This is a genomic window from Allobosea sp. 10L422, from assembly GCF_056395345.1.
The window spans coordinates 1-52,709 of record NZ_JBFTJI010000019.1 but is presented as its reverse complement, the minus strand read 5'-3'; the positions used below and the strand labels follow the sequence as shown (position 1 = coordinate 52,709).

The window sequence follows — 52,709 nt, the reverse complement described above, 5'->3', positions numbered from 1 at the left end:
TCGGTGATCGCGCCGAGAGGCGCCATTTCGCCACCGCCCGCATTGGCGAAGACCACGTCGATCTGCGCGTGCTTCTGCTGGATGGCATCGTAAAGCCGATCGATGTCGGCGAGCTTCGACATGTCACCGCGGACGCCGGTGACCTTGCCGCCGATCTGCTTCACCGCGGCGTCGAGCGCGTCCTGCCGGCGGCCGGTGATGAACACYGATGCGCCCTCGGTGGCGAAAGCCTTCGCCGTTGCGAGRCCGATGCCGCTCGTCCCGCCCGTCACCACCACGACCTTGTCGTCGAAYTTGCTCGTCATTGTYCGTCTCCTTGAAACCGAGCGRCGAMGCGCCGCCGCCCTTTTCAAATGYGACAAGAACGATGATGCGTGTAGTCGCCGAATATGGCACTCATCGTTCCACAAACGGAACGATGATGAAGATCGACTTGAACGACTACGCCTATTTCGCCGAGGTCGTGGCTCACGGTGGCTTCGCCCCGGCAGGCCGGGCGCTGCGCGAACCCAAATCGAAGCTCAGCCGGCGCATTGCAGCGCTGGAAGAGCGGCTCGGGCTGCGGCTGATCGAACGATCGAGCCGGCGCTTCCGCGTGACCGATACGGGCCTTGCCTTTTACGATCGCTGCCGGGCGATCATGGCGGAGGCGGAGCAGGCCGAGGCGCTGGTCATGCAGGCTCAGTCGGAACCGCATGGCCGCATCCGCTTCAGCTGTCCCACCGGCATGTTGGAGCCGATCTCGGGCCTGATATCGTCCTTCCTGGCCAAATATCCCAAGGTGCGTCTGCAACTCGTTGCGACTGACCGGCCCGTCGATCTGATCGCCCGTGAGGCGCTTTCCGACGGGCGCCTCGTCCGCGTACTGCCAGCGTGGCACGGGCTCAAAGGCATCGTGCATTTAGTCTTCACGACCCGGCGCGGTCTGCCACCGGCGGTCCGGGCGTTGATCGATCATCTCGCCGCCGGATTTCAGAGAGAGTTGGCCACGAAGGCGACAATGTAAGGCTCGCGTTACGCGGCGCCACGCAAACACTCCGCCATGCGCAAGACCCAAGCTCTGTTGGGTCGGCTTTCGGGCAGTACGCTAGAGTCCGCTTGTGGCGCCTGGAAGGCGCCCAAGCGGTTTACGAGCACGTGGGCGCGAACCTGAAATCGGAACGCTGCTCCAACTAGTTTCTCACACGGGGACAGGAGCTGGAACAGCTCTGGATCAAATAAGCCCCCGGCCTTTACCCGTCGCAACTTATCAAGGGCGCTGCCGTCCTAACGCTCACCCTGAAATCTACATGTTCGAGCGGAATTCCCGGGGCGTTTGCCCAGTCGCTTTTTGGAAGGCGCGCGCGAAATTGGCAGGGGAGGAATACCCCATCTCCGCCGAAACACGGGTGATCGAGCCGTCCGTGTGCCGGAGCAATTCGGTCGCTCTTTGAAGCCTTGCTGCGTTCGTCATGCTGCGAAAATCGGTACCAACCCGATCCAGCTCACGCTGCAGCGTGCGGACACTGGTGCCCAATGGTCGAGCAACACGATCAATAGACACGCTGCCGGTGAGAACCTGGGCCCGAATCTGCTCCATGACGACGTCGAGCAGTCCCCGTGGAGCGCCGCCAGGCCGGTCTCGCGCAACATCCTCGATGGTGACGATCGGCCATGAGGCGCAGCGCGACGGAGCGGACAAATGATGGCGTTCCACCACTATGGTCACCGCTGGCGCGTTGAAAATGACCGGGCATTGGAAGAGATCTTCGAACAGGCCAGTCTGGCGTGGCCTGTTGATATCGAGTTCGACGCGTAGTGGTCGCCAGTCGACAGGTAGGTAGGCCCGGAAGAGGCTCAGCAGAACGCCGGCAGCCGCGCCGGCAACCATGTCGTAGCCAGTATGGCCAGCCAGGGCAAAGACATAGCGATATCGTGCCTCGTCGCCGACGATCGCGACCGACATCCTGTCGTCCGTGCTGTGATAGCAAAGGGCTGTCATGCTCCGCTGGATGGATTGGCCGAGGGTATCGGCTCCCAGTACGTAGCGGCCGTAACTGCCATAATTGGCGGCATTCATCATTGGGGCGATCAGGAGCCCGAGATTGGGTGCGCCTGTTTCTCTTGCGGCGGCATTGATGAATCCGACCACCGCAGCGTGCGGGATAAAGCAATTTCGGCCCTCGGTCAGTTCGAGGTCGAAGCCGGCGGCGCGCTTCGCCCTAAGAAGCGCCCTTTCCCCGATTTCGTGACGTACGAAGGCCGGCAGGCCATGCAGGATGTGGCTGGAGATGACTGGGATCTCAGCCATGCGCTGGACGCTCCAAAGGCTGCCGGGTTGGCGCAAAATGAGTGGTTTTGAATTCCGATTGGTGATTTGTTGCACAGTATATGTGACGCGCAAACGGAAAAATCCCCTAAGGGCAGCTGTCATAACTTCGATCAATTTGAGGAATCTGTAGCTGTGAACCTGTGCAGTTCAGCCAAGCCGACGCTTTTTGCGATCTTGTCGTTTCCAGGAGTCGCGCTGGCAAGACCCTCAGCAGGCAACACCAACGCTCTGGCCGAGATGTGAAAATCTTGTCTCGCTCCTGCCCAATTAACGTTTTTATCTCAACGATAATAAATAATAATTGCCGTACCTGTTAGCATAACTCAGCAGTCATTTTCCAGTTCTAAAGCAGGGGCTTATTCAGATGCTGACGAAACGAGATTTTATTGGAACCGCTGCTATTGCAACGGCACTTGCCACGACTGTGAGGTCAATTCCGGTTCTCGCGCAGAGCAAAGCCGAATGGCCCAGCATGATTGAAGCCAAGGACATCGCCGAAGCAGGCTTCATCTACGGCCTGCCTATCGTAATGAACTATGCCATCATGTATGAATATGCGATCGATCGCAATTCCGGGCAGTTCAAGGCACCGTTCAACCAGATCAAGAACGAACCCAACGTCTTCACCTATAAAGATACGGCAATCGTCACGCCAAACAGCGACACGCCCTATTCCTTTGCGTGGCTGGATTTGCGGGCAGAGCCGGTGGTGCTCTCGGTGCCGGCAATCGACCCGAAGCGCTACTACTCGGTCATGCTCTGCGATGGCAATACCTACAATTTCGGCTATATCGGCACCCGTGCCACGGGGAGCGAGGCCGGCGACTACATGGTGGTCGGGCCCGACTGGAAGGGCGACACCCCAGCGGGCATCAAGCAGGTGTTTCGTTCGAGCACACAATTTGCCCTTGCGGGCTATCGCACCCAGCTTTTCGGCCCGGATGATCTGGGCAATGTCGAGAAGGTGCAGGCTGGCTACAAGGTACAGATGCTCTCGGCGCATCTGAAGCGGACGCCGCCGGCGGCTGCGCCGGCCATCGACTTCCCGAAGATCGACAAGGAGCTCGTGAAGACCAATTTCTTTGAGTATCTCGACTTCGCGCTGCAGTTCGCTCCGGCGCAAGACAATGAGAAGGAGATGCGCGCGAAGCTGGCACGCATCGGCATTGGACCTGGCAAGACCTTCAACTTCAAGGATCTCTCTCTGGAGAAGAAAGTGGAGTTCGGCCTCGGCATGAAGGAGGGCCAGCGGAAGGTCGACGAGGCCGTCGCCAATGTCGGCAAGACGATCAATGGCTGGCGGGTCAGCGGTCTTCCCGGCGATAGCGCTCACTACAATGGCGACTGGATGAAGCGGGCCGTCGCCGCCCAGGCCGGCATTTATGGGAACGACCCGGAAGAAGCGACCTATCCGTTCACGCGTGTCGACAGCGAGGGCCAGACGCTCGACGGCAGCAAGCACAGCTACACCCTGACGTTCCCGCCCGGTCAGCAGCCGCCCGTCAACGCCTTCTGGTCGCTGACCATGTATGACGGCAAGAGCCAGCTCCTGATCGAAAACCCGATCAACCGCTATCTGATCAACTCACCCATGCTGCCCGCCATGAAGACCAACGCGGATGGGTCGCTGACGCTCTATATCCAGAACAAGTCTCCGGGCGCCGACAAGGAAGCCAACTGGCTGCCTGCCCCGAACGGGCCGATCTACTTGGTGATGCGGCTCTATTGGCCGAAGACGCAAGCTCCCTCGATCCTGCCGGCGGGCGCAGGCACATGGCAGCCGCCCGGTGTGAAACGGGCCTCATAGATGACGAAAGCTTCGCCCGCTTCTCCGTCGCAAGGTCGTTGAGATGAGGCCGGTTCTCGCGCTGTCGGCAGTGCAACTGCCGACAGCGAATGCAGCGCGATGCCGCCAGGGTGGCTCAGGCGCCAGCAGCCGGCATGATCAAGTTGCGATTTCAGTGGAGCGGCTTCTATGTTGGCGCCCAGGCCGGCTGGGCGCAGACCAGAACCGAGCTGACGCCAAGTGCCGCAATCGCCGGCCGGGTTGCCGTTGCCTCACTGCCCAGCTTGGACAAGAACGGCATCGCGGCCGGTCTGCTGGTGGGCTACAACCATCAGATCGGCCAGCTTGTCCTTGGTGGCGAGATTGACGGCTCTGCCCTCATCACCGGGAAGCAGCGGCACACAGCGCTGACCGGCGACTTCATCACCGCCCATACCAATTGGGCCGGCTCGGCCAGGCTGCGCGTCGGTTATGCCTTCGACCGGTTCATGGTCTACGCGACCGGCGGCCTTGCATTGGCCGCGCCCAAGTCGACGGTGACGGGCACTGGCTATTCCTATGGCGCAGGCGACAGCACGCGCTTCGGCTGGACCCTCGGCGCCGGTGCCGAATATGCGATCACGAACAACTGGATCGCTGGCCTGGAATATCGGTACGCGCAATTCCAGGAGGATACCTACACCTACCCGGTCGGCGTCGGCGGCCTCGGGATCGTCGGATTTAAGCAGCAACTGAGCACCAATCAGGTTGTCGGGCGGCTGCTCTACAAGTTCTGATCCTCTCGGGCGGCCTGCGTGCAGGTCGTCGGAGACCGTCTCATCTTTCGGTTCCGACACAGGGGCAACGCCATGAAACATGCGATCTTCGGCTGGGGTAACTTGGCTTTGGCAGCGGCCCTCGCGCCGACGGAGGCGAGCGCCGTCGTTTGCGCACGCGGGGTCGTGCGAGCTGGTTGTGCGGGGCGAATGGCGCCGTGGTGGCGCGTCGGCCCGTCGCTCCGCGTGCCGTGATTATCGCGCCCGTGCGACGCGGGTGCGCGATCGTCAACGGCAGGCGCGTGTGCCGCTGACCGCGGGCAAGAAGCCTCCAGATTCTCGTGAGGGCCACCGGGCCAGGTCGGGAGTCAAAACCTGGCGTCACTCGGCAATGTCCGCTTCCGGGCGAAGTCCCAACGTCCGCAAATGGCGCAAAGCACTTCTGATCTACGTTGGCCCAAGAGATTGTCGCTTCAGTTCATATCAACTCACAGAAACAGTTGTACAGCCGACGTTTTGGCAAGCGCGGCGCCATGGATTGCATCGGCGCCGCGCTTGCCCATGCCGGCCTGACTATCGAGCGGTCGCCTCCGGGAACAACATCTCCTTCTTCCAATCCGCCGGCGCGTTCTTCAAGCGGCCGACCTTGCCCATGAAGTCGGTGAAGGAGCCGAGATTCAGCACATCCGTGGTGATGTGCGTGGTCTTGTCGTCGAGGATTGCGACGAGTTCCTCCTTCGTCGAGCGGTCCTTGGTCAGGCGCAGATATACTTCCGCCGCAGCACCCTTGTCCTTCGCCACGGTCTCCGTCGCTTCTTTCAACGCCGCCAGGAAAGCGCCGTAGAGTTTGGGATTGTCGGTGCGGAACTTGGCCGTCGTTGCGAGAACGTTGAACGAGATCGGCCCGCCCAGGATTTCGTCGGAATTCAGGATGGCGCGGATTTTCTCGTCCTTGAGCTGAACATTCGAGAAGGGCGGCGAGGAGAAATTCGCGACGATCTCCGATTTGCCGCCTAGCATCATCGCCGTCGCGTCGGGATGGGAAAGAGAGACCGTCAGCGGATCGAGCTTCTCGAACTCCTTGTCGCCCCACTCTTTGGCGGCCGCGATCTGCAGGGCTGTCGCCTGACCGGATACCTTCACCGCCGGTACGGCGATGCGGTGCTGCGGGGTGAAGTCCTTCAACGACTGGATGGCCGGATCTCGCACGGTCAGCGTCCAGGCCATGGCGTTGAGGCCGCTGGCTGCACGAACGTCGACATTGCTGCGGGTGCGCGACCAGATCGTGATGATTCCGGTCGGCCCGAGAGCAGCGAAATCGAGACTGCCCGAGATCAGCGCATCGTTCATGACGTCGCTGGAGCGGAAGGTCGACCAGTCGACGGTGACGTCGCCGAGCCCCGCCGTCTTGGCATGCTTCTCGACCAGCTTCTGATCTTCCATCAGCATCAACTGGATGTAGCCGAGCCCGTACTGCTTGGCGACGCGCAGCGTCGTGGCCTCTGCCAGGGCCGCGGCCGTGGAGCCGAGCAGCGTCAGCGCCGCGGTTGCGGCCATGAGAATGCGCTTCATCGTGGTTCTCCCGTCTTCGCCGCTACGGCTCAAGGCCGGCGCTGCGTTTCATCCCATGCGATACGAGGCGGTGTTCCGCCCTCTTGTTGAAACGAGACTTCGGCCAGGCTCAGGGCTCTACCAGGAGGTCGAGCACGGTGACCTCCTTTTCCGCGACCATGTCCTTCGTCGCGGCGTCGAAACGCTTGAAATGCGGACTGGCGCAATGCGCGTCGAAGGCAGCCCGGTCGGTGTAGATCTCGTAGAGCAGGATCGTGTCCCGGTCGTCGTGCCGCTCCAGCACGTCGAAGCGCTCGCAGCCCGGCTCGTCGCGGCGCGAGGCCTGCGCGTTCTCCAGCATCAGTGGGAGAAATGCCGGCATCCGTCCGGAAGCGATGCGGAAGCGGACGAGAATGGTGAACTTGGCCATGGATGTCCTGTCTCGTTCGGCGCGACGCTCAGACGTCGGAGGCCTTCCAGTAATAGTCGCCGACTTCGGCGAGATGAGCGCGCATCGCGTCCGCCGCGGCCTGCGGATCGCCTGCGGCGACGGCCTGGTAGATGCGCTCATGGGCTGCGCAGGCGGCGTGCGCGGCGCCACGTGCCTTGAGCGAGGTCGTGCGCTGCTCGGTCAGCCATTCGCTGAGGCCCGTATGCAGCGCGGTGAAGATCGGGTTGCGGGGGATCTCGGCCAGGACGAAGTGAAAGGCCACGTCGGTGCGCTCGAAGCCGCGGCCGTGCTCCAGCGCCGACTTGTTGGCGGCGAGAGCCTCGCCCAGGCGCACGACATCCTCCGGCGTGGCGGTCTCGGCGGCGAGCCGCGCCACGCCAACCTCGAACATGGTGCGCGCCTGCTGGAAGTGATGGACGCCGTCGGGACGCGCCAGCAGATAGCGCGCGACGCCGGAGAGCTCCCCAATCATCGTGCCCGCGCTGGGCTGCGAGACCCGGGCGCGCTCGCCGCTGCTGATCACGATCAGGCCCATGCGCTGCAGCGCGAACAACGCCTCGCGAATGGCTGTGCGGCCGACGCCGTAGGCTTCCATCAGCTCGCGCTCGGCGGGCAACTGGTCTCCGGGGGCGTAGTGACCATCGTTGATCGCTGCCTCGAGGCGCTCGACGACCTCCTCGTAGAGCTTGCGCCGCCGGATCGGTTGCTGGCCGTGGATGGGTGCGCCGGAGACCATGTTGCTTTCCTTGAGGGGATGTAGCCGGCCCAACTCGCCCGGTTTCAGCTTCCGGGCAAGGCGTGGACGTTGTCGAAGAACAAGTCTTTCCAATCCTTCGGGGATTTCTTCAAGCGGCCGGTCTCGGCCATGAAGCTCGCCATCTTCAGGGTCTGGTGCGGTGTGAAGGTCATCTCGACCTCGGGCGCGGCGATCATTGCGTAGATATCGTCGACGCTTTCCTTGGTACCGGTCATGCGCTGATAGGTGGCGGCGGCCGCGCGCTTGTCCTTGTTGATCTGCTCGATCGCCTCCTGAAGGCCGGCGACGAAGGCCTGGTAGGCCTTGGGATTGGCCTCGCGGAAGCGTTTCGTCGCGTAGATCGCGGTGTTCGTCGCCGGCCCGCCCAGCACGTCGTAGCTGCTCAGCACCTTGTGGACGCGCTGATCGCGCTTCTGCTGGTGCTGGAAAGGCAGTGCCGAGAAATGCGCCGAGATCACGCCCGAGCCCGAGAGCAGCGTCGAGGTCGCTTCCGGATGCGGCAGCGAGACCGTCAGCGGGTCGAGCCGGGCATAGTTCTCCTTACCGAACTCCTTGGCAGCCGCCATCTGCAGCAGCAGCGCCTGGTTCGAGACCTTCACCGTCGTCACCGCGATGCGATCCTGATCGGTGAAGTCCTTGATCGACTTGACCTTGGGATTGGTGGTCAGGAGCTCCATCGGCATGTTGACGATGGCGCCGGCGCCCCGGACCTCCGTCGCGGTGCCCTGGGTGCGCGACCAGAGCGTCAACAGCGAGGGCACGCCGCCGCTGCCGAAATCGAGGCTGCCGGAGACGAGGCCCTCGGTGATCGCGCCGGGATTGCCGAGCTTGACCCAGGTCACGGTGAGGTCGGTGAGGCCGAGCGCCCTAGCGTGCTTCTGGGCCAGCTTGCCGTCCTCCATGATCATCAGCGGCAGGCTGCTGAGCCCGTATTGCTGGGCGGCCTTGATCTCCTTCACCTCGGCCCGGGCCGGGCCGGCAGCGAGCCATGCGAGTCCGGCAGCTGCGGCCAGTGCGATGACGCGTTTCACGACGATCCCTCCCGGATGATGGCGGGCCCGTTGACCGGGCTTCCGCCCGGTTCTCAGTGCTGCATGCCCCAGCGCTGCACGGTGCGCTTCTCGATCGAGCGGAAGATCACCGACTCGACGAACAGGCCGATCAGGATCACCGCCAGCAAGCCGGAGAAGACGCGGGCCGTGTCGAGCTCGGAGCGGGCCTCGAAGATGTACCAGCCCAGCCCGCCGGAGCGCGACGAGACGCCGAAGACGAGCTCGGCCGCGATCAGCGTGCGCCAGGCGAAGGCCCAGCCGATCTTCAGGCCGGCCAGGATCGCCGGGAAACCGGCTGGTATCAGGATGTAGAGCACATAGCGCAGGCCCTTGAGGCCGTAGTTGCGCCCGCTCATGCGCAGCACCTCCGGCACCGCCCGGAAGCCGGTCAGCGTGTTGAGCGACACCGCCCAGAGCACCGAATGCACGATCACGAAGATCAGCGAGCCGATGCCGAGGCCGAACCAGATCAGGGCGAGCGGAAGCAGCGCGATCGCCGGCAGCGGGTTGAACATCGCGGTCAGCGTGTTGAGCACGTCGGTGCCGAAGCGGGTCGAGACCGCGACGGTGGTCAGCACGGCGGCGAGGATGAGGCCCGTCCCGTAGCCGTAGATCAGCGAGCGCAGCGAGGTCGAGACACGGTCGATTAGCGTGCCGCTGGCGAGATCGCCGACGAAGGTGGTGACCGTCTCGGCGAAGGACGGGAACAGCAGCGGATTGCCGAGCCAGCGTGCGTAGAACTCCCAGACCAGCGCGAGTACGATCAGGATCGCGACCTTGCGGACGCCGTCATTGTTGACGATGCGCTCCATGGCCGAGAGCGGCCGCGCCACTTCGCCGATGCCGCTGACGCCGGCCGGCTCGATCTCGAATTCGGGGCGGCGCGCGAGCGGCGCGGCCTCGTTGCGTCCCAGCGCGGCCATGCTCATGCCTGGGCCTCCTCATCCTGTTTCGCCGGCCGCCCGAGCTCATGCTCGAAGAGCAGGCCGTGGATCTTTTCCGAAAGCGCGCCGAAGGCAGGCGTTCCCATCGCGTCGAAGCCGAGCTGCGAGGCGTCGAGCTCGGCCCGGACGCGACCGGGATGTGGCGACAGCACGAGGATGCGCGAGCCGAGGATGATCGCCTCCTCGATCGAATGCGTCACGAACATTAGAGTGAAGCGCACCTGCTCCCAGAGCTGCAGCAGCTCTTCCTGCATCTTGCGGCGCGTCAGCGCGTCGAGCGCGGCGAAGGGCTCGTCCATCAGCAGGATGTCGGGCTCCATCGCCATGGCGCGGGCGATCGCGACGCGCATCTTCATGCCGCCAGAGAGCATGTGCGGGTAGACGTCGCGGAATTTGGTGAGCTTGACCTTGTCGATGACCGACCACGCCCGTTCCATCGCGTCCTTGCCCTTGAAGCGGCCCGAGACGCGCATCGGGAAGATCACGTTCTCCAGCACCGTCTTCCACGGCATCAGCTGCTCGAATTCCTGGAAGACCATCATCCGGTCGGGGCCGGGGCCGACGACCTCGCGGCCGCGCAGCCGGATGCGCCCCTCCTCCGGCGTCATGAAGCCGCCGACGGCCTTGAGCATGGTCGATTTACCGCAGCCGGACGGGCCGAGAATGACGTAGCGGTCCTGCTCATGGACGGCGCAATCGACGCGATAGGTCGCGGTCACGAGGTGCTGCGGCGTCTTGTACTGCAGCGTCAGCCCCTCGACCTCGAGCAGCCTCCGCAGGACGGCGCCGGCCGGGGCAAGCGCCGCTCCACCCGCCGCTGGGGGCACATGGGCGTGAACGGGTCGTGGCTGTGCGATGGCTGACAATGTCACGCCCTTCTCCCTGAATCGTTCCTCGCGCGCCGGTGCTCGCCAATGGCGGCAGGGCTCATTATTTGGTCTACGTGTAGACCTATCATACCAGACATGTCAAACCGCGCTGCAAGGCATCCGCTCGGAGATGCCGGCTACGGGACAGGGACACCATGGACAGCGAGAAGACCGTGACCGTCAGCGAGGCGGCGTTGCAGGGCTTTTGCCGGGCGATGTTCACACAGGTCGGCGTGCCCGAACACGAGGCCGCCCTGATCGTCGACAACCTCGTGGAGGCTGATCTGCGCAACGTCGCCTCGCACGGCGTTGTGCGCTTGCCGATCTATGTCCAGCGCATCGAAGATGGCGGCTCGAACCCGAAGCCGCAGCCCAGGATCATCCGCCAGAGCCGGACCACCGCGGTGCTCGACGGCGACAACGGCATGGGCCAGATCGTCGGCATCCGCGCCATGGAGATCGCGATCGAGAAGGCCAGCGACGGCGACTGCGCCTTCGTCTCGGTGTGCAACAGCAACCATTACGGCGCTGCCTCGCATTATGCCGAAATGGCGGCGAAAGCCGACATGATCGGGCTCAGCTTCACCATCGGCGGTATCAACCACATGACGCCCTGGGGCGGTGCCGAGGCGATTCTCGGCAACAACCCGTTCGCCTTCGCCTTCCCGACGCGCGAGGGCTTCCCAGTCGTCCTCGACATGGCCTGCAGCGTTGCAGCGCGGGGGAAGATCATCGTCGCGGCGAAGGACGGCACGCCGATCCCGGCCGGTTGGGCGAGCGGTCCGGACGGAGCGCCGACCACCGACCCGGTCGAGGCGCTGAAAGGCTTCGTGCTGCCCGTGGGCGGCCCCAAGGGCTACGCGCTGACGCTGGGCATCGGCCTGCTCAGCACCATGCTGTCCGGCGCCTATTTCGGCTCCGAGGTCACGCATATGTACGAGCAGACCACGACGCCGCAGAATGTCGGACACCTCTTCGGAGTGCTGCCGATCTCGGCCTTCGAGGACCTCGACCACTACTATGCGCGCATGTCGAAGGCGGTCGCCGACATCCAGGGCACCAGGAAGGCGCCCGGCGTCGAGCGCATCTATCTGCCCGGCGAGCGCGAGCACCTCGCGCTCGTCGAACGCCGCCGCAACGGCATCCCGCTCAATGCTGCAGTGTTCGACGAGCTCAACGAAGTCGGCGCGAAATACGGCCTGTCGCTGGCCAAGGCGGGCTGACGGCAGTTCACGGAACGTCGAGAGATGGGGCTTGCCAAGCACCGCGGGTGTCCGTATTCCTAACGTATCGCTTAACGCATACATTGTTGGATGCGCATGGACCTGGGCCAATCTCATGTAGCCGCTTCCGGTCGGGCGCCGCGCTCGACGGACGCGGTCTATGCCCGGCTGAAGGAGCAGATCCTCGACAACCGTTATCCGCCCGGCGCGCAGATCCTCGAAAGCGAGATCGCTACCGAGCTCGCCGCCTCGCGCACCCCGGTCCGCGAGGCTTTCGTGCGGCTTCAGCAGGAAGGGTTGCTCGAGATCGTGCCGCGCCACGGCGTGCGCATCTCGGCGCTCTCGCCCGACGACATGCGCGAGATCTATGAGGTGCTGATGTCGCTGGAGCCGACCGCGGTCGAACTCCTGGCGGCGCGCCGGCCGGACCGGTCCGAGCTCGAAGGCCTGATCGCCTCCTGCGATGCCATGGAGGCGGCGCTCGCGGGCGAGCCCGACCTGCAGGCCTGGGCGGGAGCCGACGAGGCATTTCATCTCAACCTCGCCCGGCTCTGCGGCAACAGGCGGCTGGCGGCGATGATCATGCAGGTCTGGGATCAGGCCCACCGCGCCAGGATGTTCACGCTCTCGCTGCGCCCGTTGCCGTTGCAGTCCACGGCCGAGCACCGCGCGGTGCTCGAGGCCATCCTCGCCGGCGATGTCGAGCGCGCCCGCGAGATCTACCACGCCCACCGCAAGCGCGGAGGGCGCGAGCTCACCTCCATCATCGAACGGCATGGAATCCAGAGATTATGACGTCAAACTCCTTCCATCTCGCGGTGATGCCCGGCGAAGGCATCGGCATTGAAGTCATGGAGGCCGCCGTCGCGGTTCTCAGCGCGGTCGAGAAGCGCTTCGACCTGTCCTTCCGCCAGGAGCAGATCCCGGGCGGCGCCCACCACTTCAAGGAGACGGGCGCCATCCTGCCGAAAGAGGGCATGGAGCGCGTCGGCAAGGCGGACGCGATCCTGTTCGGCGCCATGGGCTGGCCGGACATCCGCTATCCGGACGGCACCGAGATCGCGCCCCAGCTCGATATCCGAATGCATTTCGGTCTCTATGCCGGCGTGCGGCCGATCCGCGCCATTCCCGGCACACCCCCGGTGCTCGCCCATGAGCGCTGGAAGGACATCGACCTCGTGATCGTCCGCGAGTCGACCGAGGGCATGTTCGCCTCGCGCGGCAAGGGCGAGATCATCGACGACAAGGAAGCGCGCGATACGCAGGTCATCACCCGCAAGATCACCGAGCAGCTGACCGAGTTCTGCTGCGGCCTGGCCCGCCGCCGCCGCGAGACACGCGGTACGCCGGGACGCGTGACCCTCGTCGACAAGGCGAACGTGTTCCGCTCCTTCGCCTTCATGCGCAAGGTCTTCTACGAGACCGCGGCAAAGCACCCCGACATCGAGGCGCGCCACCACTATATCGACGCGATGGCGCTCGACCTCGTCCGCCGGCCCTGGGACTTCGACGTGCTACCGACCGAGAATCTGTTCGGCGACATCCTGTCCGACCTCGGCGCCGGGCTGATCGGCGGCATGGGTTTCGCGCCCTCGGCCGATATCGGCGAGGCCAACGGCATGTTCCAGCCGAGCCACGGCACGGCCCCCGACATCGCCGGCAAGGGCATCGCCAATCCGACGGCGATGATCCTCTCCGCCGCGATGATGCTGGACTGGCTCGGCGAGCGCCATGGCAGCACCGCCGCTCGCCACGCGGCCCGCGCCATCGAACTCGGCGTCGATCACGCCTTCGGCAAACTCAACCTGCGTAGCTACGATATCGGCGGGCGCCACGGCACGCGCGACATCGGCAGCACCATCGCCGATCTGATCCAGAGCGGAAAAGTCGATCCGCAATGACACTCGCGGTCGCAATAGCGGGCTGCGGCTATTTCAGCCGGTTCCACCAGGATGCCTGGAGCCGGATGGAAGGTGTGCGGGTCGTCGGCGTGGCCGATCGCGACGCAGGCAAGCGCGAGGCCGCGGCCACGCTGTTTCCGGGCGCTTCGGCTTTCGAGGATGCCGAGGCGATGCTCGATGCGACCCGCCCGGAACTGATCGACATCGTGACGCCGCCCGCGACGCATCGGGCGCTGGTCGTAGCCGCCGCCGGCCGTGGCGTGAAGATGATCTGCCAGAAGCCGCTGGCGCCGAGTTTCGAGGAGGCGGAAGCGGTCGTCGCCATCGCCGAGGAAGCCGGCACCATGCTGGCGGTGCATGAGAATTTCCGCTTCATGCCCTGGTTCAGGGAAGCAAAGCGACTGGTCGCGGAGGGGGGCGTCGGCACGCCGCTCAACATCAATTTCCGTCTGCGGCCGGGCGACGGACAGGGGCCGGAGGCCTATCTCTCGCGCCAGCCCTATTTCCAGAGCATGCCGCGTTTCCTCATCCACGAGACGGGTATCCACCTGATCGACGTGTTCCGCGACGTGATGGGCGAGATCACCGGCGTCTTCGCGCGGCTGCGGCGGATCAATCCCGTGATCAAGGGCGAGGACGCCGGCTATGTGATCTTCGACTTCGCGAGCGGTGCAGCCGGGATGTTCGACGGCAACCGCCATGTCGATCACCCCGCCACGGATACGCGGATGACCAATGGCGTGCTGTTGATCGAAGGGACGGAAGGCGTGATCCGGCTGGACGGCTTCGGCCGCCTGTTCGTCCGTCCGCGCGGCGGCGAGGAGCGCGAGCACGTCTATGGCTGGGAGGACCGCGGCTATGGCGGCGACTGCGTCTACGGGCAGACGCGCCATGTCGCCGAGCACGTCCTGAACGGGACGCCGTTGGTCAATTCTGGCCGCGAGTACCTGCGCAACCTGACGATCGAGGAAGCCGTCTACCGGTCGGCGGAGGAGGGACGCTTCATCGCCGTCTGAACCGAATGCCCCCGGCCGCGGGAAGACGGGCGACGCAAGCCCGCATGCGACCGGACAACAACAACAAGCACAACGATATCCAGGGAGGATAGCATGCAGAGCAGGCGCCATATTCTGAAGGCCTCGGCGGTTCTCGCCGGCGGCGCGATCACCGGTTTCCCCGCCATCGTCGGCGCGCAGAGCGCACGCACCCTTCGCTTCAGCCACACCGACACCTCGGTCGGCGCTGCGCAGGAGGCGTCGCTGCGCTTCGCGGCTGCGGTCGAGCAGTTCACCTCGGGCCGCTACAAAGTTCAAGTCTTCCATTCCGGCCAGCTCGCCAACGACGCCAAGTCGCTCGACCAGTTGCAAGTCGGCGGCCTGGATTTCGCCCTCACCGGCGTCGTGACCTTCACCCCCCATGTGAAGGATCTCTCGCTGATCGCGCTGCCTTATCTGGCCGAGAACTACGAGCAGGGCTGGAAGCTCTACGACACGTCGAAGTTCATCAAGCAGCAGGCCGACCTACTGCCGGCCAAGGGCATGCGGATCGTCGGCAACTGGGAGGCCGGCTTCCGCAGCTTCACCACCAATTTCCCGCTTAACAGCCCGGCCGACGCGAAGGGCAAGAAGCTTCGCATCGCGCCCGTCGAGATGATCCGCTGGATCATGGAATCGATCGGCTTCTCGCCTGTCGTCATGCCCGTGACCGAGGTCTATCTCGGCATCCAGCAGAACACGGTCTCCGGCCAGGAGAACCCGATCGACACGATCTTTTCGCAGCGCTTCTACGAAGTGGCGAAGCACGTCACCCTGTCCCAGCACGTCTATTCGCCGCGCTGGCTCGCCATGGCGGAGAGGACCTTCAAGGGCATGACCCCGGCCGATCAGGAGGCGATCCGGAAGGCCGGCAAGGAGGCCGGCGACTGGAACCGCCAGGAGGTCCGCGCCAATGACGAGAAGCTTCTGGCCGAGATGACGGCGAAGGGCGCGACCATTGCCAAGCCGGATCTCTCGATCTGGCGGAAGGCCAGCGAAGGCGCCTATGAGCGCGCCCGCAAGGAGTTCGGCCCCGCCGTCGACCAGATGCTCGGCGAGGCGGCCGAGATTCGCAAGAGCATGAGCTGACGTTCGGCGACTGGGACAGCGGAGGCCGGCATGCAATTTCTCTATCGTCCCGACCCGGCCGAGCCGGCGCCCTTGCGCTGGCTCGGTGATCTGGTCGACCTGACACTGACGCTGCTGGCCGCGATGCTGCTCGTCGTGATGTTCGCCAATGTCGCGGCGCGCCTGGCGCTCAACAGCGACCTCGCCTGGAACACCGAATTCGGCGAGTTCGTCCTGCTCTGGGCAACGTTCCTCGGCGGGGCCTCGGCTGCCCGCCGGGGGGCGCATATGCGCATCACCGAGTTCACCGACAAGATGCCGCCGGCCCTGCAGATCGCCGTCGAGATTGCGACGCGCCTCGGCGTCGTCGGGCTGCTGATCCTGCTGATCTCCTATGGCTGGAGCATCACCGAGAGCACGATGGGGCAGGAGCTCACCGTGCTGCATGTGCCGATGGGGTTCCAGTATCTCGCCATGCCGGTCGGCTCGGCGCTCGCCCTCGTCTTCGTCGCCTACGAGATCGCGCTGCTCGTCCGCGGCAGGCCGATCCCGCAGGAAGCCTTCCAGGACTGATCCTCATGGTTCTCGCCATTATCTGCGCGGTCTTCTTCGCGCTCGCTCTGCTCGGCATGCCGCTGGTCTGGGCCCTGCTCCTGACGACGGTCGCGACGATCGCGATCTTCGGCATGAGCTATCCGCTGGAAGCCATCTTCCTCTCCTACATCTCGAGCGTCGAGCCGCTCCATCTCGCCGCGATCCCGCTCTTCATCTTCACCGGTGAACTGATCACCCATGGCGGTGTCGGCCGCCGACTGATTGACTTCGCGCGTTCGCTGCTCGCCTTCATGCCCGGCGGACTCGGCGTCGTCACGGTCTCGGCCTGCACGATGTTCGGCTCGGTCTCGGGCTCGGCGGTGGCGGATTCGGCCGCGATCGGCTCGATCATGGTGCCGCGCATGGCCGAGCGCGGTTATCCGCGCGCTTTCGCAGCGGCGCTGATCGCGGTCGCGGGTACGATCGGCGTTCTGATGCCGCTCTCGATCCCGCTCCTGGTCTACGGTTTCGTCGGCAACGTCTCGATCCGCGAGCTCCTGGTCTCGGGTGTGTTCCCGGCCTTCACGCTCGCCTTCGTACTGATCCTGCTCTGCGTCTGGAAAGGGCGTTCGCTCGGCTGCGATCTCGGCGGCGCGATGCCGAGTCGGCGCGAGATCTGGAAAAGCTTCGTCGCGATCCTGCCTGCCTCGGGCATGCCCGTCGTCATTCTCGGAGGCATCCTCACCGGTATCTTCACGCCGACGGAGGCCGCCTCGGTCGCCGTGTTCTACGGCATGATCCTGGCGCTCTTCGTCTATCGCGAGATCAAGCCGGCGCAGATTCCTGGCATGCTACTGCAGAGCTTCCGGACCAGCGCCGTGGTGATGCTGGTCGTCGGCGCCACCGGCGCGCTCTCCTGGCTGATCACCGTCGAGCAGATCCCGGCCAATCTGGCGCAGGCGATCCTCACCATCGCCGAGAACAAATACGTCTTCCTGTTCCTGCTGAACCTGGCGTTGATCCTCGTCGGGATCTTCCTGGAGCCGCTGCCTTCGCTGATGCTGACGGCGCCGCTCTTCATCCCGGCCGCCAAGGCCTTCGGGATCGACCCCGTGCATCTCGGCCTGATCATGGTCTTCAACCTGGTGATCGGGCTCTACACGCCACCCGTCGGCGGCACGCTCTTCGTAGCGGCCAAGATCGCCCGGGTCGGCATGGTCGCGATCTCGCGCGAACTGATCCCGATGTTCATCCTCGCGCTCTGCGTTCTGTTCCTCGTTACCTATGTCGAGGCGATCCCGATGGCTCTGGTCTGGCTGATGCGCGGATGACGCTCTCTCTCGACGACGTCTCGCTGCTGGGCTCCGGCCTCAGCCGACCTGAATGTGTCCTCGCCACCGCGAAGGGCGATCTCTATTCGGCGGACTGGCGCGGCGGCGTCGCTCATATCAGGCCGGATGGCCGCCAGGCGCTCTACACGGCTGCGACCGCCGATCTCCCGGAAGGCCTGCGCCCGAACGGCATCGCGCTCGAGCCGGACGGCTCCTTCCTGCTTGCCAATCTCGGCAGCGAAGCCGGCGGGGTCTGGCGGCTGACGAGGGATGGGCAGGTCGAGCCCTATTGGACGGAGATCGAGGGCCAGGCGATCCCACCCTCGAACTTCGTCCTACGCGACCATCGCGGCCGGCTTTGGCTGACGGTCTCGACCACGAAGGTGCCGCGCTCGCTCGACTATCGCCGCGATTCCCGCAGCGGCTTCATCGCCGTGATGACCGACAGGGGCGCGCGCATCGTTGCAGACGGGCTCGGCTTCACCAATGAATGCCAGCTCTCGCCAGACAGGCGCTGGCTCTATGTCAACGAGACCTATGGCAGGCGGCTGAGCCGCTTCGCTCTACGCGACGATGCGAGCCTCGGGCCGAAAGAGGTGATCCACGAATTCGGCGAGGGCCAGTTCCCGGACGGCCTCGCCTTCGACGAAGCGGGCGATATCTGGATCGCCAGCGTGATCTCGAACCAGTTGCTGCGGCTGGCACCCGATTGCGGACGCTGCGAGATCATGCTCAACGAGACTGATCCGGCCCATGTCGCCTGGGTCGAGCAGGCCTATGCGGCGAACGCTCTCGGCCGTCCGCATATGGACCGGAATCCATCGACGCGGCTGCGCAACCTCTCGAGCATCGCTTTCGGCGGCCCCGACCTGCGCACCGGGTATCTTGGCTGCCTTCTCGGTGACACGATCGCCCAAATTAAGCTGCCGGTCGCAGGCGTGCGGCCCGTGCACTGGGGCTACTGAAAGGACCAGAACGCTCGAACACTCGCCCATAGGTCCGCTTTCGGGCGTGGCGCTAAGGTCGGCTCCTGGCGCCAAGCGCGACTGAGGCGCGAGGCCTCGATTTAAATCCGGTCGGTGAACGTGCTGCATACGCTGCAGGGCTTCGATCACCGGGAGGGCTTCAGCGCTTCATCTCGATCTTCAGAGAACGCGGATGACCGTCTTTCCCGTGCGTCGCTCAGCCGAACTGAAGGTAGCAACCGCATCGTCTAGGCTCGCGACCTTGCCGATGTTCGTCCGCAGTCTTCCATCCCGGACTCGCTGAACAATCTCGGATAGCTGGGTATGATCAGCCTCGACGACGAAGTCGATGGTCAGGCCGTCTGCGGGTCGAACATCCGTCGGCCCGACGACTGTCACCAGCGTTCCACCGGCGCGGATCAGCGTTGCGGACCGCTTCTGAACATCGCCCCCGATGACGTCGAACACCAGATCGACGCTGCCGACGTCTTCCAAAGTATCGTTCCCGAGATCAATGAATTCATTTGTACCGAAGTCGAGCGCCTTCTGGCGATCGGCGGCGCGTCCGGTGCCGATGACATAGGCTCCCGCTTCCCGCGCAAGCTGCGTCACGACCGAACCGACGGCACCGGCCGCGCCATGCGCGAGGATACTCTGTCCCGCCTGAAGGCGGCCATGGTGGAATAGGCCTTGCCATGCGGTCAGGCCCGAGATCGGCAAACTGGCGCCCACCGTGAAATCGACATCGCCGGGCAGCGGCGCGAGGTTGCGTGCCTCCATGGCGACGTACTCCGCGAGTGTGCCGTCGCGATGCCAGTCCGACAGGCCGAACACACGTTGGCCGATTGAAAGCCCCGTGGTGCCGTAGCCCAGCGCGGTGACCACTCCGGCCAGTTCGTGGCCGAGGATCGCTGGTGTCCGGTCACGAAAGGCTCGATCTGCCCAGGTCGAAGGCCATTCCAGTTCGGTGTTGACGAATCCCGCCGCATGCACCTGAACGACGACATCGTTGATCGCCGCCCGCGGCTCAGGCCGCTCCACCAGCTTCATTCCGGCCGTACCCGCGTTCTGGTCCGTTACAACGATTGCTTTCATGGGAATTGTCTCCTCGGTGATCGTTGGTTCGGGGGCAAATTGCAGGCGTGAAAGGTCTCTTCGATCTCTAGCGCAACTGGTGATCGGCTCGCCGCCTTCCGCAACGACTTGATGTCGAATTACTATGTAATGTCGCCGAGACCGCTGCTCGGGCTCCGAGGAGCCATCGCGCGGCGAGCATGGCATTTTTGTCGGCTTCAGCCGTGCGACGGCGGCTGGCGCTTCATGGTCAGAAGCTCCGTCACATCATGCAGATCATCTGCCGATGAGATGGCAACCGTTAGCCATTTTCCGCGCTTCGGCATGAGTTTTCGCGCCTAGTCAGTCCGACACTGCGAGTGGAGCGGACAGACAGTGCGACACCGATGATGGTTCCCAGATTTGACGGTCACTGACACGGCGGAGAGCAAGCCAAGGTTGCCGCACATGCTCCCGCGATAAGGCACAAGCAGGAGCCGGCGGGCGCCAAAATCTATAACCCCGGAGAATAAGCCGCCCCTGATTTCGACTTGGACAGCCTAGAACCTTACCGGCCATCATCTGGCCAACCAAAAGCGAGGGGTTCACGGAATGAGAAATTTTGGTCTCGGGCTTGCCGGCACGATGCTGGTTGCCCTCCTGCCAGCCGGGGGCTTCGCGCAGGAGGCCGTCCTGCGTGTCAGCACCGGGGGGACGAACGTCTCGACCCTCGATGCTCACCGCGCGAGCGCCACTGACGATGTCGCCGTGGTGAGCTGGTGAATTGTATCGCAGGCGGTGCATTGGTCAGCACAGGGGCCATCATCGCTGTGCGGTGACTTTCTGCCATCGGTCGGGGCCGGTCGCGAGGCAGCCGCGCTGCGGACGTCCGCTTGCGGGCGTTGTCCCGGCGTCTGGTATTGGCGCTGGCCGGCCAAGGCCGTGACTAGGGACGCGGGATAGCCGGTGGTTGGCTTCGCTGACACCGGGCGCAAGCAAACTCACGATAGAGCCGCCTATGCCGTTTGTTTATAGGTGAGCTGAAATATGTCAATTGACCTCATCTCGTCGGGCCGGCCTTGATAAGCCCATCAGGGAGAGCGCAGATGAAGACAACCACATGGGCATTCTTAGCAAGCCTCGCGGCCGCGACAGCTTCGCTGTCGCCGCTCAGGGCCGAGACGCTGCAGGTCGCCGTTGGAACCTCCGATATCACCAACATTGATCCTCACCGCGCCAACGGTTTCGACTCGATGCTGATTGCGAACGTGTTCGATGGGCTGGTGCGGTTCCCGCCGGGCAGCGCCGATCCCACCAAGATCGAGCCCGATCTCGCGACGCGATGGGAAACCTCTTCCGACGGAACGTCGTGGACCTTCCACCTGCGCAAAGGCGTCAAGTTTCACGCCGATTTCGGTGAGCTCACTGCCGATGACGTCGTCTTTTCGCTGAAGCGTGCAGCTGACCCGAGCACCTCGTCATTCGCCGCGAATTTCGCGGGCATCGCGGACGTGGTGAAGCTCGACGACCTGACCGTCAGGATCGACCTCAAATATCCCGACGCCGGCTTGCTCGGCCTGCTCTCCAACTTTCACGGCGGCATGATCGTGAGCAAGAAGGCGGTCGAGCAGTTGGGGCGCGATTTCGCTGCCAAGCCCATCGGGACAGGCCACTACGAGATCGCCGAGCATGTGTTGCAGCAGCACGTTAAACTCGTTGCTAACAAAAGCTATTTCCGCGGTGTGCCTAAGATCGATGAGATCCTGTGGCGGTTCGTTCTTTCCGACAGCAGCCGCGACCTGGCTTTTCAATCGGGGCAGCTCGACCTGATCTATGGCCGGCGGGATCAGCGCTGGGTAACGCAGGTCAAAGCGCGGCCCGAGGTGATCGTGGACATCTTCGGTCAGGGCGAGTTCCGCACGCTACACATCAACAAAAGCATCAAGCCTCTGGATGATCTGCGCGTGCGTCAGGCGATTGCGTTCGCAATCGACCTGGATCAGATCGTTCGCTTCGTGGGCCCGGATGTCGCGAAAAAGGGCTGCTCGGTGGTGCCGCCTGGCTATCGCGGCCAGGACTGCTCTTGGACCGTCAAGCCCGACATAGCCAAGGCGAAGGCGCTGCTAGCTGAAGCCGGGCATCCAACTGGCATCACGCTCAGCGTCGTCGTCTCGAACATCTCCTCGCAACTGCCGATCATGGAAGTGATCCAGAACCAGCTCGGCAAGGCCGGTATCAAGCTGGACATGAAGGTCGTTGATCACCCGACCTATCAGCAGCAGATCCGGCAGAATGCGAGCGCCCTGGTGTTCTACGGCGCGGCGCGGTTCCCTGTAGCCGATGCCTATCTCACTGAGTTCTACCATTCTGCCGCCACGGTGGGGAAACCGACCGCGATCACCAACTTCTCGCATTGCGACGTGGCGGACGCCGAGATCGAGCAGGCCAGAAAGGAAGCCGATCCGGCCAAGCAGATGACGGATTGGAAGATCGCGCAGGACAAGATCCACAAGGACTTCTGCGCGGTGCCACTCTTCGAGCTTCAGCAGGTATGGGCGCGTAGCAAGAAGGTCGACTACGGCTACGAGCTGCAGGGTGCAATCAACATCGCTCCGCAGATCACAGAGAAGACGAGCGTTACCCGATGAGCGCCTCGCGCATCAGTTGATCGCCGCATTCCCGGGCGTGTTGAATGAAAAGATCGACAAGGCCCGCATTGCGGGCCTTGGTTGCTTTAGCAAGCAGGAAATGGTTGTCGATCGCCGGTTCAAAGCGCCGGATTGCGACACGCCCTTTGACCGGGCCTGCCATCAGCGGGTGGACGAGCGAAAGCCCCAGGCCATGCGCGACGAACTCGCAGAGCGTCGGAGCTGTGGTCGCCTTCAGAACGAGCCGCGGCTCGCAGCCGTGGCTCGCCATCACCTCATCCACCCTTCGCCGGATTTCGACCCCTTCGTCGAAGCCAACGAAAGGTTGATTATGAAGGTCTTCGGGACGGACCACCGCCTTGCGAGACAGCGGATGCCCGACCGGCATGATGCAGACTAGAGGATGAATCAGGAACGGCTCGGTCTCGAGATCAGGATGCTCGACACGCGCATTCAGGATCCCGACGTCGACTTGCCGTGTCACCAGCCAGTCCGCCAGTCCCGGTGAACCACGCACGATCAGCGACACGAAGACATGTGCCTCGCTCTCCAGAAAGCGCATCGTGACGTGCTGGATGAAGTGGCCCGATAGCGCGGGCAGGACGCCGACGAGGAGACGGCCTTTCTGCTCCCGACGAACCGTCTCAATCGCGCGCTCGATCTGGTGTAGTCCGGAAAACACCCGGTCGACCTCTTCATAGAGATGTGCGCCCTGAGCGGTTGGCGTCAATTTGCCCTTGAGCCGATCAAAGAGCCGCAGTCCCGTATCCAGTTCGAGATTGGAGACCAGCTTGCTGACAGCTGGCTGCGTAACGTTCAAAGCCGCTGCCGCCGCACTCACTGTGCCGTTTTCCATAACAGCGCGGAAGGCTTCGACTTGTCGGAGATTGATCGAGCGAGGCATGAGGGTTTGGAATACCCTTGGCTGAATTTATCAATCGACGTTTTAGCATGGCCTGTGAATAGTTGCCATCGACAGGCCGCTGCCGCGCCCGGAAATCCTCATGAAATACGCACTAAAACGCATATCGCTCGGCTTGCCGACGCTTCTAGCGATGTTCACGGCAATCTTCGTGATCATCCGCATCGTCCCCGGCGATGCCGCGGCGGTGATCCTCGGTGATCAAGCCAGCGCCGGTGCTTTGGAAGCGCTCCGGCAGCAGCTCGGCCTCAATGAGCCACTCTCACAGCAGTATACTGGCTTCCTGACCGGCCTGCTGCGGGGCGACCTAGGAACTTCGCTGGTCACCAAGCGGCCGGTCCTCGATGAGGCGCTGCGGGTTCTTCCGAATACGATCGAACTTGCGGTCGCTTCGATCCTCGTTGGGCTCGCCCTAGGGTTGCCGCTCGGCATCTACGCCGCGATCAACCGCAACGCCTGGCCCGACTATGTCGGGCGGTTGTTCTCGCTTGTGGGATTGTCGTTGCCCGCCTTTGTTTCGGGCATCCTGCTGCTCCTAGCCTTCGCGATTCAGCTGCGCTGGTTTCCCGTCATCGGCACCACCCAAAATGCCGGCCCCTGGGACCGTCTGCTGGCGGTAGCCCTGCCGGCGCTCAATCTCGGCGTCATCATGAGTGCCTATGTGGCGCGAGTCACGCGAGCGTCCATGCTCTCTACATTGGGTGAGGATTACGTACGCACGGCTCAGGCCAAAGGCGTTGCGCCGATTAATTTGGCCTTGCGGCACGTCCTGTCGAATTCGCTGCTACCGATCATCACGGTCGTAGGGCTGTATTTCGGCACGCTAATCGGAAATGCGGTTCTGACCGAGATCGTCTTCAACCGGCCCGGTCTCGGCCGCCTGATTCTCGGTGCTCTCAACACCCGCGATTATACGATGTTGCAGGGGCTGATGATCATCTTCGCCTCCTTCGTAGTGCTCGCAAACATTCTGACCGATCTCGCCTATGCCGCGGTCGATCCGCGAATCCGGACAGCCTGACGATGAGCGCGATCATTCTCCGTTTCTCCGAAACCGGCCGCTTCGTGTCACGTGGCGGTGCCTTCGCCTGGGTTGGGCTAACCCTCCTGGCCGTGATCGTGCTCGTCGCGATCCTCGCGCCAGTGATTGCCCCGCACGACCCGCTCACGCAGGACATCGTCAACCAGTTCCTGCCGCCTTCGTCGGAATTCTGGTTGGGCACGGACTCCTATGGGCGCGATGTGCTTTCCCGGATCATCTACGGGGCCAGGATTTCGCTAATCGTCGGCCTGCTCTCGATCCTGATTGCGATGAGCGTCGGCACCGTTCTCGGAGTGCTGTCTGGTTATATCGGCGGGCGCTTCGACGCGTTCGTCATGGCGGTCGTCGATCTCATGCTGTCCTTTCCGAGCCTGCTGCTCGGCATGCTCGTCGCCGCGGTCCTGGGCGCCAGCCTCGAGAACCTCATCATCGCGATCGCAGTGACCGAGATCGCTCCCTTTGTGAGACTGGCACGGGCCCCGACACTGGTGCTCAAGGAGCAGGACTTCGTCCAAGCGGCCCGCTCTCTGGGCTGCGGTCATGGACGGATCATGCGCGTCCACATCCTTCCAAACCTGATCTCCGACATTTTGGTGATGGGTTCGCTCTGGATGGCGACGGCGATCCGCACGGAAGCCTCGCTGAGCTTCATCGGCCTGGGCGTCAAGCCGCCTACGGCGACCTGGGGCGGCATGATTAGGGAAGGGTTCGAGAACATCCTCGACGCCTGGTGGCTGGCCGTCTTTCCGAGCGTCTTCGTCTTCCTGACCGTGCTCGCGCTGAACCTCCTCGGAGACGGCCTGCGCGATGCGACCGACCCAAAGCTGCGGCAACGCAACTGACAGCCGACAACAGATGACCCACGGAGCCTTCTCATGAGCGAAGCGAATTTCATCTATCTTAGCCAAGAGGACGCGGTCCGCTGCGGCGCCGCCGACGTTCCCGCGACGGTTGCCGATACCGAGCGCACCACATTGCTGGCCTATCAGGGCAAGGCGATCGAGGCGCCGACCGCGACCCTGTTCTGGGGCGTCCCAGCCGAGAAGCTCAAGAACTTCGTGGGCTATCCCAGCAAGAAGCGCGCGAACATCCATGCCGGCTATCTCGACGACAACGGCGTAATGAAGGTTGCGCTAAAGAACATCCCGAGCAACCCAGACAACCCGATTAACGGGAAGGGGCCGCGCGCCTCGGGCCTTGTGACGATCCTCGACCCCGAGACGGGCTATCCGATCGCCCTGATGGACGCGATGGTGGTCAGCTGCATGCGCACAGGCGCGCTTGGTGCCATCGGCGTCAAGCATCTGCGCCGGCCGGGCTCGCGCAGTATCGGCCTGATCGGCGTGGGCCCGATCAATCAGGCTGCGATCGCCTGCACTGCCGAGGTGATGCCAGAGCTCGAAGTTGCCTATGTCTTTGATCTGAATACCGAGCGCGCCAAGGCCTTCGCCGCTGAGTTCTCGCGGAAGCTGAACATCGATGTCCGCGCCGTCGATTCCGCTCGTGCGGCAATCGCCGATGCAGATGTGGTCATTCCCGCGACCAACGTCCAGACGATCGACGATGCCTATATCGCACCAGACTGGATGAAGAAGGGGAGCTTGCTTGTCGATCTATCGATCTGGGACGCAACCTTCGAGACGCTCGCTCACGCCGACGGCTATGTCATGAACTCCGCGATCAGCATGGAACGCAAGACGATGACGCCGAGCGTCATGATCGACCGAGGCCTGGCTAAGGAGGAGGAAATCATCGACCTTGGCAAGGTCATCGCCGGCGAAATCAGCGGACGCCGCGACAACGACGATGTGATCGTCTACTTTGCCCGCGGCATGGCGATCTATGATGTGATGTGCGGCTATCGCGTTTACGAGAACGCTCTTCAGAGCGGCGTCGGCGAGAAGCTGAGCCTGTGGCAAAGTGCATTCTGGAGCTGAGAGCGAGATCAAGTGCCGCCACTCTGGCGATAGATCGAGCTTCTGACTGCTGGCACGTGGCTTAGAACTACGAGCGGTTGATAAGAGTTTACTGGATCGGCGAAGCGACGGAGGGCGCAATGTCCGCTTCCTGGCATTGGTTTAATATCAGGAAGTGGCGCATTGGATCCTCAATGGGCCACTGTTTCCCTTTTTGCTTATAAAACCCCAGAGGCTCGCTGCGCTGATCTGAGCAATCCCTCCGTCCGCGCCGGCCTCTTTTTCTCCGATTTTTGCAAGGAAACTTATGCGCTGCCAGCGAGCGGGTAACTCCGCGCTGCTTCATCTCTGACCGAAAATCGCCAGCTCAATAACCGAGTTCCCGATCCACGGCATTTCGCAAAGACTGCCCCGCCTTCGCCCGGCTGAGGTTTTCGGCGAGTATCGCAAGGCAGCGATCGACGTACCCGTCCGGGGCATCGGCGGATACGTGTGGAAAGACGATCAAATTCGGGACGTCCCACAACGGCGAGTCCGACGGCAGCGGCTCTTCCTCGAAGACGTCGAGGATGGCGCCGGACAGATGCCCGCTTTCCAGAGACGACATGAGCGCTGCGTGGTCGATGACGCCGCCTCGAGCGATGTTGAGGATGCCGGCGCCCGGCGGCAGCGCCGCAAATTCGCAGGGGCCCATGAGTCCGCGCGTATCCGGCGTGAGCGGACAGGCTAGGATCAGAATATCCGCCTGCGGCAATTCCTGGTGGAACCGGTCGGGCGTCACCATGCGCTCGACAGCGGCGGCCGATGCTCCGCTTCGGCGAACGCCTGTGATGCGGAATCCCGCGTGATGGAGGCGCTCGGCAACGGCGCCCCCAAGGCCGCCGACCCCGTAGATCAGGACGCGCCGTCCGGCGGCCACGCCCCGCAATTGCCTGTTCCAGGCATGGCGCCGTTGCCTGGTCACGATCGCTGGCACTCTGTCATGCAGCATCAGGGTCGCCATGAGGCCAAACTCGCCGACCTTGTCGGCATGGACGCCGCTCGCATTGGTCAGGATCGTCGAGGCTCCCAGCCAGCCGAAGGGTGCGTATTTTTCGACGCCGGCGCTGGTGCATTGAATGAGTTTCAGCGCATGGGCGTCTGACGCGATCAGCTCGGGGACGAGTTTGCCGGCGACGAGAATGTCGGCGCGCCCGAGAGCCTCACTGTCGCGATCATCGTCATGGCGGCAGGTCAGCTCCGTCGGGCGGCAGACAGGCAGAAGATGTCGAAGAACGTCCTCGGCCGTTACTTCGTAAGCGGGATCGCCATCGCGAACGTTTTCAACATAGATGCGCGGCGCGACTATCCACGCTTCGGTTTTCCGATCAGCCATGACGTGCTGGCTCTCTTCGCAGCGTATGACGGTTCGCGTCCATCGCTCGGTACCGGGCCGGGACTTATGACGTCGCTTCGCGGTAGTCGAAGAAGCGATAGGGTGCGATAGCGGCGGTATCGACCTCGGCACCAAGTCCCGGCGCGGTGGAAACGGCAAGCCGGCCGCGGACGACCGTCTTCTCCGGCGGATTTTTCAGGACCTGAACGTAGTCGTTCGCTTCTGAATAATAGGGATAGGTTTCGAGCGGCATCGCCATGGCGGTAGCGGCGATCGCCTGGATCGATGCCGCTGTGCAGAGAGTGCTCGCGCAATTATGGGCCGAAACCCGGACATTATAGGCTTCCGCCATGGCGGCGATCTGGACGAACTCGAAGATGCCGCCGCAATTTCCGACATCCGGCATCGCGACATCCACGCCGCCGCTCTGCAGCAGATTGCGAAAGCCGTGGCGGGTATAAATGCGCTCGCCGGCGGCGATCGGGATCGGCCATCGCCCGGCCAGATCACGCAGGGCGCCGAAATTGAAGGCGTCGAGCGGCTCCTCGACCCAGATCAGGTCGAGCTCGGCACAGACGTCCATAAAACGGATCAGTTGGTCGTTGTTGAGCCCGCCGGAGAGATCGAGCATCAGCCCGATATCCGGCCCCACGACCTTGCGCAGGGTCCTGACGCGGTCGACCGCCCGCTTGAAGGCCTCATCGTCGAGCTGGCGGCGCTGGACATGCCGTAGCGTGCGGCCCTTCTCGTAATTGGCGAGCGGATAGCACTTCAGCTTCCGATATCCCTCCGAGATGGGGCGCTCGGCCGATTTGGCCCATCCGACGACGTCATCATGCCTGGTGCTCCAGCCATTGGCGTAGACCTCGATCTCGGCCGCGAACTTCGCACCGAACAGCTCGTAGACGGGAACGCCCAGCGCCTTGGCCTTGATATCCCAGAGGGCCTGGTCGATGGCGCTGAGGGCCGCGAACATGATGGCGCCACCGCCCTTGGCCCAGAACGAATTGTCGTAGATCTCGTGCCAGACATGACGCGGATAGGTCGCATCCGCACCGATCACCGCGGGGGCGAGTTCCTTCAGCATCCCCGCGGCGGCGTCAGCGCCCAGCCCATAGGCGACTGCAGCCTCGCCATGACCGACAATGCCTTCCCTTGTTGTGAGTTCGACGATGACGGGGCGCTGGGGCCCACTGCGGACGTTGAAAACGCGAAGGTTCTCGATCGCAAGCATCGATGTGGCTTTCTGCGCTGGAAGAGATGGGTGACTGGCATCGGCGAGCCCCCGCGGGCGGCGTCGCGGCAGGGCAAATGCTCACTCTGGGGCAATTGGTGTCGAGTGTGCCAGACGCTGGTAGCCGGGCGGGCGGGCGAACGACCCACCGCGCCGCTTTTCGAGGGCATGGCCGATCTGGAACGCCAACGGATCGGCATAGCGCCGAACCATGATCTGGATGGCCGTCGGAAGTCGCTCCGCGTCGCCCATTGGCACGCTTAGCGACGCGAGATCCATCAGCCCGGCGAGACGCGTGAAAATGCCGAAAGGCGCAAAGCGGTCATGCGCGCCTTCGATGGGCTCCGCCGTTATCGGGGAAGTCGGCAAGAGGAGCGCGTCCGCGCCTGAGAGGTAGTGGTAGAACTCCGTCTGCATGAGCCGGCGCTGCTCGTCGTAACCAAGATAGTCGGCAACGGTCATCGCTCTGCCGCGCGACATCCGCGTCGCGATCTCCAGATCGACGAGGCTGCCGTCGGCTTCGATCAAGGACTGGTACCGTTTCCAGGCCTCCACGGTGGTGATGTTGGCGGCCAGGCTTGCATAGACTTCGAGCGGCCGCGGCAGAGGCTTCTCCTCGACGAGCGCGCCCATGCCAGCCAGATCGGCGAGCGTCTCACTGAACCGGTCGAGGATATCGGGTTCGGCCACCTTCAGGTCCTGCATCGACGGGTAGCGCAGCCGCAGCCCCACGATGCCTTTCCCCAGATCCGCCAGAGGATGCGCACGGGGGATGCTGAACGTCGCGGGGTCGTTAGGGTCCTCCCCCTGTAATGCGGCCTGGATCAGGGCGGCATCCTCAACCGAACGCGCCATCGGCCCGACGGTATCGAAGACCAAGGCGAGAGGCTGCACGCCGCCGCGACCGATCAGCCCGGAGGATGGCTTCATCCCGACGATGCCGCACAGCGCCGCCGGGGTGCGCACCGAGCCACCGGTGTCGGTGCCCAGCGCGACGGGCACCAGCCCAGCCGCCACCGCCACTCCCGACCCGCTGGAGGAGCCGCCGGCGACGCGCGGAACGCGGATGTCACGCGGATTGACCGGGGTTCCGAAGCTCGGGTTCGTTCCCCAGCTGCCATAAGCGAATTCGACCGTATGCGTCTTTCCGATGAGGATCATGCCCTCGGCCAGCAGTCGCAAGACCGCATTGGCCGACCGCGTCGCAGGCGTGGCTTCGAAGGCCTTCGACCCCGCCAATGTCGGGCGGCCCTCGACGTCGAAGAGGTCCTTGGCTGCGAACGGGATGCCATCGAGCGCGCCTCTGGCCTCTTTGCGGGACCGCCGCTCGTCCGATTGGCGCGCCGCCTCCAGAGAATCGTCGCCGTAGACTTCGACGAAAGCCTTGAGGACCGGATCATGGGCTCGGATGCGAGCAAGCAGCGCGGTTACGAGCGCTTCCGACGTCAGCTCGCCGCAAGCCAATGCCCGGCCGAGCTCGACGACCGACAGGAAACCGACCTCCATGCCCGCTCCATTCGCGATGAGATGTCCCAATCGGGCCTCCTGACCGTGGTCGCACCGGTCTTCCGACCGAACGGCCCTTGGCGGCAAACCGCTCGAACAGGCCGCTGCGAACTAATATCCAATCGATTGGCAAATATTTCCAATCGATTGGATTGTCAATGTCGAGTCGTGGGAGTAGCGTTCGACCATCGGTGCTCGAATCCCTGCGGCCTCGACGGGCACAAAGGAATTTGAAAATCCGGCAGCTTGCGCGTAGCAGCAGCGCGACGCGTCGGGCGACAGCGGCAAGCCGGCCGCGCGAGGCATCGAAACAAGGGACCGCGCTCATCTCGCAGATCGACGAAGACATGGAAGGGCCGGCTGATCGACGGCGGCCCAAAATGGCCGAGATAGCGCGCATAGCGGGCGTCGACATCTCAACGGTCAGTCGCGCTCTGGCGGGAAGCTCGCGCGTCGCCAAGGAGACGCGCGAGCTCATCGCTCGGATCGTGCGCGACACCGGTTATGTGGTCAACGAGCGAGGCCGCGCGTTGCGCGACGGCCGCGCGAACCAGGTGCTCGTCATCGTTTCGGACATCGGCGCTCCGTTCTATTCCGACGTCGTCCAGGGCATTGTCGAGACCCTGGCGGAGCGCGACATCAACGTGCTGCTCGGCGTTACGCTGCGCCAGCCGAAGCGCGAGGAGAAGCTCGGCAACCAGCTGATAACCGGCGTGGTCGACGGCATCATCACGGTCACCGGGACGCTGCCGAAGACGATTCTCGGCATGCAGGGCCTCAGCGACAAGGTGGTGGCGATATCGCGTCCGGTGCCGCAGGACGGCGTGACCTGTATCACGATCGACAACTACGTCGCCGCCAAGGAGGTGATGGTCAAGCTCCATTCCATGGGGCACAGGCGGATCGTCCATATCGGAGGACCGACCAGTTCCGAGACCTATCGCGAGCGGAGCGCGGCCTATGTCGATTTCATGCGCGAGAACGGGCTCGGCGAGTTTGTGAACCTGCGCTCGACCGATTCCTTCAAGGACGACGCCGAATCGGGCTTCGCGATCATGAAATCCATGCTCGACGACGGCTTGCGCGCTACCGCCGTCTTCTGCGCCACCGACGAACTCGCGATCGCCGCCATGGCCGCCGCGCGACAAGCCGGTCGGAGCATTCCCGGCGACATGTCATTCTTCGGAATCGACGATCTGAAACTGGCCGGACTGATGTCTCCCCCACTCTCGACTGTGGCGGTCCCACGCTTCGAGATGGGCCGGAAGGGTGCCGAAGCGCTCTTTCGCCAAGTTTACAGGGGCGCACCGCCCTCCAACAAGATCGTGCTCGATCATCGATTGGTGCTGCGCGATAGCGTCGCGCAGGCCCGCTGACCCGGTCGGCCTGCAGGTCGCGGCCTCGCGACCGTAACGTCACCCACTTTATGATTCTGAGCCGGCGAATGCCGGACGACATCGCCGAGTCACCCCGCAACTGCGCCGATCCAATCGATTGGCAATTGACAATCCAAACGATTGGATTAGATATCCAAACGATTGGATAACGCCGGGAAAAAATCATGATCGCGAACTCGACTGCAGCCCGCCCCCCTATTCCGTCCGATACGGACTATCGCAATCGTCTCGGGCGCACCCAGGCCGAAATGAAGCGGCACGGGTTCGACGTTCTCGCGCTGGCAGGGGTCGACATCCTAAGATTTCTCACCGGTCTGCATGGCCTGCCGGTAACCCGGCCGATCTGGCTGATCGTTCCGCAAAGCGGGAACCCTGGCTTCGTCTCCCCCGGCAGCGAGGTGAAGGAGATCCGGGCGCGCTGCGGCACGCCGGTGGTCGCCAGATGGGTCGAATGGGAGGAGCCCGTCCCGGCTCCGATGACGCATCAGGACGCGCTCGCACGCTACCTCGCAGAGAGCGCTCCGGATGCCCGTGTGATCGGCATCGACTTCAACGGCACGAATGGTTCGAACATCGAACTCGTCCGGCTGGCGCTCGGCCAGGAGCGTGTCAGGGATGCGGCCCCGCTGCTGCGTGAACTGCTGGCGATCAAGGACGCTGCGGCGCTCGACGTAATTCGACTGAGCTGCGACGTCATCGGCCACCAGTTCAAGGCGAGCGTCGATGCCGTCGCGCCCGGCATTGCCGAATGGGAGGTCTCCCTCGCGTCTTTCGTGGCCGGCACCCGGCGGGCTGCCGAGCTTTGGAATGGAAACGAGGAACAGTCGCCGCTGGCGCTGGGCCTGCACATGACGGGCAGCGGGGCCGAGCGCACGGCGCGCTGCCACGCCGCCGGCGCCGGTCGCCGGATGCGCGAAGGCGATGTCGTGCAGATCTGCCGCTGTAGCACAGGGTTCTTCGGACATCTGATCGGCTATGACCGCCCGGTACAGGTCGGCTCGACGAGACCGTCCGCGCAGATGCGCAAGATCCTCGATCTGGCGCGTGAATCGCAGGAGGCGGCGCTGGCCGCCACGCGCCCCGGCGCGACGGCCGATGCGGTCCACGCCGCGGCCATGGCCGTGATCGACCGTGGCGGCTGGGAAAACCCCGTCCTACATCGCACCGGTCGCTCGATCGGTTATTCCAGCTGGGACGGCCACGAGATCAAGGCCGGCTCCCGAACCGTGCTCGAGCCCGGCATGGTCATAACCGTCGAGCCGGGCATCTATGTGGACGGCGTCGGCGGTGCGCGCTTCGGCGACACGGTCCTCGTGACCGAAGCCGGCCATGAAGTGCTCACGCCCTACGAGCTCGGCAGGGGCATCTGATGACGGACGCGTCGCACGCCGCCGTTTCCTTTCAGGGCGTCACGAAACGTTACGGGCCCGTCGCTGCGGTCAGCGAGGTTAGCCTCAACATCGCTTCGGGTGAGTTCTTCGCGTTGCTCGGGTCGAGCGGCTCCGGCAAGACGACGCTGCTGATGCTCCTCGCGGGCTTCGACAAGCCCACCGAAGGCCGCGTCCTGATGTCAGGCACGTCCGTTTCCGAGGTGCCGCCGCATCGGCGTCAGATCGGCGTGGTCTTTCAGAACTACGCGCTCTTCCCGCATATGACGGCTGCCGACAACGTCGCCTATCCGCTGAAGATGCGCGGAGTCGGCCGTGCCGAACGCGAGGCGCGGGTGAATGCCGCGCTGGGCCTCGTCAACCTGACCGATCGGGGCGCCTCATACCCGTCCCAACTGTCGGGCGGTCAGCAGCAGCGTGTCGCGCTCGCCCGCGCGCTGGTCTTCGGTCCCAGCCTACTGCTGATGGACGAGCCACTCGGCGCACTCGATCGACGGCTGCGCGACCAGATGCAGCTGGAGCTGAAGCGCATCCAGGGCGAGCTCGGCATCACCGTCATCTACGTGACGCACGACCAGTCGGAAGCCATGGCGATGGCCGACAGGATCGGGATCATGGCGGGCGGGCGCCTCCTCCAGGTGGCCGACCCGGAAACCATATATGCAGCGCCCTCCAACCACTTCGTCGCGCGCTTCTTGGGTGAGTGCTCGATCCTGAAGGTCACGGCCATCGACAATGGCCGTGGCTACGAGATCGCCGGCGCCCGTCAGGCCCTACCGTCGGTGACGGCGACGCCGTTCGACATCGTCGTGCGACCGGAAAACGTCGCCGTTCATTCCGTGACGGGCGCCGCCGCTGAAGGCGCCTTCGGAATTCCGGCCAAGATCCGGGACGTCACCTATCTCGGCGCCGGCTGGCGTGTGACGCTCTCTCTGCCCGACGGGCAGTCCCTCCTCGCCATCGTCGTGCGCGGCGACGAGGCCGCCGGCCAGCTCGAACCCGGCAAAGACGTCATTGCGCGATGGGCGCCTAGCGCCGTCGCTGTTCTTCCGGCTGAAGGCAACACCTGAAACGGATTCACGGAGAGGGGAAAAACATGAAAAATCTCAAGCGATATATGGGCCTGTCGATCGCGGCGATCGGCGCGATCTTCATTGGCGCGGCCGCCGCCGATACCGGTAAGGTCGTGATCTCGTCCTATGGCGGCTCTTTTCAGGATGCCCAGAAGAAAGCTTTCTTCGAACCCTACGCCAAGGCGACGAGCGCCAAGGTCACCGACACGACCGGGACCGGCCATGCCAAGGTCAAGGCGATGGTCGCGAGCCGCAACGTCACCTGGGACGTGATCTCCGCCGACGCGGCCGCCTATGAGAACGAGGTCAAGGACGACCTGCTCGAGCCGATCGACTACTCGGTCGTCAAAGCCAACGGCATTCCAGCCGAGCTGCGCAAGACACACGGCGTTGGCTACATGAAGTTCGCGCAGAACATGGCCTGGAACAAGGCCAAGTTCCCGAACGGTCTGACGGCGGCCCAGTTCTTCGATCCGAAGGTGAAAGCGCGCCGCGTTATGCTCGCGCTGCCCTACTACAACCTCGAATTCGCTTTGTTGGCGGACGGCGTGAAGCCCGCGGATCTCTATCCGCTGGATGTCGATCGGGGCCTGAAGGTCATTGACCGGATCAAGGACCAGATCGTCGGCTTCAAGCCGCCGTCTGATCTCCAGGCACTGATCCAGCAGGGTGAGGTCGATCTCGCCTTCGGTCCCGGTGGCCGCATCGACAACGCCATCAAGGCCGGCGCCGGCTGGGCCTACGGCTACGATGCGTCGGTTACCATCGTCGAGTACTGGGCCGTGGTGAAGGGCGCGCCCAACAAGGCCGAGGCGATGAAGTTCATCAACTTCGCCGCCCAGCCGCAGGCCCAGGCCGAACTCCCTCGCCACATCTTCTACGGCCCAACCAATGTCGAGGCGCTCAAGCTCGTCGATCCGGCCGTGGCCAAGGGCCTGCCGGGTAATCCCGAAAACGAGAAGCTCGGCGGCGTTCTCAACTCGAAATGGTGGAACGAGAACCTCGAGTCCGTAGCGGCTCGGTGGAACACGTACATCATGCACTGACGCGCAGAACGAAGAATGGAGAACGCGACGATGGCGCGTAGCAGTGGGTTCGCAATGTGGGACGTAAACTGGGGCCGGCTACTGTTGCTAGCGCCCGTGACGATCCTGCTTCTGCTCGCCTTCGCCTTGCCGTTGCTGGCGATCGTCCCGGAAGCGTTCGGCGGCGATGCCGCCGGGCGGTTCGTCCGGATCTTCGGCAGTCCTGTGTACCCGACGGTGATCTGGACGACAGTGCGCATCGGGCTGGAGGCCACAGCGATCACTCTCGTCGTGGCCTTCCCGCTGGCCTGGATCCTCAGCCGCGCCACCGGCGTGAAGCTTCTGCTCCTCGGCCTGCTGGTGCTGGTGCCGTTCCTGACCAGCGTGCTCGTGAGAACGTTCGCCTGGCTGGCCATTCTCGGGCAGCGCGGCCTCGTCAACGCGATGCTGTTGAACCTCGGCTTGATCGACGAGCCTCTTCCGCTGCTGTTCCGCGAGCCGGCGGTCGTCCTCGCCCTCGTGCACTCGTCTATTCCGATGATGGTTTTCGCGCTCGTCACGGTCCTGCGGCGCATCGACGGACGCGTCCTCCTGGCAGCTCACACGCTTGGATCGACGCCGCTGCGCGCTTGGTTGGGAATCGTGGTCCCACTTGCGATCCGTGGGATCCAGTCCGGCGTCATCATCGTGTTTCTGTTCACGATGGCGAGCTTCATCGCGCCAGCCTTGCTGGGCAACCAACGGCAACAAATGCTGGCACAGGTGATCCAGGCCGAGATCGAGACCGGAGCCGACTGGCCTCTCGCAGCAGCGCTCGGCATCACCCTCGCGGTAACGGCGACGATTATCGTCTTCGGACTATCGATGGTCGCGCGATTGTTCTCGCGCTGGCAGAACCCGGGTCAGTTGCCGGCAATGTCGGCCGCGCAACACGCAAAGCAGGCCGACACCTCCCTGCTTCGCCGCCCGGTGATTTTGCCGAAGTCGCGCCTTCGCCTCCCGGCCGCATTCCATGTCGGCTCATCGTTCGCCGAACCGATCTATCTCGGTGTCATATCGATCTTCATTCTCCTTCCCCTGATCGTCCTCTTCCCGGTCTCATTTAGCTCAGCGGATGTTCTGATCTTTCCGCCTCCCGGCTATTCGCTGCGTTGGTTCGAGAAGATTCTCGGCAGCCCCGAATGGGTCGCGGCCGGGTGGACCAGCCTTCGCATCGGCGCAACCACCTGTGTCCTGAGCGTCATGCTGGCAACCCTCACGGTTCTTGGCCTCGGTCGCAATTTCAGGTCCCAAGCTGCCGCAGAGGCCTTGGTGCAGTCGCCGCTCACTGTGCCGTCGGTCGTCTTCGCGCTTGGCGCCTATCTGACATTCGCGCGCGTTGGGCTCGTCGATACCGAGGCAGGGATCATCATCGCCCATACGGTTCTGATTTTTCCGGTCGTCTATCTCGTCGCCGCAGCGACGTTCAGTTCGATCGACCCGTGGCTGTCGTTCGCCGCCGCGACCCTCGGGGCCAATCCATGGCGGATTTTCAGAACCGTCGTCTTCCCATTGCTGCTGCCCGGACTGGCCGTCGGCGCGCTTCTAGCGATGCTGCTGTCCTTCGATGAGTCGGTGGCATCCATTTTCCTCAGTAACCTGTCCGTGAAGACGTTGCCGAGAAAGCTGTGGGAGGGCATCCGATTCAACACGAGCCCTGAAGCAGCCGCAGTGTCCGCAATGCTTTTGTGCGTGACATGCCTCGTTATCCTTGCCGGTATCGCGGCAGTCTTCGGCCGTCAGCGGGGCGCTCGCGTGATGAGATCAACCAAGGCATCGATCTAACTATGTTGAGAAAGTTAGGTGCGGCAATCTGACCAGAATTACGGCTTTGGCGCTCGAAATTCGATGGGCGTTAGGCGAAGCAACACTCGCGTTGGCAATGTCCGCTTGTTGGCGATGTGCTAACGTCAGCAATTGGCGCAACTTTCACGTAGGCAGGGACAGCCCTCCAGGCCCTGCTTGATCTGCATCGAGCTGCTCTCCAGTTCCCCTGGATGAATCGGCTCGGATCGGCCGCCGAGATGATGTGCGAGGAAAGCCTCGGCCACGGCGTAGAAGGCGGTCTTGTTCTCGGGCCGCAGGAAGCCATGGCCTTCATCAGGGTAGAGAAGATAGCCGACGGGGATGCCCTTCGCCTTGGCGCCGCGACCATTTGATCGGATTCAGCCTGCTTCACCCGTGGGTCGTTGGCGCGGTGCCCGATGAGCAGCGGCTTGGAGATCCTGTCGGCCTGGAAGAGCGGCGAGCGCTCATGAGCGAGCCGTAGTCCCCTCCTCCGTGTCGAGGTCACCGATCGCCTGATGGTATCGGACGCGAATGGCTTCCCAATAGGGCGGCACGGTGCGCAGTAGCGTTTCGAGGTTGGAGGGACCGACGATATCGATTCCGCAGGCATAGGTGTCGGGATTGCGGGTCAGGCCGACGAGCGTCGCATAACCTTCTCGCAGCGAGCGGAAATTCAAGCTGTGCTGGAGGACGGCCAGAAGATCGCTCCGTTGGCCAAGCGCTTCGATGTCAACCGGCAGACGATCATGAGGATCCGTGACGTGACGACCACCTAGGCCATCGGCGTTCTGACTTGTTAAGGGGGTTCCCTGGCTATATATTCCCTTCCAAGGGAGTAATTATCATGCCCAACGAGTTTTCTGCTCGCGAAGTGGCCGAACTGGCCAATGTTCCGATCCGCGCCGTGGACAAGGCCATTGAGGAAAAAGTGCTTGCCGGTATCCGTGCTGGTGCCCGCGGCCGGCGTCGAATGCTGCCGCTTCATGCCGTACCATATGCAGCGATCGTCGCGCGGTTGCCATTGACGCTCTCACTCGAGACCAAGCGCTATCTCGCGCGCGCACTGGGTAATCGTTCGTCGGCGCGAATGACAACGGAGCCGCTGGAGATCGCCCCTGCCGTCACCGTCGATGTGTCTGCATTGGTCGGCTCTGACCTAGCCGAGCGAGCCGAGCGCTACGGTAAGGCGCGGGAGGATTTCGTCGAAATCAACCCCGACATCATGGGCGGAACGCCCGTTCTGCGTGGGACACGGGTCACCGTTTACTCGGTGCTCGGACGTCTTGAGGGCGGAGACAGTGTTGACGACGTACTCGAAGATAACCCGGATCTGACGCGGGAAGCGGTAGAAACCGCCGCGCTCTATGCCCGCACGCATCCTATCATCGGCAGACCAGGTGGCCGTCCGTGGGCGAGAGCCGCGTGAGGCTATTCATCGACGAGTGCTTGTCGCCGCAGCTAGCTCGCCGGCTCAATGAAGACGGTGCACATAATGCAATCCATCCGCGCGACATGGGCCGACTGGGCGAGCCGGACCATGTCGTGCTCGCGCGTTGCCTGGACGAAGATAGAGCGATTGTAACGGAGAATGCGGTCGACTTTCGCAAGCTGGTCGCGCGCCAGGATCTACATCCCGGATTGGTTATCCTACCAAGCGTCAACCGCGATCAGTCGTTCCGCTTCTTGGTTGAAGGAATTGCCCATCTAGCTTCGCTAGGCGAGCCATCGGACGTGATCGTCAATCACGTTCTGGAAATCGGAAAGGATGGAAGCTTAACGCTTTCTCCGCTGCCCTGACGAGCTTCCCGCGCGCGATAATCTGCGACCTCGGGTTTGAGGCCCGGGGCAGGGTTGCACTTGTCACGGCAAAGGAAGGGAACGTGACTTTCGGCATTTGGGGCGCCCAGGGAGTTGCATGATGCCAGACACCCAGATTGAAGGCGGCCAGCAGCTGCCACCGAAACCCGGCCTGGGACAGATGTCCGTGAACTGCTCAACGTGGTCCATTTTCGACGAGGGCGACGCTTTCGGTCGCCAGTGGATAATTCGCCAACTCGCCCCTACCTGGCCTGCATAATCGCCTTGGTTTCGGGGCTGGAGCTTGAGCATCCGGCTCAGAAAGCGTGCTCCCGCTCATACTCTTCCATGGCGTTGATGAGCTCCACCAATTCCTTCTCTTCCGGGCTGTCTTCGATCGCGCCCGTGAGATCCTGGACCTTATCCCAAGCTAGCTCGAAGTCTTGAGCATCGGCAATTTCCATGACGACCCCGTTAGGTCTCACGACGATCGAAGAATCCCAATCTTACCTGAAATCCCGCGTCTTGACCCTAATCTCATCGATATGCCCGTAAGGATCGACGAGATTCCTCCCCTTTGGCATTGCACGCCGATCTGCCGTCGGCGATCCATGATGGAATTCGTCGCCACGTCCGTGGGGAAGCGGGAAGCTGGCATCGCGTGATCCAACGCTGGCCAACTCGGCCGAGAGACCATGCAGCTGATGGGCGACGATATGGATAGGCACGCACACGTCTCGCCTCGCTATTGCACCACATTCAACTGGCGATGCCCGCAGGCTGTGAACGGGACGCACGGGAATTCTACGGCAGATCCATACAGAGCCAAATTCGAGGCCGCGGGATTGAAGCGGACCCATTGCACGTTCTGAACGTCCGGGCTTGCTTTGCAGGGCAAACGGCGTCTCCTCGCCGAGATCAGGCTGGATGCTTCCGCTCTCAAACCACATTCCGCCACGTGAGCGCTGTTCTTCGGGCTTGTCGACCTCTCTGAGGCCCAGAACGTTTCCGGGGGCATCAAACGACCCTATGTCGACGATCCGTTCGGGAATCGGATCGAAGTCCTCGAACTGGTGAAGCTCAACGACCTCTCGCGCCGAAAAGGCAGCCGGGAATCCCTCATTTTCCTCAATCTGAGCGCATATCGCCTCGGAAGACGGCCTCGATGTTGTTCCCATCGGGGTCATGGACGAAAGCGGCATAGTACCCTGGAGGATATCCGCCCGAGCGGATGCCTGGTACTCCGTTGTCGGTGCCTCCGGCGGCCACGGCCGCGCGATGGAAGGCGTCCACCTGCTCGCAGCTGCTCGCCCGGAATGCCGTATGCTGTCGCACCCCGCTCGGATGGAACGTATCGATCCAGAACACCGGGTAGTCGATGCCGAACGCGACACCAGCGAGATCCACGTCGTTTCGATCCGCGGGCTTCATGGTGCGCGAGATGCAGGAGACGACATGCGCTCCGAGAGGCTTCAGGGCCATCTCGTAGAAGTGCGCGGAGCGGGCGATGTCCGATACGCCGATGCCCGTGTGATCGACCAGCCAGTTGGACGCCTTGGTCATGGTTGGATTCCTTCTATGCCGTGCTCGCGCAACTCCCGCGTCCGGCGCGTCGCCGTCAGTTCAGGAAAGGCCACAACTCGCTTACGCACATAATCGAGTAGCGCGTGATCTTATTCGGCCGGCCAACCTGGCGCGGCCCATAGGCCGGCAGCTCCAGGCCCCGCTCGATATTTTTGCGGATCGCCTTGCGATAACGCCCCGTGCGACGCGTGATCGCCGTCGCGGACGGCCTTTGTCGGTGAAGATCCGGGATCATCATCCGTTCTCCAACCTAAGCCGGACCACCGCCGCCGCCCCCTTGGCGGGCATCATCGGCGACGGGTGGAACGCCTGAAGCAGCGGGTGGACCCGGCTGCTTCAGGCAAGGACGCTAGGCAGGGAATCTTCGGCGCCAACCGTCAGGGAGAACTTAACGCCTACTGACAAACACGCCCGGCTCACGGTCAAAAACGCAGTCCGACCCGGCGCGCTGAGGAACTCAGATAACCGCTGCTTGCAGCACCCAGTCCAACCCGGATCGACCTCACTTACCATAATTCTCATCAGAAAACGGCGATGAGGTGGGGGTCTGGATTTTGATGAAGCCGACCCCGCCGTGCGAATGGCAGCTATTGCAGGCCATTGTCAGCGCGGAATAAGCGCGCACGAATTTGCCTCTATCCTTGGCAGCGGCGGCCTGGCGCAGGGCGGTCACATGCTCAGCTGCAGCGTTGACCTCGTCGACCGGAATATTGACGTACAGAACTGCGGCTCGTCTCAGACTCTCGCTAATGCGATCAAGTTGATAGTTAACTAGATCCCAGTTCTTGGAGTTGCCCGCATACCAGAGCTTGATATGACGCAACTGAGTTACGCTCATGATGTCGCCCAGACTGACCAGATTCGAGATTTCTTGCTCTCCTTTCGGTGGCAGTGCAGCGAAAGGAACATCGTCACTCAATGCCATCGCCGTTGAGACGAGAATGAGTGCTGCACTCAAGGCAGTTGCCCTCATGGGTCCCTCCGTCGGCAAGCTGATCGGACCCGCGTGTAAGCGAACCGTCAGGGCTCCCATTCGAAGTCACGATCAAATCACGAGAACCAGCCAAGGTGTTTGATCCAGCGCAAAATAACATTCGCGGTTCGGCGAGCCGCAACCCTGCCCCATGCTCAAAAGGGTCAGAACCTTCGCCTTCAGCGCCTGGGTCTACCGCCAACGGAACGCCGTCTGCGCCTACGGCCTATGCGGCCTGGGCTGTGACAAGTGAGCGGAAGACGCAGCTGCCGATCGTGCCGCGACAATGCCGCAATATCGGAAAGCAGGTGCATCACGATCTAAAATCGCTAAACTGCGCAAACTGCGTCGCAGGCTAATGGCGACGGACTATGCCTACCGTGAGAGCCTATGATCTCCTGCCGACGCCGCGCCCTGCGCGAGACGACATCCTTCACCGCCCAATCCGTGCCCGCAACCGGCGTCATCGCCGCGGGGCTGTTGCATAAATGATGCCTTCGAGGAGCCGTGCCGTCGCCGCCAATACGCTATCGCGTTTGCGGGGTGCGCTGGTGGACAAAACGCTGGTGAGCGGTCTGGCCCTCGCCGTCGCTGCCACGGCTGTGATGGCCCCCGGCAAGGCGCATGCGGCGGACTGGCTGGGCGCCACCGGGGATTTCAACCTCGGTTCGAACTGGGCTGGCGGAGCGGTGCCGACAACGGCGACCTTCACGAACAGCCCCACGGCGGAGCGAAATGTCACCGCGTCCGGCGGTTCGCTCACGCTGCTCGAATACAACAACAACGCGCTCGCCTACACGTTGTCGACTGCCCCCAGCTCGGCTCTGGCTATCACCAACATCACCAATAATTCGACCTTCGAGCAGACACTGTTTGCTGGAGCGGCGGGCGGGTTCATTATCTCTGGCACGGTTACCGGCCCGATGGCGCTTATTGCGGGACCAGCCTCCGGCGTGATGCAATTCGGTGCCGGGAGTTCGGCGGCGGGCTCGCGATTTATCGGCCAGGGCGGATTACTGAATTTAATTATGGGCGCCGGTGATACGCTGTCGATCGGTTCGATCGAAGGCACCGGCATCATAAGAGCCCTTGGGGCGGGACAAACTCTGTCGGTTGGCGGACTGAATTCAAGCACCACCTATGCTGGTACAATTCAGGATATGGTCGCCCTCACCAAGGTCGGTACCGGCGGCCTGACCCTGTCCGGAGCGAACATCTATTCGGGTTTGACGACGGTTTCGGCCGGCACCCTCACGGTCTCCAACGCCAGTGGCCTCGGTGCGGTTTCCAGCGGCACGACGGTCGCCTCGGGTGCGACGCTCGCCTTGACGGGCGGTATCAACGTCGGCGCCGAAGCTCTGACGCTTTCGGGGACTGGCGTGTCAGGGGGCGGCGCTCTCACCAGTTTGAATTCCGGCGTGAACACCTTCCAGGGCGCGATCACTCTGGCGGCAGCCAGTAGTATCAATGTTAATAACACGAGCTCGCTGTATCTTTCGGGCGGCATCACTGGATCCAACACGGATCTGACGCTTGGCGGCTCCAGCAACAACGGCGGCACCATCAGTGGGGTGATTGCCACGGGCTCCGGCTCAATCACGAAGTCCGGCAGCCAATGGACCCTGGCAGGCGCCAATACCTATTCCGGCCTCACCATCGTAAATTCGGGCCCCCTGTTTGTGACAAACAGTCTCGGTCTCGGCTCGACAGCGAACGGAACGGTGGTGGCATCGGGCGCGTCCCTTATACTCGGCGGCAGCGTCAACATTGTCGGGGAGGCGCTCACGCTCTCGGGCAGCGGCACAGGTGGTTTCGGCGCCCTGCAAGCGGGCGGCGGCACGAGCACCTATGGCGGAGACATCACTCTCGCCGCGGACAGCCAGATCAACGCCGGCCTTTTGACCTTTCCAAGTACCTTGACCGTCACCGGCGGCATTACCGGCTCTGGCCAAAATCTGACCCTAGCCGGCCCCGGGACAGGGACTGTATCCGGGGTGATCGCCACGGGGACAGGCGGGCTGACGAAGATAAACACAGGCACCTGGACGCTCACGGGCGCCAACACCTATACTGGCGCAACCACCATCAACGGCGGCACGCTGATCGTGAACGGCTCGCTGGCTTCGTCCAGCGTGAGCGTCGGCAGCGGCACGACACTTGCCGGCTCGGGTTCGATCGCGGGAGCGGTGACGGTCGCCTCCGGCGGAACGCTGTCGGCCGGTAACAGCCCGGGCACGCTCACGGTAGGATCGCTGGCGATCAATGCCGGCTCGAACACCGTGTTCGAACTCGGCACCCCTGGAGTCGCGGGCGGCGCGACCAACGACCACATCATCATCAACGGCAGCGGGGCGACCGGAAACCTGACGCTCGGCGGCACGCTCACGGCCAATGTCGCTTCGGCCGGCTATTATCGCCTGTTCGACGTCACCGGCGGCGGCACGATCAGCGGCAGCTTCTCGTCGCTTGCACTGTCCGCGCCCAGCGTCGCAGGCGCGACCGGGACGGTCTACAGCATGCCTGCCGGCCTGCCGCCGCAGGTCAATCTTGCCGTGCTCGGGGCCGGCCAGATCCTGCAGTTCTGGGACGGCGCTGACCAGACCGGGAACGGTGCCGTCGATGGCGGCCCGGGCACCTGGAATGGCGGCAACACCAACTGGGCGGTGGCGCCGGGCGAGGCGGGCTTCAATGCCCCGTGGCTGAGCTCTGTCGGCGTGTTCCAGGGCATAGCCGGCGCGGTGACGGTGTCCGGCACGCAAAACTTCGACACGCTGCAGTTCACCAGCGACGGCTTTCTGCTGACCGGAGGCGCTCTCGGCCTCGGCGTCGCCGGGGGCGGCATTATCAACACGGCAGCCGGCGTCGCCGCTTCAATCGGCTCGGCCATCATCGATGGCGTCGGGACCAGCCTGACCAAGGTCGGCGCCGGCACGCTGGCGCTGTCCGGCGCCAATAGCTATTCCGGCGGCACGCTGCTCAACGCAGGCACCCTCGCCGTCGGATCGGCGAGCGCGCTCGGCACAGGCACGCTGCAGATGGCGAGTGGGACGACGCTTCGTGCCAACGCCCCTTCTCTCACGCTGGCCAACGCTGTGGCGTTGTCGAGCGGCACCGCCTTCGTCGATACCGGTTCGTTGGATTTTGGCCTGGCCGGCGTCATCAGCGGCGGGGGCACGCTCTCCAAGACGGGCGCCGGGGTCCTGACGCTGTCGGGGATCAACACCTACTCAGGCGCCACCTGGATCCAGCAAGGCACGCTACGGATGGGCGGGTTGGGCGTCCTGCCGAACCAGACGGCGGTTCAGATTTCGGCCGGGGCGGTCTTCGATCTCAACGGCATCGCCCAGACGGTCGGCTCGCTGTCCGGCTCGGGCGACGTGCTCCTGGGCGGCACGACGCTGAATGCCGGAGTTAACAACAGCAGCACGACCTTCTCCGGCACGATCTCGGGCGCGGGCTCGCTGCTCAAGACCGGTACCGGCACGCTGACGCTGAACGGAACGAACACCTACACGAGCGTGACCCAGGTGTTTGGTGGCAGGCTCGTCGTCGACGGCTCGGTCGCGACGCCGGTGATCGTACATGCGGGTGCGACGCTGGCTGGCTCCGGCTCGGTCGGCGCGACCACGATCGGCGGCACGCTTTCGCCGGGCAATTCACCGGGGACGCTGACCGTCAACGGCAGCCTCGTGATGGGCGTCGCATCGACCTATATCGCCGAGGTGCAAGGCACTGTCGCGGACCGGGTCAACGTCACCGGCACGGCCTCGCTGGCGGGTACGCTGCGGATCGTGCCGCTCGGCGGCGCCTACAGCTTCTCCGCCCCCTACACGCTGCTGTCGGCAGCGGGCGGGCTCGGCGGCACGCGCTTCGGCCCGGTCGACACGACCGGCTCCTTCGGCGACGGTGTCACCACTGCGGTGAGCTACACCGTCAACGACGTGCTGCTGACGTTGACACCGAAGCCGCTGGCGCCAATCGTGACACCGACGCTCGGCGTCACAGCGCCGCGCAACGCCGCCTCGGTCGCTTCGGCCATCGACAGTGCGGTGGCCAATCGCGTCGACCCGTCCGCCCTATTTGGGATCTACAACCTGCCGGCGGCGGCGATCCCAGCGGCTGTGAACTCGCTCTCGGGCGAGGTCCATACGGCGGCGCCCGCGATGGCGCATGTCGCTTCAGACCAATTCCTGCGCACGATGCTGGACGGCTCGGGTAGCGGCCGGCTCTCAGGAGCGCCCGGCGGCCCTGCCGGCGTGGCCGGCTTCACAGCCGACCTGCCATCGAGGCAGGATGGGTCGGGACGCCCGACCTTCGATCCGGCGCGCTTCGCACTCTGGGGCGCGACTTTCGGCTCGACCGGACGAACCGACGGCGACCGCGTCGTGGGTTCGGCCAACCGAAACCTCTCCGATGCGCATGTCGCGTTCGGCGCCGACATCCGGTTGGGCTCCAGCACCGTCATCGGCGCCGCAGTCGCGGGTGGCCAGGCGCGAGACTCGCTCTCGGGCGGGCTCGGCAAGGCGGAGGCCGATGTCTTCCAGGCTGGTCTCTATGGCCGCACCACGCTTGGCTCGGTCAACCTCGCCGGCGCGCTCGGCTATGCCCGGCTCGACACCGACACCAGCCGCGCCATCCCGGCGCTGGGCCGCACCGGCGTGGCCGCCTCCTATGCGACGCAGGCCTGGTCCGGTCGAATCGAGGCGAGCCTACCAGTGGCAGGCTGGGGTGGCCTGACGCTCTCCCCGCTCGCCGCCTTCCAGGCGGTGCGGGCGAACAGCCCGGCTGCGGTCGAGCGCGACGCGATGGGCGCGACCGTCGGCATGCTGACGCTGCCGCGGCGCACCGGCATCACCAGCCGCAGCGAGCTCGGCCTGCAGCTCGACGCCAACCTGATCGCGGGCGCATCGCCCGTCACCGGCTTCGTCCGCGCCGCATGGGCGCATTACTACCAGCGCGACGTCGACCTCACCGCCGCGCTCAACGGCCTGCCCGGCGCGAGCTTCGCTGTGAGCGGTGCCAGGCCCGACCGCAATGCGGCGCTGCTCGCGGCAGGAGCCGATATCAAGCTTAGCCAAACCGTCAGCCTCGGCATGCGCGTCGACTCGGAGCTGTCCGGGAACACGCAACGTGTCGGCGGCACTGCGCAGCTCAGGGTGAATTTCTAAGAAACCCGCGACGGCGCCAGCGCCGATCGAGCGGCCGAGACGCGGCCGCGCGATGTTTTCCAGATGATCGCTTCGCCGCGCACGCCTTCCAGCACGATGCGGATTTTCTCTTCGGCTGAAAACTGCCGCCGCGTCGCTCGGCGGATGTCCTTCACGACCTGTTCTGCCGGTGCTTTCGACCAGTCCCAACCAGCGGCTCATCGCCAGTCTTGACGTCGCGCGCCGGCAGATGGAGCGTAAGCGTCGTCCTCAGGCCACGTCCCTGAGAACGGCCTGAGCCGGATAGGCCCATGGCAGCAGTTCATCGATGCGGCTGTTGGGATGGCCGCTGACGATCCTGGCGATGACGTCGGCGAGATAGGCGTGCGGCTCGACGCGGTTGAGCTTTGCGGTTTCGACGAGCGAGGCGATGACGGCCCAATGCTCCGCACCGCCGTCGGAGCCGGCGAAGAGGGCATTCTTTCTGGTCAGGGCCAACGGCCGGATCGAGCGCTCGACGGTGTTGGAGTCGATTTCGACGCGACCGTCATCGAGGAAGAGGCTCAAGCCCTGCCAACGCGAGAGCGCATAGCGGATCGCCTCGGCGAGCTTCGTCTTCTGGCTGATCAGGCTGAGCTTCTCGCGCAGCCATGGCTCCATGGCCTCGAGGATCGGCCTGCTCTTTTCCTGGCGCGCGACCCGACGTGCATCGGCATCATGGCCACGGATCGCGGCTTCGATGCGATAGAGCTCGGCGATGCGCTGGAGGGCTTCGCTGGCGATCGGAGCGGGGCCGGACTGAGCGAGCTCGTAGAAGCGTCGCCGCACATGCGACCAGCACAGGGCCAGGCGAACCTCGCCGCGTTCGGCCAACACCTTGTAGCCGCCGTAGCCGTCGACCTGGAGGATGCCGCGGAAGCCGGCGAGATGAGCGATCGGCCGTTCCGCCTTGCGGTCGGGAGCATAGACATAGACGACGCCGGGTGGATCGGCGCCGCCCCAGAGCCGGTCGTCGCGGGCATAAGCCCAGAGCTGGCCCGTCTTCGTCCGGCCCCGGCCGGGATCGAGCACAGGCGCCGTGGTCTCGTCCGCGAACAGCTTGGGCGAGCTCTTCAGCGCCGCCAGCATCCGTTCATGCACGGGCCGCAACAGAAAGGCGGCGCGCCCGACCCAATCGGCCAGCGTCGAGCGATCGAGCACGACGCCCTGGCGCGCATAGATCTGAGCCTGACGATACAGCGGCAGATGATCGGCGTATTTCGAGACCAGCACCTGGGCGACCGTCGCCTCGGTCGGGATCCCGCCCTCGATCAACCGGGCCGGGGCCGGAGCCTGCACCACGACGTCCTCGCAGGACCGGCAGGCATATTTCGGGCGGCGCAGCACGAGCACACGGAACTGGGCCGGCACGATGTCGAGGCGCTCGGCTACATCCTCGCCGATGCGATGGAGCTTGCCGGAACAGCAAGGACAAGTGTCGCTCTCGATGTCGACTATCATCTCGATCCGCGGCAGATGCGGCGGCAGCGCGCCGCGGTTCGCGCGGCGCTGGCGAGCCCGGGTGGCCTTCTCGGCCGGCGCTGTCTCCTCGGACGCCGCGAACGCAGCGGCTTCGACCTGCTCGGCCTCTTCCAGTCCCAGCAGAAGCTGATCCTCCGGCAAGGTCTCGGCCCGGCGGCCGAAGCGGTGCCGCTGCAACTCCTTGATGATCTGGCGCAGGCGCTCGATCTCCGCTTCCCGCGCGATCAGCATCGCCTGAAGCGTCTCGGGGTCACGGGGAAGCTCTGGCGGGAGCGCGGCCATGACGCCGATTCAATCATATTCGTCAGATGCTTGCGAGCGCTTTCAGCTCGCCGTGACCGGTGCCGCCGCCCGCTGCGGTTCATGGACCCGGCGCCAGTCCAATCCTTCGAACAGGGCCTGAAGCTGGGCCGCCGTCAGCCGCAGGGCTCCGCCCTCGATCTTGGGCCAGCGGAACTCGCCATCCTCCAGACGCTTCGAGACCAGCACCACGCCGGTGCCGTCCCAGAACACCAGCTTCACCCGGTCCGGGCGCTTGGCGCGGAACACGTAGACCGTGCCGGAGAACGGGTCGGCGCCCATCGTCTCGCGAACCAGCGCGGCCAGGCCCTCGGCGCCCTTGCGGAAGTCAACCGGCTTCGTCGCCACCATGACGCGGACCGCGCCGGTCGGGCCGATCACGATCCGGCCTTCAACGCGCCGAGCACCGCCGCGATCGTGGCCGGCGACGCCCCGTTCTCGATCGTCACCCTGACACCGGCGACGTCGATCTCTATGGCTGCCGCGCGGCGCTGCCGAGTGCGCCGCTTCGAGCGTGACGTTGGCGCCGACCGCTCCGGTGCGACGGCAGATTCCGACGCGACCACCGCCGGCACGAACGCGGGCACCGTATCCGCGGCCTTGCGTAGTTCGCGACGCCAGGTGAACAATTGCTGCGGCGACAAGGCATGGCGGCGCGCGACGGCGCTCACCCTCGCGCCAGGCTCGAAGCTCTCCGCCACGATCCGCGCCTTGTCCTCGGCAGACCAATCCCGCCGGCGCCCCGCGCCCGTGAAGACCTCAAACCGCCGAACCGGCTCGTCGATCTCGACGCTCGATTTAAGCGTAAGCTCTGAAATCGTCATATGTCCAAGCCCTCCAGGCTCGGAACATCAACGTTCATGCCCCATCCCGAAAGGTGGGGCCGGGACGCCGCTTACGATGGAGCTGGAGGGATACGGACTCGTGATGAACGCGATCTCGATCGCGCTTAAGATAAGGGCGGCGGTGAATACCCGCTACCATCGATCGGGGTCTGATGCGGGCGAAATAATTAGCCCGCCGCTTGGGAAACGGCGGGCCTCTGACTTCAGTCAGGTCTAGGCGGTTCCGGCCGTCGCCGGGAAACTGGCTTTGCCCTCCTGTCGGTTGCTGCCGACGTTCGGAAGGTCTGCTTGCGGGTCTTCAAATTGGATGACCAGCGTCGTGGAGAAAGCTGGCACAAGCGGCTGGCGAAATGTCGACCTTCAACAGGGCGCGCGTAGTCAGCTCCATTCGGCGACCAGCAGAGATTGGGCGGGCCAGGTATTGAACCGGTATCAGAAGCTCTCCAGCGGCTTGTCCAGATCGAGGCCCGTCTGTTCAAACCCACGCTTGAAATCGGCGATATGACGAAGCATCCATGCGGAAGCTTCGTCAGCATCACGCTCTTTCAGCGCCTTAAGCAGGGCGTGATGCGCATCGAGAATCCGCTTCTGCGTCTTGAGGCGCGGCAAAATCGCCTTGCCTGCCGGCATGAAGAGCTGACTGATCGGCTCGCGAGCAAGGCCGAGGGCACGGTTGCGGGCCGCCTGGGCAATGAGGTCGTGGAACTCGATGTCGAGCCTGACGACCTCGACATGGTCGTTTATCACCTTCTCCATTTCTGCAATGTTCTGCTGGAGTTGAGCCAGTTCAGTGGCTGTGATCCGCTCGGCGGCATAGCGCGCGACCACCGGCTCGATGGCGATCGACGCCTCCCACAACTCGCGAAAGGTCACCTCGTGCAGCCGCAGGAGCCGGCTGGTGCGGGCGGCGGTGGCGTTGAGATGAGGCAGGGTCACCTGCAGGCGCTTGCCCGACTTGCGCTGGACGAGACCGCTCTCCTCCAGCATTCGAATGCCTTCGCGCACGGTCGAGCGGTTGACGCCGAACTGCTCTGCGAGGTGTGTCTCCGTCGGCAGCAGCACGCCAGGCTTGAGTTCACCGCGAACGATCTGCTGTTCGATCGCGTCATAGACGAGCCGGTAGACAGGAGCGGTTTCGAGCTTCTTGAAGGTCTGTTTCGTCACGGCATTACCATCACTGGGCGGGCTTCAGTGAGATCGGTGGGCAGAGATCCGGCAGCACTGTCGTGGTCTTTGCCATAGCATGTCCTGCGCCTCCGGCTAGATATCCACCGGGAAGCGTCAGGAGGTTGGAGCGAAATTTCCCCCGCCAAGCGAAGTATTGATCGCTCATGTCGGCCGAGATCGCTGGAGGGCTTCACGCGGCATCACGGCGATCGTGGCGCTGGCTTCGACGAAGACCGTGCCCTTCTGATCGACGAGACTGCCGTCCAGCTCCACGATAATGCCTTGGAGGGACGGCTTTGGCACGATGCTGCGAACCGTCCAGCGCGCGACCAGCGCAGCGTCCGCCGGCACCGCCTTTCGCAATCGGAAGGAGCAGCCCAGCCCAAGAGAGGCGTTCTCGGGGAAAATGTGGTTGGCGAGGCTGCCGAGCAGCAGGCCCGTCGTCTGTGTGCCGCTGGCAATCAGTCCACCGAAACGGGTCGCGGAGGCGAGATCGGCGTCATGGTGGAGGGGGTTGGTATCGTTTGTCAGCGTCGCGAAGGCGCGTACTGAATCCGGCGTGAAGACGATAGGCGCTTCGGGCCGCAGTTAAAGCGCCGGCGGCTGGACGTTCTGGACGGGCCCGCCGTCGCCGCCTTCTTCGCCGATATCGGCCGGGTCGACGTGCTCTTCAACTGCGCCGGCGTCGTCCAGAACGGGACTGTGCTGGAAGCGAGCGAAGCCGACCTGGACTTCGCCTACGACCTCAACGTCAAGGCGATGGTCCGCACGATCAAGGCCGCGCTGCCCGGCATGCTGGAACGCAAGGCTGGCTCGATCGTCAACATGGCCTCGGTCGCTTCCAGCGTGAAAGGCGTACCGAACCGCTTCGCCTATGGCGTGACCAAGGCGGCCGTGATCGGGCTGACCAAGTCGATCGCTGCCGACTATGTCGCCGAGGGCATCCGCTGCAACGCGATCTGCCCGGGCACGGTCGAGAGCCCGTCCTTGCAGCAGCGATTGAGCGCCCAGGGCGACTACGAGAAAGCACGCGCCGCCTTCGTCGCCCGCCAGCCGATCGGGCGCATCGGAACGCCGCGGGAGATCGCCGACCTCGTCGTCTATCTCGCCGGCGCCACCTACACGACCGGGCAGGCTCACATCATCGACGGTGGCTGGACGATCTGACCGGCACACGCCTGAAACAGAAGAACAAGCGGGCGGGAACAGGAGGATAACGCATGAGTGAGGCTTCATCGCAGAAGCCGGCCGGCCAGATCGGCGGTCGCTACCGCGCCGAGGACCTGCTCGCCCTCGCGCGCAGTCTGTTGGAGCGTGCGGGCATGCCGGCCGACAAGGCCATCGACGTAGCCGACGTGCTCGTCGAGGGCGACCTGCTCGGCAAGTCGACCCATGGCCTCGCCCTGCTGCCGCTCTATCTGCGCGAGATCGAAACAGGCGGCCTGTTGGTCGAGGGCGAGCCGAAAGTTCTCAACGATTTCGGGGCATGCCTGACCTGGGACGGGCGCAAGTTGCCCGGTCCCTGGCTGGCGCGCCGCGCCACCGCCGCAGCGATCGGACGGGCGAAGCGCTTCGGTCTCGGAGCGGTCGCGATCCAGCGCAGCCATCACACCGCCTGCCTCGGCGCTTATCTCCAGCCGGCGATCGATGCTGGCTGCATGATGCTGCTGACGCTGACCGATCCCGGCCATAGCAGCGTCGCGCCCTTCGGCGGGGTAACGCCGGTTCTGACCTCGAACCCGATCGCCTTCGGGGCGCCGGCGCCGGATGCGCCCATCCTGATCGACATGTCCACGGCGCTGATGACCAATGGCGGTGTCGCAGCCTTCCGCCAGCGCGGCGAGGCGCTGCCGCATCCGTTCCTGATGGATGCGCAGGGGCGGCCGACCACCGATCCAAACGTCATCGCTGCCGATCCTCCGGGCTCGATCCTGCCGCTCGGCGGGCTGGAGGCTGGGCACAAGGGCTTTTCGATCGGCCTGATCGTCGAGCTGCTGACCGGCTGCCTCGGCGGGCGCGGGCGGGCCGAGGGCGGCGACGGCTGGAGCGCGGCGGTGCTGATCCTCGTGATCAACCCGTCCGCCTTCGGCGGAGCTGATGACTTTGATCGACAGGTCGAAGCGCTCGTCGGCCTTTGCCGCGCATCGGCGCCGCGATCCGGCTTCGATCATGTGGATTTGCCCGGTTCTCGGGCGCTCGCACGGCGGGATCGGCAGCGAAGCGATGGCGTCCAGCTCTCGGCAGGAATTGTCGCGGGACTTGCCGAGAGCGCGGGGCGGTTAGGGCTCGCGCGGCCGGAGACGAAGTTTCCGGTGCCGTCTAGCGGATCGATCAACCAGACGGTGCCCTCATCTAGAGCGTTAGCCAAGGCCGGGTCACGATCACAGGCTTCCTCGCCCACGATCCTCGCGGATGGATCGAGCTGCAGCAGTTGTTC

General features: G+C 64.0%; 48 protein-coding genes and 4 pseudogenes. 27 read left to right on the top strand and 25 right to left on the bottom strand.

Annotated elements, in window-relative coordinates:
- Positions 1-305: SDR family oxidoreductase (locus AC1DEZ_RS25915; protein ID WP_476781094.1), on the bottom strand; the 305-nt coding region annotated here is incomplete at its 3' end.
- Positions 306-418: 113 nt separating this feature from the next.
- Here AC1DEZ_RS25915 and AC1DEZ_RS25910 point away from each other — a divergent pair.
- Positions 419-1,006: a LysR family transcriptional regulator gene (locus tag AC1DEZ_RS25910; protein WP_476781099.1), complete on the top strand. Its 588-nt coding sequence runs from the start codon at positions 419-421 to the stop codon at positions 1,004-1,006.
- A gap of 279 nt (positions 1,007-1,285) precedes the next feature.
- Here AC1DEZ_RS25910 and AC1DEZ_RS25905 read toward each other — a convergent pair whose 3' ends face one another.
- Complete coding sequence (locus AC1DEZ_RS25905) at positions 1,286-2,290, bottom strand: AraC family transcriptional regulator (RefSeq protein WP_476781093.1); 1,005 nt, start codon at positions 2,288-2,290, stop codon at positions 1,286-1,288.
- Between the two features lie 385 nt (positions 2,291-2,675).
- Here AC1DEZ_RS25905 and AC1DEZ_RS25900 point away from each other — a divergent pair, with 385 nt between their 5' ends.
- The 3 genes and pseudogenes from AC1DEZ_RS25900 to AC1DEZ_RS25890 all read left to right on the top strand — a co-directional run bounded on the left by AC1DEZ_RS25900 (position 2,676) and on the right by AC1DEZ_RS25890 (position 5,166).
- Positions 2,676-4,118 carry a DUF1254 domain-containing protein gene (locus tag AC1DEZ_RS25900; RefSeq protein ID WP_476781092.1) on the top strand — a complete coding sequence of 481 codons (1,443 nt, stop codon included), beginning with the start codon at positions 2,676-2,678 and terminating at the stop codon, positions 4,116-4,118.
- Positions 4,119-4,207: 89 nt separating this feature from the next.
- Positions 4,208-4,873: an outer membrane protein gene (locus AC1DEZ_RS25895; RefSeq protein ID WP_476781091.1), complete on the top strand. Its 666-nt coding sequence runs from the start codon at positions 4,208-4,210 to the stop codon at positions 4,871-4,873.
- Between the two features lie 72 nt (positions 4,874-4,945).
- Positions 4,946-5,166: pseudogene (locus AC1DEZ_RS25890) on the top strand (hypothetical protein).
- 259 nt (positions 5,167-5,425) lie between these two features.
- On the opposite strand, the gene AC1DEZ_RS25885 reads toward AC1DEZ_RS25890, so the two are convergent.
- From AC1DEZ_RS25885 to AC1DEZ_RS25860, 6 genes are all read right to left on the bottom strand, one after another.
- Positions 5,426-6,424, bottom strand: a complete 999-nt coding sequence (locus AC1DEZ_RS25885) for an ABC transporter substrate-binding protein (RefSeq protein WP_476781090.1) — start codon at positions 6,422-6,424, stop codon at positions 5,426-5,428.
- A 109-nt stretch (positions 6,425-6,533) separates the two neighbouring features.
- Positions 6,534-6,833 (bottom strand): putative quinol monooxygenase, encoded by a 300-nt coding sequence (locus AC1DEZ_RS25880; protein ID WP_476781089.1) that lies wholly within the window; start codon positions 6,831-6,833, stop codon positions 6,534-6,536.
- A gap of 28 nt (positions 6,834-6,861) precedes the next feature.
- Positions 6,862-7,590 carry a transcriptional regulator NanR gene (gene nanR, locus AC1DEZ_RS25875; RefSeq protein ID WP_476781088.1) on the bottom strand — a complete coding sequence of 243 codons (729 nt, stop codon included), beginning with the start codon at positions 7,588-7,590 and terminating at the stop codon, positions 6,862-6,864.
- Positions 7,591-7,634: 44 nt separating this feature from the next.
- Positions 7,635-8,642: an ABC transporter substrate-binding protein gene (locus tag AC1DEZ_RS25870; RefSeq protein ID WP_476781087.1), complete on the bottom strand. Its 1,008-nt coding sequence runs from the start codon at positions 8,640-8,642 to the stop codon at positions 7,635-7,637.
- Positions 8,643-8,695: 53 nt separating this feature from the next.
- Positions 8,696-9,592 carry an ABC transporter permease gene (locus tag AC1DEZ_RS25865; protein ID WP_476781086.1) on the bottom strand — a complete coding sequence of 299 codons (897 nt, stop codon included), beginning with the start codon at positions 9,590-9,592 and terminating at the stop codon, positions 8,696-8,698.
- The gene (locus AC1DEZ_RS25860) at positions 9,589-10,386 is read right to left on the bottom strand and encodes an ABC transporter ATP-binding protein (protein ID WP_476781098.1); all 798 of its coding nucleotides are present in this window, start codon (positions 10,384-10,386) and stop codon (positions 9,589-9,591) included. Before AC1DEZ_RS25860 ends, AC1DEZ_RS25865 begins: the two co-directional genes overlap by 4 nt.
- A 245-nt stretch (positions 10,387-10,631) precedes the next feature.
- Between AC1DEZ_RS25860 and AC1DEZ_RS25855 the strand changes: the two genes are divergently transcribed.
- From AC1DEZ_RS25855 to AC1DEZ_RS25820, 8 genes are all read left to right on the top strand, one after another.
- On the top strand, positions 10,632-11,699 hold the full coding sequence (locus AC1DEZ_RS25855) for an Ldh family oxidoreductase (protein ID WP_476781085.1): 1,068 nt from the start codon (positions 10,632-10,634) through the stop codon (positions 11,697-11,699).
- Between the two features lie 96 nt (positions 11,700-11,795).
- Positions 11,796-12,494: a GntR family transcriptional regulator gene (locus tag AC1DEZ_RS25850; RefSeq protein ID WP_476781084.1), complete on the top strand. Its 699-nt coding sequence runs from the start codon at positions 11,796-11,798 to the stop codon at positions 12,492-12,494.
- Positions 12,491-13,600 carry an isocitrate/isopropylmalate dehydrogenase family protein gene (locus AC1DEZ_RS25845; RefSeq protein ID WP_476781083.1) on the top strand — a complete coding sequence of 370 codons (1,110 nt, stop codon included), beginning with the start codon at positions 12,491-12,493 and terminating at the stop codon, positions 13,598-13,600. The genes AC1DEZ_RS25850 and AC1DEZ_RS25845 overlap by 4 nt, the downstream gene beginning before the upstream one ends.
- On the top strand, positions 13,597-14,616 hold the full coding sequence (locus tag AC1DEZ_RS25840) for a Gfo/Idh/MocA family protein (protein ID WP_476781082.1): 1,020 nt from the start codon (positions 13,597-13,599) through the stop codon (positions 14,614-14,616). The genes AC1DEZ_RS25845 and AC1DEZ_RS25840 overlap by 4 nt, the downstream gene beginning before the upstream one ends.
- A gap of 93 nt (positions 14,617-14,709) precedes the next feature.
- Positions 14,710-15,723, top strand: coding sequence for a TRAP transporter substrate-binding protein (locus AC1DEZ_RS25835; RefSeq protein WP_476781081.1), 1,014 nt, complete (start codon positions 14,710-14,712; stop codon positions 15,721-15,723).
- A 30-nt stretch (positions 15,724-15,753) separates the two neighbouring features.
- Positions 15,754-16,275, top strand: coding sequence for a TRAP transporter small permease (locus AC1DEZ_RS25830; protein ID WP_476781080.1), 522 nt, complete (start codon positions 15,754-15,756; stop codon positions 16,273-16,275).
- 5 nt (positions 16,276-16,280) lie between these two features.
- Entirely contained in the window at positions 16,281-17,567 is a 1,287-nt protein-coding gene (locus tag AC1DEZ_RS25825) for a TRAP transporter large permease (RefSeq protein ID WP_476781079.1), read from the top strand.
- Complete coding sequence (locus AC1DEZ_RS25820) at positions 17,564-18,532, top strand: SMP-30/gluconolactonase/LRE family protein (RefSeq protein WP_476781078.1); 969 nt, start codon at positions 17,564-17,566, stop codon at positions 18,530-18,532. The genes AC1DEZ_RS25825 and AC1DEZ_RS25820 overlap by 4 nt, the downstream gene beginning before the upstream one ends.
- A gap of 180 nt (positions 18,533-18,712) precedes the next feature.
- On the opposite strand, the gene AC1DEZ_RS25815 is transcribed toward AC1DEZ_RS25820, so the two are convergent.
- Positions 18,713-19,627, bottom strand: a complete 915-nt coding sequence (locus tag AC1DEZ_RS25815) for an NADP-dependent oxidoreductase (protein WP_476781077.1) — start codon at positions 19,625-19,627, stop codon at positions 18,713-18,715.
- Between the two features lie 570 nt (positions 19,628-20,197).
- Here AC1DEZ_RS25815 and AC1DEZ_RS25810 point away from each other — a divergent pair.
- Both AC1DEZ_RS25810 and AC1DEZ_RS25805 read left to right on the top strand, forming a co-directional pair.
- Positions 20,198-20,368 carry a hypothetical protein gene (locus AC1DEZ_RS25810; RefSeq protein WP_476781076.1) on the top strand — a complete coding sequence of 57 codons (171 nt, stop codon included), beginning with the start codon at positions 20,198-20,200 and terminating at the stop codon, positions 20,366-20,368.
- A 323-nt stretch (positions 20,369-20,691) separates the two neighbouring features.
- On the top strand, positions 20,692-22,233 hold the full coding sequence (locus AC1DEZ_RS25805; RefSeq protein WP_476781075.1) for an ABC transporter substrate-binding protein: 1,542 nt from the start codon (positions 20,692-20,694) through the stop codon (positions 22,231-22,233).
- Here AC1DEZ_RS25805 and AC1DEZ_RS25800 read toward each other — a convergent pair.
- Positions 22,223-23,137, bottom strand: coding sequence for a LysR substrate-binding domain-containing protein (locus AC1DEZ_RS25800; RefSeq protein ID WP_476781074.1), 915 nt, complete (start codon positions 23,135-23,137; stop codon positions 22,223-22,225). The two genes, AC1DEZ_RS25805 and AC1DEZ_RS25800, sit on opposite strands and share 11 nt — an antisense overlap.
- A gap of 100 nt (positions 23,138-23,237) precedes the next feature.
- Between AC1DEZ_RS25800 and AC1DEZ_RS25795 the strand changes: the two genes are divergently transcribed.
- From AC1DEZ_RS25795 to AC1DEZ_RS25785, 3 genes are read left to right on the top strand one after another with little or no spacing between them, the layout of a single operon-like run.
- On the top strand, positions 23,238-24,176 hold the full coding sequence (locus tag AC1DEZ_RS25795; RefSeq protein ID WP_476781073.1) for an ABC transporter permease: 939 nt from the start codon (positions 23,238-23,240) through the stop codon (positions 24,174-24,176).
- A 2-nt stretch (positions 24,177-24,178) separates the two neighbouring features.
- Complete coding sequence (locus tag AC1DEZ_RS25790; RefSeq protein WP_476781072.1) at positions 24,179-25,039, top strand: ABC transporter permease; 861 nt, start codon at positions 24,179-24,181, stop codon at positions 25,037-25,039.
- Between the two features lie 33 nt (positions 25,040-25,072).
- On the top strand, positions 25,073-26,134 hold the full coding sequence (locus AC1DEZ_RS25785; RefSeq protein WP_476781071.1) for a hypothetical protein: 1,062 nt from the start codon (positions 25,073-25,075) through the stop codon (positions 26,132-26,134).
- 346 nt (positions 26,135-26,480) lie between these two features.
- Here the strand turns inward: AC1DEZ_RS25785 and AC1DEZ_RS25780 are convergent, their stop codons facing one another.
- The 3 genes from AC1DEZ_RS25780 to AC1DEZ_RS25770 all read right to left on the bottom strand — a co-directional run bounded on the left by AC1DEZ_RS25780 (position 26,481) and on the right by AC1DEZ_RS25770 (position 30,228).
- Complete coding sequence (locus AC1DEZ_RS25780) at positions 26,481-27,620, bottom strand: D-2-hydroxyacid dehydrogenase (protein WP_476781097.1); 1,140 nt, start codon at positions 27,618-27,620, stop codon at positions 26,481-26,483.
- Positions 27,553-28,722 carry a mandelate racemase/muconate lactonizing enzyme family protein gene (locus AC1DEZ_RS25775; RefSeq protein ID WP_476781070.1) on the bottom strand — a complete coding sequence of 390 codons (1,170 nt, stop codon included), beginning with the start codon at positions 28,720-28,722 and terminating at the stop codon, positions 27,553-27,555. The genes AC1DEZ_RS25780 and AC1DEZ_RS25775 overlap by 68 nt, the downstream gene beginning before the upstream one ends.
- A gap of 81 nt (positions 28,723-28,803) precedes the next feature.
- On the bottom strand, positions 28,804-30,228 hold the full coding sequence (locus AC1DEZ_RS25770; RefSeq protein WP_476781069.1) for an amidase: 1,425 nt from the start codon (positions 30,226-30,228) through the stop codon (positions 28,804-28,806).
- Between the two features lie 380 nt (positions 30,229-30,608).
- Between AC1DEZ_RS25770 and AC1DEZ_RS25765 the strand changes: the two genes are divergently transcribed.
- The 5 genes from AC1DEZ_RS25765 (at position 30,609) to AC1DEZ_RS25745 (ending at position 36,935) form a co-directional block, all read left to right on the top strand.
- Entirely contained in the window at positions 30,609-31,604 is a 996-nt protein-coding gene (locus tag AC1DEZ_RS25765) for a LacI family DNA-binding transcriptional regulator (RefSeq protein ID WP_476781068.1), read from the top strand.
- Between the two features lie 185 nt (positions 31,605-31,789).
- On the top strand, positions 31,790-32,995 hold the full coding sequence (locus AC1DEZ_RS25760; protein WP_476781067.1) for a M24 family metallopeptidase: 1,206 nt from the start codon (positions 31,790-31,792) through the stop codon (positions 32,993-32,995).
- Complete coding sequence (locus tag AC1DEZ_RS25755) at positions 32,995-34,083, top strand: ABC transporter ATP-binding protein (protein WP_476781066.1); 1,089 nt, start codon at positions 32,995-32,997, stop codon at positions 34,081-34,083. The genes AC1DEZ_RS25760 and AC1DEZ_RS25755 overlap by 1 nt, the downstream gene beginning before the upstream one ends.
- 26 nt (positions 34,084-34,109) lie before the next feature.
- Positions 34,110-35,132: an ABC transporter substrate-binding protein gene (locus AC1DEZ_RS25750; protein WP_476781065.1), complete on the top strand. Its 1,023-nt coding sequence runs from the start codon at positions 34,110-34,112 to the stop codon at positions 35,130-35,132.
- A 15-nt stretch (positions 35,133-35,147) separates the two neighbouring features.
- Complete coding sequence (locus AC1DEZ_RS25745) at positions 35,148-36,935, top strand: ABC transporter permease subunit (protein ID WP_476781064.1); 1,788 nt, start codon at positions 35,148-35,150, stop codon at positions 36,933-36,935.
- Positions 36,936-37,402: 467 nt separating this feature from the next.
- Here the strand turns inward: AC1DEZ_RS25745 and AC1DEZ_RS25740 are convergent, their stop codons facing one another.
- Positions 37,403-37,615, bottom strand: a complete 213-nt coding sequence (locus AC1DEZ_RS25740) for an alpha/beta hydrolase family protein (RefSeq protein WP_441470793.1) — start codon at positions 37,613-37,615, stop codon at positions 37,403-37,405.
- A 167-nt stretch (positions 37,616-37,782) separates the two neighbouring features.
- On the opposite strand from AC1DEZ_RS25740, the gene AC1DEZ_RS25735 reads away from it, so the two are divergent.
- Positions 37,783-38,364 carry a DUF433 domain-containing protein gene (locus AC1DEZ_RS25735; protein WP_476781063.1) on the top strand — a complete coding sequence of 194 codons (582 nt, stop codon included), beginning with the start codon at positions 37,783-37,785 and terminating at the stop codon, positions 38,362-38,364.
- Positions 38,361-38,735: a DUF5615 family PIN-like protein gene (locus AC1DEZ_RS25730; protein WP_476781062.1), complete on the top strand. Its 375-nt coding sequence runs from the start codon at positions 38,361-38,363 to the stop codon at positions 38,733-38,735. The genes AC1DEZ_RS25735 and AC1DEZ_RS25730 overlap by 4 nt, the downstream gene beginning before the upstream one ends.
- A 317-nt stretch (positions 38,736-39,052) precedes the next feature.
- On the opposite strand, the gene AC1DEZ_RS25725 is transcribed toward AC1DEZ_RS25730, so the two are convergent.
- The 4 genes and pseudogenes from AC1DEZ_RS25725 to AC1DEZ_RS25710 all read right to left on the bottom strand — a co-directional run bounded on the left by AC1DEZ_RS25725 (position 39,053) and on the right by AC1DEZ_RS25710 (position 41,292).
- A complete protein-coding gene (locus AC1DEZ_RS25725; RefSeq protein ID WP_441470796.1) occupies positions 39,053-39,199 on the bottom strand; it encodes a hypothetical protein in 147 nt (48 codons plus the stop codon).
- A gap of 664 nt (positions 39,200-39,863) precedes the next feature.
- Entirely contained in the window at positions 39,864-40,298 is a 435-nt protein-coding gene (locus AC1DEZ_RS25720; RefSeq protein WP_476781061.1) for a VOC family protein, read from the bottom strand.
- An 8-nt stretch (positions 40,299-40,306) separates the two neighbouring features.
- Positions 40,307-40,557 (bottom strand): annotated as a pseudogene (locus AC1DEZ_RS25715) (IS21 family transposase); the annotation flags it as partial.
- Between the two features lie 264 nt (positions 40,558-40,821).
- Positions 40,822-41,292, bottom strand: coding sequence for a hypothetical protein (locus tag AC1DEZ_RS25710; RefSeq protein WP_476781060.1), 471 nt, complete (start codon positions 41,290-41,292; stop codon positions 40,822-40,824).
- A gap of 566 nt (positions 41,293-41,858) precedes the next feature.
- Between AC1DEZ_RS25710 and AC1DEZ_RS25705 the strand changes: the two genes are divergently transcribed.
- Positions 41,859-46,460 carry a beta strand repeat-containing protein gene (locus AC1DEZ_RS25705; RefSeq protein ID WP_476781059.1) on the top strand — a complete coding sequence of 1,534 codons (4,602 nt, stop codon included), beginning with the start codon at positions 41,859-41,861 and terminating at the stop codon, positions 46,458-46,460.
- On the opposite strand, the gene AC1DEZ_RS25700 is transcribed toward AC1DEZ_RS25705, so the two are convergent.
- The 6 genes from AC1DEZ_RS25700 to AC1DEZ_RS25675 all read right to left on the bottom strand — a co-directional run bounded on the left by AC1DEZ_RS25700 (position 46,457) and on the right by AC1DEZ_RS25675 (position 50,842).
- Complete coding sequence (locus tag AC1DEZ_RS25700; protein WP_476781100.1) at positions 46,457-46,615, bottom strand: hypothetical protein; 159 nt, start codon at positions 46,613-46,615, stop codon at positions 46,457-46,459. The genes AC1DEZ_RS25705 and AC1DEZ_RS25700 overlap by 4 nt on opposite strands.
- Before the next feature lie 94 nt (positions 46,616-46,709).
- Complete coding sequence (gene tnpC / locus AC1DEZ_RS25695; RefSeq protein ID WP_476781058.1) at positions 46,710-48,242, bottom strand: IS66 family transposase; 1,533 nt, start codon at positions 48,240-48,242, stop codon at positions 46,710-46,712.
- A gap of 42 nt (positions 48,243-48,284) precedes the next feature.
- Positions 48,285-48,641 carry an IS66 family insertion sequence element accessory protein TnpB gene (tnpB, locus tag AC1DEZ_RS25690; RefSeq protein WP_476781057.1) on the bottom strand — a complete coding sequence of 119 codons (357 nt, stop codon included), beginning with the start codon at positions 48,639-48,641 and terminating at the stop codon, positions 48,285-48,287.
- Positions 48,638-49,084: an IS66-like element accessory protein TnpA gene (gene tnpA / locus AC1DEZ_RS25685; RefSeq protein ID WP_441510455.1), complete on the bottom strand. Its 447-nt coding sequence runs from the start codon at positions 49,082-49,084 to the stop codon at positions 48,638-48,640. Before tnpA ends, tnpB begins: the two co-directional genes overlap by 4 nt.
- Before the next feature lie 453 nt (positions 49,085-49,537).
- Entirely contained in the window at positions 49,538-50,269 is a 732-nt protein-coding gene (locus tag AC1DEZ_RS25680; RefSeq protein WP_476781056.1) for a FadR/GntR family transcriptional regulator, read from the bottom strand.
- Positions 50,270-50,434: 165 nt separating this feature from the next.
- Positions 50,435-50,842 carry a MaoC family dehydratase gene (locus tag AC1DEZ_RS25675; protein ID WP_476781096.1) on the bottom strand — a complete coding sequence of 136 codons (408 nt, stop codon included), beginning with the start codon at positions 50,840-50,842 and terminating at the stop codon, positions 50,435-50,437.
- Positions 50,843-50,869: 27 nt separating this feature from the next.
- Here AC1DEZ_RS25675 and AC1DEZ_RS25670 point away from each other — a divergent pair.
- Together AC1DEZ_RS25670 and AC1DEZ_RS25665 are read left to right on the top strand one after the other, a co-directional pair.
- Positions 50,870-51,439, top strand: a pseudogene (locus tag AC1DEZ_RS25670) (SDR family oxidoreductase); the annotation flags it as partial.
- A gap of 53 nt (positions 51,440-51,492) precedes the next feature.
- Positions 51,493-52,473 (top strand): annotated as a pseudogene (locus AC1DEZ_RS25665) (Ldh family oxidoreductase); the annotation flags it as partial.
- On the opposite strand, the gene AC1DEZ_RS25660 reads toward AC1DEZ_RS25665, so the two are convergent.
- Positions 52,440-52,673, bottom strand: a complete 234-nt coding sequence (locus AC1DEZ_RS25660) for a hypothetical protein (RefSeq protein WP_476781095.1) — start codon at positions 52,671-52,673, stop codon at positions 52,440-52,442. The pseudogene AC1DEZ_RS25665 and the gene AC1DEZ_RS25660 sit on opposite strands and share 34 nt — an antisense overlap.
- Between the last annotated feature and the right edge of the window lie 36 nt (positions 52,674-52,709).

Bases quoted from the DNA above. Each gene is read 5' to 3' on its own strand.
- AC1DEZ_RS25910 (WP_476781099.1), top strand. From the start codon at position 419: ATGATGAAGATCGACTTGAACGACTACGCCTATTTCGCCGAGGTCGTG.
- AC1DEZ_RS25905 (WP_476781093.1), bottom strand. From the start codon at position 2,290: ATGGCTGAGATCCCAGTCATCTCCAGCCACATCCTGCATGGCCTGCCG.
- AC1DEZ_RS25900 (WP_476781092.1), top strand. From the start codon at position 2,676: ATGCTGACGAAACGAGATTTTATTGGAACCGCTGCTATTGCAACGGCA.
- AC1DEZ_RS25895 (WP_476781091.1), top strand. From the start codon at position 4,208: ATGCAGCGCGATGCCGCCAGGGTGGCTCAGGCGCCAGCAGCCGGCATG.
- AC1DEZ_RS25885 (WP_476781090.1), bottom strand. From the start codon at position 6,424: ATGAAGCGCATTCTCATGGCCGCAACCGCGGCGCTGACGCTGCTCGGC.
- AC1DEZ_RS25880 (WP_476781089.1), bottom strand. From the start codon at position 6,833: ATGGCCAAGTTCACCATTCTCGTCCGCTTCCGCATCGCTTCCGGACGG.
- nanR (WP_476781088.1), bottom strand. From the start codon at position 7,590: ATGGTCTCCGGCGCACCCATCCACGGCCAGCAACCGATCCGGCGGCGC.
- AC1DEZ_RS25865 (WP_476781086.1), bottom strand. From the start codon at position 9,592: ATGAGCATGGCCGCGCTGGGACGCAACGAGGCCGCGCCGCTCGCGCGC.
- AC1DEZ_RS25855 (WP_476781085.1), top strand. From the start codon at position 10,632: ATGGACAGCGAGAAGACCGTGACCGTCAGCGAGGCGGCGTTGCAGGGC.
- AC1DEZ_RS25850 (WP_476781084.1), top strand. From the start codon at position 11,796: ATGGACCTGGGCCAATCTCATGTAGCCGCTTCCGGTCGGGCGCCGCGC.
- AC1DEZ_RS25845 (WP_476781083.1), top strand. From the start codon at position 12,491: ATGACGTCAAACTCCTTCCATCTCGCGGTGATGCCCGGCGAAGGCATC.
- AC1DEZ_RS25840 (WP_476781082.1), top strand. From the start codon at position 13,597: ATGACACTCGCGGTCGCAATAGCGGGCTGCGGCTATTTCAGCCGGTTC.
- AC1DEZ_RS25835 (WP_476781081.1), top strand. From the start codon at position 14,710: ATGCAGAGCAGGCGCCATATTCTGAAGGCCTCGGCGGTTCTCGCCGGC.
- AC1DEZ_RS25830 (WP_476781080.1), top strand. From the start codon at position 15,754: ATGCAATTTCTCTATCGTCCCGACCCGGCCGAGCCGGCGCCCTTGCGC.
- AC1DEZ_RS25825 (WP_476781079.1), top strand. From the start codon at position 16,281: ATGGTTCTCGCCATTATCTGCGCGGTCTTCTTCGCGCTCGCTCTGCTC.
- AC1DEZ_RS25820 (WP_476781078.1), top strand. From the start codon at position 17,564: ATGACGCTCTCTCTCGACGACGTCTCGCTGCTGGGCTCCGGCCTCAGC.
- AC1DEZ_RS25815 (WP_476781077.1), bottom strand. From the start codon at position 19,627: ATGAAAGCAATCGTTGTAACGGACCAGAACGCGGGTACGGCCGGAATG.
- AC1DEZ_RS25810 (WP_476781076.1), top strand. From the start codon at position 20,198: ATGAGAAATTTTGGTCTCGGGCTTGCCGGCACGATGCTGGTTGCCCTC.
- AC1DEZ_RS25805 (WP_476781075.1), top strand. From the start codon at position 20,692: ATGAAGACAACCACATGGGCATTCTTAGCAAGCCTCGCGGCCGCGACA.
- AC1DEZ_RS25800 (WP_476781074.1), bottom strand. From the start codon at position 23,137: ATGCCTCGCTCGATCAATCTCCGACAAGTCGAAGCCTTCCGCGCTGTT.
- AC1DEZ_RS25795 (WP_476781073.1), top strand. From the start codon at position 23,238: ATGAAATACGCACTAAAACGCATATCGCTCGGCTTGCCGACGCTTCTA.
- AC1DEZ_RS25790 (WP_476781072.1), top strand. From the start codon at position 24,179: ATGAGCGCGATCATTCTCCGTTTCTCCGAAACCGGCCGCTTCGTGTCA.
- AC1DEZ_RS25785 (WP_476781071.1), top strand. From the start codon at position 25,073: ATGAGCGAAGCGAATTTCATCTATCTTAGCCAAGAGGACGCGGTCCGC.
- AC1DEZ_RS25775 (WP_476781070.1), bottom strand. From the start codon at position 28,722: ATGCTTGCGATCGAGAACCTTCGCGTTTTCAACGTCCGCAGTGGGCCC.
- AC1DEZ_RS25770 (WP_476781069.1), bottom strand. From the start codon at position 30,228: ATGGAGGTCGGTTTCCTGTCGGTCGTCGAGCTCGGCCGGGCATTGGCT.
- AC1DEZ_RS25765 (WP_476781068.1), top strand. From the start codon at position 30,609: ATGGCCGAGATAGCGCGCATAGCGGGCGTCGACATCTCAACGGTCAGT.
- AC1DEZ_RS25760 (WP_476781067.1), top strand. From the start codon at position 31,790: ATGATCGCGAACTCGACTGCAGCCCGCCCCCCTATTCCGTCCGATACG.
- AC1DEZ_RS25755 (WP_476781066.1), top strand. From the start codon at position 32,995: ATGACGGACGCGTCGCACGCCGCCGTTTCCTTTCAGGGCGTCACGAAA.
- AC1DEZ_RS25750 (WP_476781065.1), top strand. From the start codon at position 34,110: ATGAAAAATCTCAAGCGATATATGGGCCTGTCGATCGCGGCGATCGGC.
- AC1DEZ_RS25745 (WP_476781064.1), top strand. From the start codon at position 35,148: ATGGAGAACGCGACGATGGCGCGTAGCAGTGGGTTCGCAATGTGGGAC.
- AC1DEZ_RS25735 (WP_476781063.1), top strand. From the start codon at position 37,783: ATGCCCAACGAGTTTTCTGCTCGCGAAGTGGCCGAACTGGCCAATGTT.
- AC1DEZ_RS25725 (WP_441470796.1), bottom strand. From the start codon at position 39,199: ATGGAAATTGCCGATGCTCAAGACTTCGAGCTAGCTTGGGATAAGGTC.
- AC1DEZ_RS25720 (WP_476781061.1), bottom strand. From the start codon at position 40,298: ATGACCAAGGCGTCCAACTGGCTGGTCGATCACACGGGCATCGGCGTA.
- AC1DEZ_RS25710 (WP_476781060.1), bottom strand. From the start codon at position 41,292: ATGAGGGCAACTGCCTTGAGTGCAGCACTCATTCTCGTCTCAACGGCG.
- tnpC (WP_476781058.1), bottom strand. From the start codon at position 48,242: ATGGCCGCGCTCCCGCCAGAGCTTCCCCGTGACCCCGAGACGCTTCAG.
- tnpA (WP_441510455.1), bottom strand. From the start codon at position 49,084: ATGACGATTTCAGAGCTTACGCTTAAATCGAGCGTCGAGATCGACGAG.